This window comes from Pseudomonas syringae KCTC 12500 (assembly GCF_000507185.2).
In the GTDB taxonomy this organism is placed as follows: domain Bacteria; phylum Pseudomonadota; class Gammaproteobacteria; order Pseudomonadales; family Pseudomonadaceae; genus Aquipseudomonas; species Aquipseudomonas syringae.
Genome location: NZ_AYTM02000002.1, coordinates 4,368,702 through 4,426,372, shown reverse-complemented (window position 1 = coordinate 4,426,372; position 57,671 = coordinate 4,368,702). Strand labels below are relative to the sequence as shown.

Annotated in this window: 42 protein-coding genes, 3 tRNA genes and 1 pseudogene (2 of these 46 cut by a window edge); 23 read left to right on the top strand and 23 right to left on the bottom strand. The window is 58.8% G+C overall.

Annotated features, from left to right (window positions below; translation table 11 throughout):
- Positions 1-1,861 carry the 3' portion of a TonB-dependent siderophore receptor gene (locus tag V476_RS20050; protein WP_024959180.1) on the top strand. It extends 308 nt beyond the left edge of the window, so 1,861 of the gene's 2,169 nt are visible here — the last part of the coding sequence; its start codon lies off the left edge, out of view; the stop codon is at positions 1,859-1,861.
- 55 nt (positions 1,862-1,916) lie between these two features.
- Here V476_RS20050 and V476_RS20045 read toward each other — a convergent pair.
- Positions 1,917-2,087: pseudogene (locus V476_RS20045) on the bottom strand (ArsR family transcriptional regulator); the annotation flags it as partial.
- Between the two features lie 428 nt (positions 2,088-2,515).
- Here V476_RS20045 and V476_RS20040 point away from each other — a divergent pair.
- Together V476_RS20040 and V476_RS20035 are read left to right on the top strand one after the other, a co-directional pair.
- Positions 2,516-2,764, top strand: coding sequence for a hypothetical protein (locus V476_RS20040; protein ID WP_003423303.1), 249 nt, complete (start codon positions 2,516-2,518; stop codon positions 2,762-2,764).
- A gap of 59 nt (positions 2,765-2,823) precedes the next feature.
- Positions 2,824-5,514 carry a beta-glucosidase gene (locus V476_RS20035; protein WP_024959178.1) on the top strand — a complete coding sequence of 897 codons (2,691 nt, stop codon included), beginning with the start codon at positions 2,824-2,826 and terminating at the stop codon, positions 5,512-5,514.
- Positions 5,515-5,604: 90 nt separating this feature from the next.
- Here the strand turns inward: V476_RS20035 and V476_RS20030 are convergent, their stop codons facing one another.
- Entirely contained in the window at positions 5,605-6,258 is a 654-nt protein-coding gene (locus V476_RS20030) for a TetR/AcrR family transcriptional regulator (RefSeq protein ID WP_024959177.1), read from the bottom strand.
- A gap of 561 nt (positions 6,259-6,819) precedes the next feature.
- On the opposite strand from V476_RS20030, the gene V476_RS20025 reads away from it, so the two are divergent.
- The 6 genes from V476_RS20025 (at position 6,820) to V476_RS20000 (ending at position 16,236) form a co-directional block, all read left to right on the top strand.
- Positions 6,820-9,675 carry a PAS domain-containing hybrid sensor histidine kinase/response regulator gene (locus V476_RS20025; protein ID WP_235810929.1) on the top strand — a complete coding sequence of 952 codons (2,856 nt, stop codon included), beginning with the start codon at positions 6,820-6,822 and terminating at the stop codon, positions 9,673-9,675.
- Between the two features lie 105 nt (positions 9,676-9,780).
- Complete coding sequence (locus tag V476_RS20020) at positions 9,781-10,389, top strand: TetR/AcrR family transcriptional regulator (protein ID WP_003319640.1); 609 nt, start codon at positions 9,781-9,783, stop codon at positions 10,387-10,389.
- Positions 10,390-10,740: 351 nt separating this feature from the next.
- Complete coding sequence (locus V476_RS20015) at positions 10,741-12,372, top strand: methyl-accepting chemotaxis protein (RefSeq protein ID WP_024959175.1); 1,632 nt, start codon at positions 10,741-10,743, stop codon at positions 12,370-12,372.
- A gap of 109 nt (positions 12,373-12,481) precedes the next feature.
- On the top strand, positions 12,482-13,303 hold the full coding sequence (locus V476_RS20010) for an aldo/keto reductase (protein WP_003315245.1): 822 nt from the start codon (positions 12,482-12,484) through the stop codon (positions 13,301-13,303).
- 171 nt (positions 13,304-13,474) lie between these two features.
- Positions 13,475-14,494 carry a transporter gene (locus V476_RS20005; protein WP_003315246.1) on the top strand — a complete coding sequence of 340 codons (1,020 nt, stop codon included), beginning with the start codon at positions 13,475-13,477 and terminating at the stop codon, positions 14,492-14,494.
- 125 nt (positions 14,495-14,619) lie between these two features.
- Complete coding sequence (locus V476_RS20000; protein WP_010429677.1) at positions 14,620-16,236, top strand: inorganic phosphate transporter; 1,617 nt, start codon at positions 14,620-14,622, stop codon at positions 16,234-16,236.
- A 664-nt stretch (positions 16,237-16,900) separates the two neighbouring features.
- Here the strand turns inward: V476_RS20000 and V476_RS19995 are convergent.
- Entirely contained in the window at positions 16,901-18,058 is a 1,158-nt protein-coding gene (locus V476_RS19995; protein ID WP_003423292.1) for an HlyD family secretion protein, read from the bottom strand.
- Positions 18,055-19,734, bottom strand: coding sequence for an MFS transporter (locus V476_RS19990; RefSeq protein ID WP_024959174.1), 1,680 nt, complete (start codon positions 19,732-19,734; stop codon positions 18,055-18,057). The genes V476_RS19995 and V476_RS19990 overlap by 4 nt, the downstream gene beginning before the upstream one ends.
- Before the next feature lie 268 nt (positions 19,735-20,002).
- Here V476_RS19990 and V476_RS19985 point away from each other — a divergent pair, with 268 nt between their 5' ends.
- Together V476_RS19985 and V476_RS19980 are read left to right on the top strand one after the other, a co-directional pair.
- Complete coding sequence (locus tag V476_RS19985; protein ID WP_024959173.1) at positions 20,003-21,100, top strand: enoyl-CoA hydratase/isomerase family protein; 1,098 nt, start codon at positions 20,003-20,005, stop codon at positions 21,098-21,100.
- A 3-nt stretch (positions 21,101-21,103) separates the two neighbouring features.
- Entirely contained in the window at positions 21,104-22,255 is a 1,152-nt protein-coding gene (locus V476_RS19980; protein ID WP_017278086.1) for an acyl-CoA dehydrogenase family protein, read from the top strand.
- 45 nt (positions 22,256-22,300) lie between these two features.
- Here the strand turns inward: V476_RS19980 and V476_RS19975 are convergent, their stop codons facing one another.
- Complete coding sequence (locus V476_RS19975) at positions 22,301-27,514, bottom strand: dermonecrotic toxin domain-containing protein (RefSeq protein ID WP_024959172.1); 5,214 nt, start codon at positions 27,512-27,514, stop codon at positions 22,301-22,303.
- A gap of 138 nt (positions 27,515-27,652) precedes the next feature.
- The gene (locus V476_RS19970) at positions 27,653-28,222 is read right to left on the bottom strand and encodes an NADPH-dependent FMN reductase (RefSeq protein ID WP_017278088.1); all 570 of its coding nucleotides are present in this window, start codon (positions 28,220-28,222) and stop codon (positions 27,653-27,655) included.
- Between the two features lie 210 nt (positions 28,223-28,432).
- On the opposite strand from V476_RS19970, the gene V476_RS19965 reads away from it, so the two are divergent.
- Positions 28,433-28,648, top strand: coding sequence for a hypothetical protein (locus V476_RS19965; RefSeq protein ID WP_003342876.1), 216 nt, complete (start codon positions 28,433-28,435; stop codon positions 28,646-28,648).
- A gap of 45 nt (positions 28,649-28,693) precedes the next feature.
- Here the strand turns inward: V476_RS19965 and V476_RS19960 are convergent, their stop codons facing one another.
- The 4 genes from V476_RS19960 to V476_RS19945 form a co-directional block, all read right to left on the bottom strand.
- Positions 28,694-29,248 carry a GNAT family N-acetyltransferase gene (locus tag V476_RS19960; RefSeq protein ID WP_003304334.1) on the bottom strand — a complete coding sequence of 185 codons (555 nt, stop codon included), beginning with the start codon at positions 29,246-29,248 and terminating at the stop codon, positions 28,694-28,696.
- A gap of 20 nt (positions 29,249-29,268) precedes the next feature.
- A complete protein-coding gene (gene dnaQ, locus V476_RS19955; protein ID WP_003390621.1) occupies positions 29,269-30,048 on the bottom strand; it encodes a DNA polymerase III subunit epsilon in 780 nt (259 codons plus the stop codon).
- Between the two features lie 65 nt (positions 30,049-30,113).
- Complete coding sequence (rnhA, locus tag V476_RS19950) at positions 30,114-30,566, bottom strand: ribonuclease HI (RefSeq protein WP_003390623.1); 453 nt, start codon at positions 30,564-30,566, stop codon at positions 30,114-30,116.
- A gap of 46 nt (positions 30,567-30,612) precedes the next feature.
- Positions 30,613-31,374 carry a methyltransferase domain-containing protein gene (locus tag V476_RS19945; RefSeq protein ID WP_003315257.1) on the bottom strand — a complete coding sequence of 254 codons (762 nt, stop codon included), beginning with the start codon at positions 31,372-31,374 and terminating at the stop codon, positions 30,613-30,615.
- An 81-nt stretch (positions 31,375-31,455) separates the two neighbouring features.
- On the opposite strand from V476_RS19945, the gene gloB reads away from it, so the two are divergent.
- The 8 genes from gloB to fabI all read left to right on the top strand — a co-directional run bounded on the left by gloB (position 31,456) and on the right by fabI (position 42,280).
- Complete coding sequence (gloB, locus tag V476_RS19940) at positions 31,456-32,235, top strand: hydroxyacylglutathione hydrolase (RefSeq protein WP_003315258.1); 780 nt, start codon at positions 31,456-31,458, stop codon at positions 32,233-32,235.
- 99 nt (positions 32,236-32,334) lie between these two features.
- Positions 32,335-33,939, top strand: a complete 1,605-nt coding sequence (locus V476_RS19935; RefSeq protein ID WP_004418520.1) for a lytic transglycosylase domain-containing protein — start codon at positions 32,335-32,337, stop codon at positions 33,937-33,939.
- Positions 33,940-34,076: 137 nt separating this feature from the next.
- On the top strand, positions 34,077-35,906 hold the full coding sequence (locus V476_RS19930) for an extracellular solute-binding protein (protein WP_024647978.1): 1,830 nt from the start codon (positions 34,077-34,079) through the stop codon (positions 35,904-35,906).
- Positions 35,903-37,759: an extracellular solute-binding protein gene (locus V476_RS19925; RefSeq protein WP_024959171.1), complete on the top strand. Its 1,857-nt coding sequence runs from the start codon at positions 35,903-35,905 to the stop codon at positions 37,757-37,759. The genes V476_RS19930 and V476_RS19925 overlap by 4 nt, the downstream gene beginning before the upstream one ends.
- 1 nt (position 37,760) lies before the next feature.
- Positions 37,761-38,834: a microcin C ABC transporter permease YejB gene (locus tag V476_RS19920; RefSeq protein ID WP_003409733.1), complete on the top strand. Its 1,074-nt coding sequence runs from the start codon at positions 37,761-37,763 to the stop codon at positions 38,832-38,834.
- Position 38,835: 1 nt separating this feature from the next.
- Positions 38,836-39,855: an ABC transporter permease gene (locus V476_RS19915; protein WP_003315267.1), complete on the top strand. Its 1,020-nt coding sequence runs from the start codon at positions 38,836-38,838 to the stop codon at positions 39,853-39,855.
- Position 39,856: 1 nt separating this feature from the next.
- Positions 39,857-41,467, top strand: coding sequence for an ABC transporter ATP-binding protein (locus V476_RS19910; RefSeq protein ID WP_024959170.1), 1,611 nt, complete (start codon positions 39,857-39,859; stop codon positions 41,465-41,467).
- 18 nt (positions 41,468-41,485) lie between these two features.
- Positions 41,486-42,280, top strand: a complete 795-nt coding sequence (fabI, locus tag V476_RS19905; RefSeq protein WP_003368564.1) for an enoyl-ACP reductase FabI — start codon at positions 41,486-41,488, stop codon at positions 42,278-42,280.
- 93 nt (positions 42,281-42,373) lie between these two features.
- Here the strand turns inward: fabI and V476_RS19900 are convergent, their stop codons facing one another.
- The gene (locus V476_RS19900) at positions 42,374-44,257 is read right to left on the bottom strand and encodes a SurA N-terminal domain-containing protein (protein ID WP_024959169.1); all 1,884 of its coding nucleotides are present in this window, start codon (positions 44,255-44,257) and stop codon (positions 42,374-42,376) included.
- Positions 44,258-44,338: 81 nt separating this feature from the next.
- On the opposite strand from V476_RS19900, the gene V476_RS29100 reads away from it, so the two are divergent.
- Entirely contained in the window at positions 44,339-44,470 is a 132-nt protein-coding gene (locus tag V476_RS29100; protein ID WP_010425731.1) for a hypothetical protein, read from the top strand.
- Here the strand turns inward: V476_RS29100 and V476_RS19895 are convergent.
- The 5 genes from V476_RS19895 to tig form a co-directional block, all read right to left on the bottom strand.
- A complete protein-coding gene (locus tag V476_RS19895; RefSeq protein WP_002552737.1) occupies positions 44,463-44,735 on the bottom strand; it encodes an HU family DNA-binding protein in 273 nt (90 codons plus the stop codon). The two genes, V476_RS29100 and V476_RS19895, sit on opposite strands and share 8 nt — an antisense overlap.
- 146 nt (positions 44,736-44,881) lie before the next feature.
- The gene (gene lon / locus V476_RS19890) at positions 44,882-47,278 is read right to left on the bottom strand and encodes an endopeptidase La (protein WP_003423227.1); all 2,397 of its coding nucleotides are present in this window, start codon (positions 47,276-47,278) and stop codon (positions 44,882-44,884) included.
- Between the two features lie 205 nt (positions 47,279-47,483).
- Positions 47,484-48,767, bottom strand: coding sequence for an ATP-dependent Clp protease ATP-binding subunit ClpX (clpX, locus tag V476_RS19885; protein WP_002552735.1), 1,284 nt, complete (start codon positions 48,765-48,767; stop codon positions 47,484-47,486).
- Positions 48,768-48,873: 106 nt separating this feature from the next.
- Complete coding sequence (gene clpP / locus V476_RS19880; protein ID WP_002552734.1) at positions 48,874-49,515, bottom strand: ATP-dependent Clp endopeptidase proteolytic subunit ClpP; 642 nt, start codon at positions 49,513-49,515, stop codon at positions 48,874-48,876.
- 91 nt (positions 49,516-49,606) lie between these two features.
- Positions 49,607-50,917 (bottom strand): trigger factor, encoded by a 1,311-nt coding sequence (gene tig / locus V476_RS19875; RefSeq protein ID WP_003315274.1) that lies wholly within the window; start codon positions 50,915-50,917, stop codon positions 49,607-49,609.
- Positions 50,918-52,009: 1,092 nt separating this feature from the next.
- On the opposite strand from tig, the gene V476_RS19870 reads away from it, so the two are divergent.
- Complete coding sequence (locus V476_RS19870; protein WP_024959168.1) at positions 52,010-52,483, top strand: hypothetical protein; 474 nt, start codon at positions 52,010-52,012, stop codon at positions 52,481-52,483.
- Between the two features lie 245 nt (positions 52,484-52,728).
- Here the strand turns inward: V476_RS19870 and V476_RS19865 are convergent.
- From V476_RS19865 to V476_RS19855, 3 genes are all read right to left on the bottom strand, one after another.
- Positions 52,729-52,813, bottom strand: a tRNA-Leu gene (locus V476_RS19865).
- Positions 52,814-52,869: 56 nt separating this feature from the next.
- Positions 52,870-52,945: transfer RNA gene (locus V476_RS19860), tRNA-His, on the bottom strand.
- A 51-nt stretch (positions 52,946-52,996) separates the two neighbouring features.
- Positions 52,997-53,073: transfer RNA gene (locus V476_RS19855), tRNA-Arg, on the bottom strand.
- 296 nt (positions 53,074-53,369) lie between these two features.
- Here V476_RS19855 and folD point away from each other — a divergent pair.
- The gene (gene folD, locus V476_RS19850) at positions 53,370-54,224 is read left to right on the top strand and encodes a bifunctional methylenetetrahydrofolate dehydrogenase/methenyltetrahydrofolate cyclohydrolase FolD (protein WP_003304374.1); all 855 of its coding nucleotides are present in this window, start codon (positions 53,370-53,372) and stop codon (positions 54,222-54,224) included.
- Positions 54,225-54,286: 62 nt separating this feature from the next.
- Here the strand turns inward: folD and V476_RS19845 are convergent, their stop codons facing one another.
- The 4 genes from V476_RS19845 to V476_RS19830 form a co-directional block, all read right to left on the bottom strand.
- Positions 54,287-56,056, bottom strand: coding sequence for an ABC transporter substrate-binding protein (locus V476_RS19845; protein ID WP_024959167.1), 1,770 nt, complete (start codon positions 56,054-56,056; stop codon positions 54,287-54,289).
- Between the two features lie 84 nt (positions 56,057-56,140).
- A complete protein-coding gene (locus tag V476_RS19840; protein ID WP_003315278.1) occupies positions 56,141-56,413 on the bottom strand; it encodes a DUF2160 domain-containing protein in 273 nt (90 codons plus the stop codon).
- Between the two features lie 12 nt (positions 56,414-56,425).
- Positions 56,426-57,226 carry a carbohydrate ABC transporter permease gene (locus tag V476_RS19835; protein ID WP_003315280.1) on the bottom strand — a complete coding sequence of 267 codons (801 nt, stop codon included), beginning with the start codon at positions 57,224-57,226 and terminating at the stop codon, positions 56,426-56,428.
- 10 nt (positions 57,227-57,236) lie between these two features.
- Positions 57,237-57,671 carry the 3' portion of a carbohydrate ABC transporter permease gene (locus tag V476_RS19830; protein ID WP_002552729.1) on the bottom strand. 432 nt of this gene lie beyond the right edge of the window, so the window shows 435 of its 867 coding nt (coding positions 433-867); its start codon lies off the right edge, out of view; it ends in the stop codon at positions 57,237-57,239.

Below are 57,671 nucleotides of genomic sequence, written 5' to 3'. Positions count from 1 at the left end.
CAGCATCAATGACGTGGTGAGGTATACGCCGGGACTGTTTTTGGACCAGTCCAGCGGACCGGGTCGGCAAACCTACACGTCGCGCGGTTTCGACATCGACAACATCATGTACGACGGCCTGCCCGCCTCGTACTCGGGCTACACGGCAGGCGTTCAACCCAATCTGGCCATGTTCGATCATGTCGAGGTGATCAGGGGCGCGACTGGCCTGGCGACAGGGTCTGGCAATCCTTCGGCAGCGATCAATATGGTGCGCAAGCGCCCTACCGCCGTGCCACAGGTCACCCTCACCGGCACGGTGGGGAGCTGGGACGATTACCGTGGCGTATTCGATGCGTCCGGCCCACTGAACGACAGCCGCACGGTTCGCGGCCGCATAGTCGGCTCCTACCAGGATGCCAACAGTTTCCGCGACAAGGAAAAGAGCGATCACGGCGTGTTCTACGGGGTGGTCGAAGCCGATCTGAGCGACGCGACGACCGCCACCCTGGGCCTGTCTCGTCAGGAAGATCAGACCAACTACTTCTGGGGCGGCCTGCCCCTGGGCGTCGATGGTCACCACCTGAACCTGCCGCGCTCCACCTATTCCGGCTCGGATTGGGAAAACAAGAAAATCCAGATAGACACCGTGTTCGGTGAGCTGGAGCACCGTTTTGACAACGACTGGAAACTGCGCGTAGCAGGCTCGAGCTCGTCGCTGGACGGCCTGTTTTCGGGGACCTACCTGTCTCGCTACAACGGCCCGCTGGAAACCACGGCCTACCAGTCGAAGCCGGAAGAGCAGCAGACCGCCTTCGATGCCTACGCCAGTGGGCCGGTCGAGGCCTTCGGCCGCACTCATGAAGTGGTGGTCGGCACCAGCCGGCGCGTGTACGACCAGACCAGCAACGAGTACAGCCCCTACGACACCGGCCTGCCCATCGGCGCGCCAAAGCCGGACTTCGTTCGCAATGGCAAGACGCACAGCATTGCCACCCAGGATGCGGTCTATCTCACCACGCGCCTGAGCCTGGCCGATCCGTTGACCCTGATCCTCGGCGGCCGTCTGGACTGGTACGACTACGATGACCGCGTCGGCGATGAAGACTACAAAGTCACCCGTAACCTGACGCGCTACGCAGGGCTGATCTATAAGCTGGATGAACACCACTCGCTATACACCAGTTACACCGACGTCTTTCAGCCGCAGAGCGCACAGGACCTGTCCGGCAAGGTGCTCAAGCCGGTGGTGGGCGAAAACTATGAAGTCGGTATCAAGGGTGAATACTTCAACGGCGCGCTCAACACCTCCCTGGCGGTGTTCCAGATCGACCAGAAAAACCTCAAGACCCAGTCGCCGACCCAGGCGGGCTGCGCGGTTCTGACCTGTTACGACGCTGCCGGTCTGGTACGCAGCCAAGGCATCGAGATGGAACTGCAAGGCGCGCTGACCGAGAACTGGCAAGTCGGCGCAGGCTACACCTACGCCCGCACCCACTACCTCAAGGACGCCGATCCGGCGAACAAGAACCAGCAATTCAACACCGACACACCCGAGCATCTGTTCAAGGTGTCGACGGTCTATCGTCTGCAGGGTGCACTGGAGAAAATGCGCGTCGGTGGCAACGTTTACTGGCAGAGCCGCATGTACAACGACATCGCGCTCACCGATGGCAGCTATCGCCTGGAACAGGGTAGCTACGCCGTCGCCGACCTGATGGCAGGGTATCAGGTGAGCAAGAACCTAGACCTGCAACTGAACGCCAACAACATCTTCGACCGCACCTACTACACGGCAATTGGCGCAAGTTCGGTATGGGGCTCCACCGACGTGTACGGCAACCCGCGCAGCTATACGTTGACGGCGAAATACAGCTTCTGAACCTGATCCCCGCTGCTACCGGGCATGCCCGACAGCAGCGTAGTTACCTGAGCGGTTACGCACCGCCTTCCAGACCAAACGCCTTCGCCATCCCGCCTGCTCCTTTGGGCGTCAGCTGCAGTGCTCTGGAATCCAGATGGCGGCTTACCCAGCCGCGCTTGAGCATCAGCTCCAGCAGCGCCGCCGATGTGAGGAGACGCTCACTCCAGTCCAGACAGGCGTAGGCATTCTTCGGTGGTGTCCGGACTTTATTCGACGGGCCTGACAGCGACGTAATGAGGCTGACACTCACTGCCAGTATTCCGGCGTCAGCAATACTTGCGCTCATCAGCACGCAGTCACATGGAAAATCATGGAAATCTCAAAAAACAGAGTGATCACTCTGTTTTTTAAAAAGAGTAATTATTTCTAAAAAACCACAAAAAATATAAATAAATTGCCTATAAATTTAATTTTATGAAATTAAATCGATATTAAAACAAAATATCAGCTATTGAATTTTACCCGATTTCAAATATATAAAATTACATTCGTGTATTTTACCTTTCAGCAACTTTTCTGTTTGTCACGCACGCCTTGAATGAACTGTCAGCGGCCCTGAGCTGCTGACTTGCCTATCTGCCTGTTTCATATTTCTGTTTGGAGATTCTCCCGATGGCCAGCCCCCTGCTGCCTGTTGTTGCCACTTTACTGATGTCCCTTGCCGCCCTCCCGGTGTCTGCCGCTGACGGGCAGAACCCGCTGCCATCCACGTCGAGCGAGCGCCGCGCAGAAGTCGACGCACAGCGTGAGCAGATCACGGGTGCCGACGCTGCCGTACAGAAAACGCCCAATGGCGCGCAAACGGTGGTGGATGCACCGATCGACACTGCTGACGCCCCTGCCGGCAATGAAGACCGCTGAGTGACCCACTGACTGCAACCGATCAACCTATGAATGACGTAAGGAATAACTCCGTGTCCATGATCAAACAAGGCCTGGGCCTGAGCCTGTTGGCGCTCGGTATCGCCCAGGCAGGCAGCGTATTCGCTGTCACACCGATGACCGGCAATGAAGTGGAAGCGCGCGTAGGCGCGATGCTGGACAACATGACGCAATCGGAAAAAATCAATTTTTCGCGCGTTGACGACGGCCGCATGATTCCCAAGCTGGACAAGTTCAACCTCCAAGGCACGGTCGCCTATGACTCGGCCATGGGCGTACTGGTCGGCGGCAAGACGTTCGGTGCGCAGTACCCTTCCCCGTCAGCACTCGCGGCAACCTGGAGCATTAACCGGGCCAAGGAATTCGGTCTGGCCATCGGCTACGAAACCCGCATCGCAGGCGGTCAGCAGATGCTGTCGCCGGCCATCAACCTGTACCGCACGCCGTTCAACGGCCGGGCGGCTGAGTACATGAGCGGCGAAGATCCGTTTCTCGGCGCAGTACTGGCACCTGCCGTCACCAACGGTATCCAGGTTCAAGGCATCCAGGCGGCCGCCAAGCATTACCTGATGAACGAGCAGGAAGCGAACCGTCATTATCTGGATGTGAAGATCGACGAACGAGCGATGCAGGAGCTGTACCTGCCGGGCTTCGAATCGCTGGTCAAGAACTCGAATATCGCCTCGATCATGTGCGGCTACAACAAGATCAACGGCGAATACGCGTGTGAAAACCACCACCTCATCACCGATATCCTCAAAGGCCAGTGGGGCTTTCAGGGTAACGTCATGAGCGATTTCAACTCGGTTCAGGACGCCTTCAAGGGTGCTTGGGCGGGCACCGATATCGACATGCCTAGCGGCCTTCAGTTTACCGAAGCCAAACTGCTGCCTTACGTCTGGAATGGTCAACTGCACCAGAACGTGATCGACGACAAGGTGCGCAGGAACCTGAGAGCGCTGGTCAGCTACGGCTTTGACAAAGGGATCAACAAGGCGCAGCCACTGGAGCATCGTGAATACGGTCAGCTGGCGGCCTTGAACGTCGCCAGAGAATCGATCGTCCTGCTGCGCAACGAGCCAGTAGACGGGCAGAAACCTCTGCTGCCGTTGTCCAGAAACGCAAAGATCGCCGTGATTGGCGATATGGCCATGCAGCCGCCGACCGCGCCGTTCGGCACCGCCTATTCGGCGCCGGCCAGCTATGTCACCGAAGTGAGCGGACTCAAGCAACTGGCGTCTAGCCCGTCGAATGTGGACTACCTGCCACAGATGAGCCTGAACCCTAAATCATCGGTCTGGTATCAGCCAGGCAGTGACCAGCAGGCGATCAGCAACACCGGCGTAAAAGCCGAGTACTACGCCAACACCTCGCTGTCCGGCGACCCGGTGGCAACCCGCATCGAGCCGGGCGTCAACCTGGACTGGATTACCAGTACCAACGTGACCGATAACGGTGCCAGCACAGTCAACGGTTATACCCCTGCGCCAGGCGCGTTCTCTGCCCGTTTCACCGGCAAGATCAAACCGACGATCACCGGGCCCCAGGTGTTCAAGGTGCGTGCCGACGGCCCTTACAAACTCTGGATCAACGATGAGCTGGTGCTTGAAGATGAAGGCGCGCAAGTCTCGTTCGACCTGATTCCAGTCGTGCCGCGCACCGTCAAGACACCGAATCTCAAGGCCGGCAGCGAATACAACGTGCGCCTCGAATACCGCCGGCTCAAGGGCAACTTCACCCCGGTACTGGGCGGCATGAACGGCGTGCAAATGAGCTGGGCATCGTTGCGTCCACCGAAGAACCTGGGGGATTACGACGCTGTCGTGGTAGCCGCCGGCAATAACTTCGAATACGAGGGTGAGTCGCTCGATCGTCCGTTCGAACTGCCGCAATTCCAGTCCGAGCTGATCGGTTTCATTCAGAAAGCCAACCCGAAAACCATCGTGGTACTGCACGGTGGCGGTGGCATGGACATGCAGCCGTGGGCTGACAAGGTAGCTGCGTCTCTGCACGCTTGGTATCCAGGGCAACAGGGCGGCCAGGCACTGGCTGAAATCCTCTTCGGCAAGGTCAATCCGTCGGGCAAGCTGCCGATCACACTGGACAAGAAGGCGCAGGACAATCCGAGCTATGCATCGTACTCGAACCCGGTGCCCTACTATTTCAGCAGCCCTAACCCGCCTGTCGAGATGAGCTACAGCGAAGGCCTGTACCTGGGCTATCGCGGTTACGACAAGAAGCACACCAAACCGCTGTACCCATTCGGTTTCGGGCTTTCGTATACCACCTACGCGTACAGCGACCTGAAGCTGTCGAGCAATGTGCTGGCACCGGGCGCGACCATTCAAGCGTCGTTCACGGTTACCAACACGGGTGACAAGGCCGGTTTCGAAGTGGCTCAGTTGTACGTGCAGCCTTCCAAGCCGCTGGTTGATCGTCCAGAGAAAGAGCTGAAGGGCTTTTCCAAGGTTTACCTGAAGCCTGGCGAAAGCAAGACCGTGACCATTGCGCTGGACTCGCGCTCGTTCGCGTACTACTCAGCCAACTCGGTGAGCTGGAACGTTGACCCTGGCAAGTTCAAGGTGCTGGTAGGCAAGGACTCGGAAAACCTGACGCTCGACCGCACGGTTGTAGCGTTGTACCCGGAGAAATTGACCACTCGCGACTCCAACCCGCTGCCGGTTCCCCTGCGCAAGGCCGTACAGGTCAAGGCAGAACAGGCTTACTAAGCGACATTCATCCCAAGCAACATTCATCACACGCCAAAGGCATCGGTGGTCGACAGGACCACCGATGCCTGCCTGGCAAATGCTCGCAGCTCAGCGTGCAGCCAGATCCCGCGCCAGTCGTTCGAGAAACCTGGCAAACCCCTCCTCTATCTGCACATCCCCTGGCGATCGAAGCCATTGAATCTGCATGCCATCCATCATGGCGGCTATCTCCAGGCTGATCTGCCTTGCGTCAATATCCGCTCGAACTTCGCCTTCCTCGACCAGCAACTTCAGATGCGCCTGAAGATGACCGTGCACAATGGCAAAACGCTCGCTGAACCAGCGGTGTGCAGGATGCGTGACCGACAGGCTTTCAGTGTTGATGATCATCAGCGCCTGGCTGACCGCGGCGTCTTCGATACTGAAACTCATAACCTGCTTCAGAAACGACAGGAACCCCTGCAGAGAAGCGACCTGATCGGCATCCTGCAGCCGGCCGGCAATGTACTGGTCGCGATGTTCGAGAACAGCTTGCAGCAGCACCAGTTTGGTCGGGAAGTGGTGCAGCAGGCCGACCTGAGAGAGACCTGCCACCTTGGCAATGTTGGTCAGCGAGGCGCCGGCATACCCATCCCGAGCGAAGAGGGTCATGGCCGCCTTGATGATTTCGGCCTTGCGCACCTCGCCCTTGGGCAGGCGACGTTTGGCTGCAGGCTGCTTGGCTGCGCTGGGTGTACCGGAGCTGTTTGCATCGATGGACATACGAAGGGCACGTTTCGCATAACGAAAAGGTAAATCCTAGCATGCGCTCCGCAGACCCCCTGAAAAAAGGCTGCTCCGCAAGCACAATTCGCATCAGGTCATGAGCGATGTGCGCAGCCTGCGAACAAAGTTGTTCCCCTGGCCTGACGCCCTCTAAAGAAAGCCGCAAAAAGGCCGATGAATACCCGGGCAAATTGTCTTGTTTTTGGGCACGCCCCTTGAATCAGCGCAGGACACAATGGCTGCTTTAAATTCTTGATCCGTCGAAATCCGATTCGTCGGCAGATGTCCACCGACACGGCCACTGATATGCAGGCAAGACAGGCCGTGAGTTCAAGCGCGACAATGACCGTATGATGCCCGACATAGAACGACGCACATCAGGTGCAGCCTGCCGAGGGCGAACGGGCAAATGCAGAGCTTACTAACGAGCGGATTTCAACGTGCAAAGCAGGCCACCGACAAGTGCCCGCCCATGCCAAACATAACGTGTGAGCGGGAGGCGCTCTGAAAGACCTGACAAGAGAAGAGCTTGAAACGCAGATCGTGGACCTGCGCAGAATGCTTGAAGAAGCCGGCATCGACGCCGCAACGAATACCTGTCGACCCGCAGCCATCGGCCGCGAGGCACGCCAGCGTGCAGTCTTTGACAGTGCGATGGATTTCGCCATGATCCTGACCGATCGCGACGGCATCATTACCGACTGGAACCCGGGCGCAGAGCAGGTTCTGGGCTGGACCCAGGATGAGATGGTTGGCCAGAGCGCCGAACGTTTCTTTACGCCCGAGGACGTGGCCAACGATCGTATCGAGCATGAAATGCAGCTTGCGCTGAGCGTAGGCCGGGCATCGGACGAGCGCTGGCACCTGCGCAAGGGCGGCCAGCTGTTCTGGGCATCAGGCGAGATGATGCCGCTCTACGATGAAAAGCATACGCACCTCGGCTTCGTGAAGATCCTGCGCGACCGCACCCCCGAGCATCTGGCAGGCCGCGCGACCGAAGAAGCCCAGGAACGACACCGGCTCGCCGCCAAGGCGACCAATGACGCGATCTGGGATTGGGACTTTGCAGCCAACCTGGTGCTCTGGAACGACGCGCTGGAAGAGGCCTACGGCTACCCGCTGGCAACCCTGGACAACTCCGGTGACTGGTGGATGGGCCAGATCCATCCCGACGACCGTACCCGCGTGTACAACTCCATTCATGCCGTGATCGACGGCAATGGCACTGCCTGGACGGACGAATACCGCTTTCGTCGTCTGGACGGGGCCTATGCCGACGTGCTGGACCGCGGCCATGTGATACGCGATATCGACGGCCAGGCGGTGCGCATGATCGGCGCAATGCTCGATATGTCGCAGATGCGCAAGGCCGAGACCGCGCTGCGCCAGAGCGAAGAGCGCTCAAGGGCCATGCTGGAGACCATCGAAGCCGCATTCGCCATCATTCAGGTCAAGTTCGATGCCGATGACAGCCCCGTAGACTACCGCTTCATCGAGGCCAACCCCGCCTTTGAACGTCAGGCCGGCGTCGATCTGCGCGGCAAGTGGGTGACCGAGTTCGCGCCAGACCTGGAGCGGTTCTGGTTCGAAGCTTATGGCAACGTCGCCAAAACCGGTGAGCCAGCCAACTTTGAAAACTATGCCAAAGCTTTCGAACGCTGGTTCGAAGTCAAGGCGGTGCGTGTCGGTGAACCGGCTGATCGGCAGATTGCGGTGATCTTCAGCGATGTGACGGCGCGACGCGACGCCGAAGAGCGCTTGCGCACCAGCGAGGCCGTCGCGCGTGAAAACATCGACCGCGTTCAGCTCGCCCTGGCCGCCGGTGCAATCATCGGCACCTGGCACTGGGACTTGCCGACCGATCGCTTTACCGTCGATGAAGCCTTCGCCAAGGCCTTCGGTCTGGACACCGCGCTGGGCCGTGAAGGCCTGAGCCTGGAGCAAGTCATTGCCACTGTTCACCCGGAAGACAAGCAAGGCCTGATCCATGCGATCAATGCGGTCATCACCAGCGGGCGTGTTTACGCCCACCAGTACCGTGTTCGTCGTACCGACGGGATCTACTACTGGATCGAAGCCAACGGCCGGGTCGACCGAGCCGAGGATGGCACACCACTGAGCTTCCCCGGTGTGCTCATCAACGTCGACGAACGACGCGCCGTGGCAGCCGAACGCGACCGTGCCACTGCCGCGCTGCGTGCCCTCAACGACACGCTTGAGCAACGCGTGGCAGCCCGTACCACCGAGCTCATGCAGGCCGAAGAGAAGCTGCGCCAGTCGCAGAAAATGGAAGCGGTCGGGCAACTGACCGGTGGTCTCGCCCACGACTTCAACAACCTGCTGGCAGGTATTTCCGGCGCGCTGGAATTGATGGGTACCCGGATCGAGCAAGGCCGCTGGGGCGAGGTCGACAAGTACATCGTGACCGCCCAAGGCGCGGCCAAACGTGCAGCAGCCCTGACGCATCGGCTGCTGGCCTTCTCTCGCCGCCAGACCCTGGACCCGCAGCCGACCGACGTGAACAGGCTGATGAAAGGCATGACCGACCTGATCCAGCGCACGGTCGGCCCCAGCATCGTGGTCGAGACCATCGGCGCCACGGGGCTGTGGCCAACCCTGGTCGATGCCAGCCAGTTGGAAAACGCGCTGCTGAACCTGTGCATCAACGCCCGCGACGCCATGCCGGACGGCGGGCGCATCACCATCGAGGCGAGCAACCGCTGGATCGACGGCGATGTGGCACGCGCACACGATATGCCTGAGGGCCACTATCTGTCGCTGTGCGTGACCGATACCGGCACCGGCATGACACCTGATGTCATCGCCAAGGCATTCGACCCCTTCTTCACCACCAAGCCCATTGGCCAAGGCACAGGGCTGGGTCTGTCGATGATTTACGGATTTGCCAATCAGTCTGGCGGACGGGTGCTCATTCAGTCGGAGGTCGGCAAGGGCACTGCGATATCACTGTACCTGCCCCGCTACGAAGGTACTGCGGCCAGGGACGAAGGCGATGTGCACAAGGCACCGTTCGAGTTCACCCAGTCCGGGGAAACCATCCTGATCGTGGACGACGAACCCACGGTGCGCATGCTGCTCACCGATGCCCTCGGTGACCTGGGCTATACGCTGATCGAAGCCGCCGACAGCCTGGCCGGCCTCAAGCTGCTGCGTTCGGATGTGCATATCGATCTGCTCATCACTGACGTGGGTTTGCCGGGCGGCATGAACGGACGACAAATGGCCGATGCCGGACGCGAGGTCCGCCCGCATCTGAAGACCCTGTTCATCACCGGCTACGCGGAAAACGCCGCCATCGGTGACGAACAGCTCGGGCCAGGAATGCGCGTGCTGACCAAGCCGTTTGCAATCGATGCCCTGGCCGCCAGAGTCCAGGAACTGATGAGCGTTTGAGTAAACGGCCCGCTGCAACCCTGCGCCGGGCCGTCAACATTGAGCGCTGCGCAAACCCGGTGCTAACATGCGCGACCGCCATGCAGGCAAGGGAATAACCGGGTCATGAGCAGTATCCGCGAGCGCAACAAAGAACTCATCCTGCGCGCTGCCAGCGAGGAATTCGCCGACAAAGGCTTCGCCGCCAGCAAGACCAGCGATATCGCGGCCAAGGCCGGTGTCCCCAAGCCCAACGTCTATTACTACTTCAAATCCAAGGAAAACCTCTATCGCGAGGTGCTGGAAAGCATCATCGAGCCCATTCTGCGTGCCTCTACGCCCTTCAATCCCGAAGGCGTACCTGCCGAAGTCCTCAGCCGCTATATCCGTTCGAAAATCCAGATTTCCCGTGACCTGCCCTTCGCCTCGAAAGTGTTCGCCAGCGAGATCATGCATGGCGCCCCGCACCTGACAGCGCAGCAGATCGAACAGCTCAACGGCCAGGCACGGCACAATATCGAATGCATCCAGGCCTGGATCGACAGCGGACAGATCGCCCCGCTCGATCCTCACCACCTGATGTTCACCATCTGGGCGGCGACCCAGACCTACGCCGATTTCGATTGGCAGATCGCTACGGTCACCGGCAAGGCAAAACTGCAGGATGCCGATTACGAGGCGGCAACGCAGACCATCCTCAGGCTGGTGCTCAAGGGCTGCGAGCCGGACCGCTGAGCCCACCCTGCTTTCCTGCAGACGCAAAAAACCCGCCGAAGCGGGTGGTTTTGCAACATGACCATTCCGACATCCTGTCAGTAGCCTCCTGGCAATGGTCGATCCTCCCTGATCACTGCGGCGTTCCTTCGCTGCAGCTGTTGAATTGGATCCTACATTCACTGAGGGTCAGTCGATAGAGCCAATCGCGCCTGTTGCTGTAAGCCTTTTGCCATACCCGTGTACGCCGCTAAAAAATGTGACCGACCGCTCATGTTTGGACATTACGCGCCGAGATGCTTGAAAGACCCTGAATCGCGCGCCGCGCGAGCCAGAGTCATCAGAAGAAAAATAATGCAAGGGATGCCGATCATGAGTATGCGCAGTTTGTCCATCAGTCGCCGTCTGTGGCTGATTCTTGTGGTTTCAGTGCTGATGCTCTTTGTCCTCTCGGCGACACTGCTCAGACAGCTGCATAACGACCTGTATCAGGCCAAGGCCGAGAAAACCATGCACGTGGTGCAGACGGCCAGCGGCATCCTGTCGTTTTATCAGGGGCTAGAAGCCGCCGGCGGCATGACCCGCGAGGCTGCGCAACAGCAGGCCCTGAAAGAGATAAAGAGCCTGCGTTACAGCCAGAGCGACTACTTCTGGATCAACGACCTGCGCCCGGTGATGATCATGCACCCCACCAACCCCAAGCTCGAAGGCGAGGATCTGTCGACCATCAAGGACCCGGACGGCTTTGCGGTGTTCAACGAAATGGTCACGCTGGTCAAAGCCAAAGGTGCCGGGATGGTGAATTATCGCTGGCCCAAGCCCGGTGCCAGCGAGCCGGTGAAAAAGACCTCCTACGTGCAACTGTTTCAGCCATGGGGCTGGATTCTGGGTTCCGGCGTATACGTCGATGACGTCGCGGCTGAGTTCAAGACCCAGCTGTGGAATGCCGGGATGTTCATCGCCGGCATCGTGCTGATCATGGTTTTGCTGCTGGTCACGATCGTGCGCAGCATCGTGCGCCCTCTCAGAGCGGCGGTCGGTGCGATGGCCAGTATTGCCAGTGGCGAGAGTGATCTGACCCGCACGCTGGAAACCCATGGCCAGGATGAAATCACTGAGCTGGGTACGCATTTCAATGCCTTCGTCGCCAAGTTGCGCAATGTGGTCGGTCAGTTGCAGCACTCAGCCGTGGCGCTGGGCCAGGCCTCGACCGATCTGGGCAGCGACGCCGAACAGGCGCAGAGCCGCAGCGAGAAGCAGTCGCAGCAAATGGACCTGGTTGCCACTGCGGTCAACGAAGTGACCTACGGCGTGCAGGACGTCGCCAAGAACGCTGAACATGCCGCCAGCGAAATGCGCGATGCCGAGTCGCAGGCGCAGCAGGGTCAAATCAATATCGATAACAGCCTGCGCCAGATCGAACACCTCTCGAGCACCATCGGTCAGGCCGTGGAAGTGATGCAGAGTCTGGCCAGCGAGAGCACGCAGATCGGCAGCGTGCTGGAAGTGATCAGTTCGATTGCCGAGCAGACCAACCTGCTGGCGCTGAACGCAGCCATCGAAGCAGCGCGGGCCGGCGAACAAGGCCGCGGCTTTGCCGTGGTGGCAGACGAGGTGCGCCTGCTGGCTCAGCGTACGCAGAAGTCGACCGCAGAGATCCAGTCAATGATCGAACGCCTGCAAAAGCATTCCGATGCAGCGGTCAAGGTGATCGGTGACAGCAGCCGCTCCTCGCAACTGACCATCGAGCAGGCCAATCAGGCCGGCCAGAGCCTGACCTCGATCAGTCAGGCGCTGCGCAACCTCAACAGCCTGAACGCCTCCATCGCCAGTGCCACCCTGCAGCAGACGCACGTGGTGGATGACATCAACCAGAACGTCACCCAGGCCGCGCAACTGTCTCAGAGCACAGCACTGGCCGCCGAACAATCGACTTCGGCCAGTCTGCACCTGCGAGGGTTGAGCGAAGAGTTGAACACCTTGCTGAAGCAGTTCCGGGTTTAAATCTGCAACGCGATTTTGGGGGGTGGCACGGAACCTCGTGCGCCTCTTGTTGCCTGAGACCTGCTTATTCAACCGCTCATTAGCTGCTTATTTAACTGCAGGGGGTCACATGCGCACACTGGAACTGGCAGGCAGAACCGTACCAGTGCTGGGTCAGGGCACCTGGCACATGGGTGAAAAGGGGCATCAGCGCTCGGCAGAAATCGCCGGTCTGTGTCTCGGTATCGAACAGGGCCTGACCCTGATCGACACCGCCGAGATGTACGCCGATGGCGCTGCCGAGGAAATTGTCGGGCAAGCGATCGCCGGACAGCGGGACAAGGTATTCGTGGTCAGCAAGGTCTACCCGCACAACGCCAGCCGCGCCGGTATTCCGACCGCGTGCGAAGCCAGCCTGCGACGCATGAACACCGACTACATCGATCTGTACTTGCTGCACTGGCCCGGCCAGTATCCGCTGACCGAGACGGTCGAGGCATTCGAGCGTCTGCGTGAAGCGGGCAAAATCGGTGCCTGGGGTGTTTCCAACTTTGATGTGCCGGACATGATCGAACTCAACAATCCGCGTTGTGCCACCAATCAGGTGCTCTACAACCCGGAGCAACGCGGTATCGAGTTCGACCTGATGCTGTGGAGCGCGGACCGCCACCTGCCGTTGATGGCGTACTGCCCGATCGGCCAGGCTGGCGATCTGCTCTACCACCCTGCCCTGCACGAAATCGCCAAACGCCACGATGCAACACCGGCGCAGATCTCCCTGGCGTGGGTGCTGCGTCAGGACAACATGATCGCCATTCCCAAGGCGACCAACCCGGAACACATTCGTCTGAACATCGCTGCCGAGCAGATTCGTCTGACCGAGCGCGACCTGGCCGATATCGATCTGGCATGGCCTGCGCCCACTCGCAAGGTGCCGCTGGCGATGGTCTGATCGCTGTCAATGCGACAGCGAGCTGTCGATTGACTGAACGGCTGCCCATGCAGCCGCTTGCCGATATGACAGATGACACACCCGGCAACAAGCTGTCACAAATATGAAATAACGCCTTGTCATCATGCGGCCTTCGCCTCCCTGCCCGGGCCAGGCCGCACGTGGACAGCCATGAACCACAGTATCGCTCACCACCATCAGGACTCCGACCTTTTCGGCCTGCTCTACGGCTTCCGTTTTCGCCACGGTGAAAGTGGCCAGGAAATCGGCTCGGCCGCCGCGCTGGATTACCTGCAAAACCCTCCCGAAGAGAACGACTTCATCTGGCTGCACCTGAACCTCTCGCATGCGGCCTGCGAGCGCTGGATGAAAACCCAACTGGATCTTCCGGAAGAGTTTTTCGAAGCATTGCACGAGGGCTCGCGCTCGACGCGGATAGAGCACGTGGACGCCACGTTGATGGCGGTGGTCAACGATGTGGTGTTCGACTTCAACAGGCTCTCGACTGACATCTCCACTTTATGGGTCTGTGCCCGACAGCGTTTGCTGGTCACCGCCCGGCTGCAGCCGCTGCGCTCGGTGGACAAACTGCGCTCGGCGGTCAAACGCGGCGAACAATTCGACTCACCGCTGGAGCTCCTCGCTCACCTGCTGAGCGACCAGGGCGAAGTGCTGACGCAGTTCCTGCGCAAGACCAGCGTCAACGTCGACCGCATCGAAGACCAGTTGCTTTCGCAGCGACTGAGCAACAATCGCTCCGAACTCGGCGCCATGCGCCGGGTACTGGTACGTCTGCAACGCCTGCTGGCGCTGGAACCCGGTTCATTGATGCGCCTGTTGCACAAACCTCCGCAATGGCTGCGCGAACAGGATGTCCAGGCGTTGCGTCAGTCCATCGAAGAGTCCTCGCTGGTGATCAACGACCTTACGGCGCTGGGCGAGCGCATCAAACTGTTGCAGGAAGAAATTGCCGCCAACCTCAACGAACAGAGCAGCAGAACCTTGTTTACCCTGACCGTGGTGACTGTTCTGGCATTACCGATCAACATTGTCGCCGGCTTTTTCGGCATGAACGTGGGGGGCGTGCCGCTGGCGTCCGACCCTGAGGGCTTCTGGATTCTGGTGGCACTGGTCGCGACCTTCACGCTGGTCGCCGGGCGTTGGGCGTTCCGCAAACGCGGCGACTACTGAATAAGCAGCCGCACCCGCCGGTTGTCAGAAAACCGGCGCAAAAGCGCAATCAATTGTTACATGTCTCACCGCTGTCACATTTTGCAATGACCATGTCAATATTCTTTCAATCCAGGATTGCGAACATGGCTACAAACGCACTGTCCCCGGACGCTCTCGGCAAGGCGAGCCTGTCAGCGAGTCAATTCGGTCGCAAGCCCAGCCGAATGACCATGATACTTTTTTTCACGATACTCATCGCAGGGTTGCTGTTCACTGGCTACAGCCTAAAACAGGACGTTGACGACATGGGCACGGTGGTCACCACCTGGACCCCGTTCGTGCTGTTGGGCGTAGCGTTGCTGATCGCCTTGGGCTTCGAGTTCGTCAACGGCTTTCATGACACGGCCAATGCGGTCGCCACCGTGATCTACACCCACTCCCTGCCGCCCGGCTTTGCCGTGGTCTGGTCGGGCTTTTTCAATTTCCTCGGCGTAATGTTTTCCAGCGGTGCGGTGGCATTCGGCATCATTGCCCTGCTGCCGGTGGAACTGATCCTGCAAACCGGCTCATCGGCAGGCTTCGCGATGATCTTCGCGCTGTTGATCGCGGCGATCATCTGGAACCTCGGCACCTGGTGGCTGGGTCTGCCGGCGTCCTCGTCGCACACGCTGATCGGTTCGATCATCGGGGTCGGCATCGCCAACGCCCTGATGCACGGCCGCGACGGCACCAGCGGTGTGGACTGGTCGCAGGCCACCAAGATCGGTTACTCACTGCTGCTCTCGCCACTGGTGGGTTTCGGCTGTGCCGCGTTGCTGTTGCTGGCCATGCGCATGTTCATCAAGAACCGCGCGCTGTACAAGGCTCCGGAAGGCAACGCGCCGCCACCGTTGTGGATTCGCGCAATGCTGATTGTGACCTGCACGGGCGTTTCGTTCGCGCACGGCTCCAACGACGGGCAGAAAGGCATGGGCCTGATCATGTTGATTCTGGTCGGCACCCTGCCGATGGCTTATGCGCTGAACCGCACCATGCCCGCCGAACAGGCTACCCAGTTCGCTGCGGTGGCTGAAGTAACCCAGCAGGCGCTGATCCGCAGCGTCCCTCAACCGGCCCCCGGGGATGCGCGCAAGACGCTGTCGGATTACCTGGTCAGCAAGGAAGCGAGTCCTGAGCTGATCCCTGCGCTGGCGGTCATGGCTGGCAAGATCGGCGATCAGGTCGCCAGTTATGGCTCGCTGTCTAAGGTGCCTGCCGAAGCCGTGACCAACGTGCGTAACGACATGTATCTGACCTCGGAAAGCATCCGCCTGATGGAGAAAAACAAGGTCGGCGATTTCGACGCGGACACCAAGACCAAGCTTGAGGCGTTCAAGGGGCAGATCGACAGTGCCACGCGCTTTATTCCGACCTGGGTCAAGATTGTCGTGGCCATCGCCTTGGGGCTGGGCACGATGGTCGGCTGGAAGCGTATAGTGGTGACTGTGGGCGAGCGCATCGGCAAGACGCACATGACTTACGCCCAGGGCGCGTCGGCAGAGGTCGTGGCGATGTTCACGATCGGGGCGGCGGACATGTATGGGCTGCCGGTATCCACTACGCATGTGCTGTCGTCCGGCGTGGCCGGTTCGATGGTCGCCAATGGCTCGGGGCTGCAAATGCGTACCCTGCGCAATCTGGCCACGGCCTGGGTGCTGACCCTGCCGGCGGCGATCCTCTTGTCAGGTTCATTGTATTGGGTGTTCAGCAAGCTGTTCTGATGCCTGCTGCGTCCGCCCCCCCCCTTTGACTATTATGCCGACGCTCCGCGTCGGCATGCCGTTCGTGACGCTCTGCATCACACAGCGGTTCTGTGACATCAGGTGAATTAGAGTTCGACTCAAGTCACCTTTTCGCCCCTCGGCGACCTACTTTGATGGGGCCAAAGTAGGCAAACCCCCAAGCTCCGTTTCCGGCCCGACTTCGTCGGGTTCCTTCGCCCTGTCACTGATCCGGGGGTCGCCGCAACGGGCCATCCATGGCCCAGACTGTGTAAAAACGTCACGAGCGAAGGCAAGACAAGGCAAAAACAGGCGAAAAAGCGGAGTCTAGGTGTTCTAAATGAGCATTTTTCGCCTGTTTTTAACGCAGTATTGCCAAGCGCAGTAGTTTTTACACAGTCTGGGCCCGGTGCGGCTAGCCTGGCGTCCTGCCAGGCCACCCCCGGATCAGCGCCAGGACTCAGTCGTCACTTACGTCGCACTCTGCGTCGTCTGTGCCATCGCGGTTGAAAAGCACTGCGTTGGCAGCGGCTGCGAGTAAGGCATGACGTTGTTTAGCATCAGAGGTGGATGACGCAGAGCGTCACGAACCGCATGCCGACGCGGAGCGTCGGCACGATATTCAAAGTGAGCAACGTTACAGCTGTCAGGCTCATCCAGAGGTTCAGCGCACCGCAGGATCAGGCGGCACATCGCCGTCCGCGCTGGTGTCGATGCTCACGACCACCGACATCCCTGGCCGCAGGTGCTCAAGCATGGGCTGATCGGCATCGACCACGATGCGTACCGGAATGCGCTGGGAAATCTTCACGAAGTTGCCGGTGGCGTTGTCGGCGGGCAACAGGCTGAATTCCGAGCCCGCAGCGGGCGAAATTCTTTGTACGTGGCCGTGCATCTCATGGCCGTCCAGCGCATCGACGGTAAAGCTCACCGGCTGGCCCAGGCGCACGTTGGCCATCTGGGTTTCTTTCATGTTCGCCACGATCCAGCGCTGCTCGGGCACCAGCGCCATCAGTTGCGCACCGGAATTGACATAGGCACCAAGACGCACGCCGATCTGCCCCAACTGCCCGTCACGCGGGGCAACGATACGGGTGTTATCCAGGTCGATGCGCGCCAGCTCGATGGCCGCTTGCGCATTGGCGACCGAGGCTTCCAGCGAGCCGCGGTTGACGATGACCGTTTGCAGATCCTCACGGGCGATCTGCAAGACAGCCCTGGCTTCGGCAACGGCGGCATTTGCCTGTGCGTCGGCGGCACGCGTCACATCCAGCTCGCTTTTCGAAACCGAACCGTCGGTCACCAGCGCCTGATTACGCCGCAGATCGGCGGCGCTCTTGCGGCTCTGGGCGATGCTGTTCTGCAATTCGGCCTGGCGCTGGCCGATGGTGGCTTCAGCACTGCGCCGTTGTTGCAGATTGTTGGCCAGCGAGGCCTTCTGCACAGCCAGTTGCGCAATGGCCTGGTCCAGGCGCTGACGATAGATACGGTCATCCAGACGCACCAGCAAATCACCGGCCTTGACGAACTGGAAGTCCTGCACCGGCACTTCGTAAACATACCCACTCAGTTGCGGCCCGATCAGCGTGGTCTGGCCCTTGACCTGCGCGTTCTCGGTGCTCTCGATCGGGCTGGCAAACGGAGGCAATTGCCAGGCGTACAGCACCACCAGCACTCCGGCCAGGGCAACGACGCCGAAAATCACGGAAGACACGACACGCTTGCGGGTCGAGCGCGGCTTGCTGGTCACCGGGGACGTCAACGGTGCCGGTGGCGGCGAGTTGCGGGGGGCTTCGGTATCTGGGGTCTTGGATTCGGTCATGAAGATTTAACGCCGGAGTTGGATACGGTGGGCGAAGCAGCAGGTGAAACGGGTGCCAGCGCCAGAGGTTGAGTGGTCATTTTCAGCCACAGGACCCTGGCTGAAATCCAGATCATGGTCAGCACGGCAATCAGCGCGATCAGCATGAATACATCGTTGTAGGCCAGAACGTTGGCTTCGCGGGTCGCTGCCGTGGCCATCGCGCGGATACCCTGACTGTTGCGCAACGACGGGTCGGCGATCACCGAGCTATAACTGGCGCTGTAGCTCTGCAGCCGCGCCTGAACCAGCGGGTCGATGAGGGTCAGGTGTTCGACGACGTGGCTGGAATGAAACTTCTCGCGCACCACTTGAAAGGTGCCCAATGCAGCAGACCCGATCAGCCCGCCGATGTTCTGCGTGATCCCGAACAACACCGAAAAGCTGACCATATTGCGCGGGTTCGCCAACACCCCGCTGATCCCCAGCACCAGGGTAGGCCCGAGGAAAAACGTGCCACCGAACGCCAACAGAAACTGGCTGAGGTACATGTTCGATTGGCGGGTCAGGTTGGTGGAATGACTGTCCATCCAGGCACCGATTGCGATCATCGCCAAGGAGATCAGCAAAGGTTTGATCAGATGCGCAGGATTGATGGTCAGCGCGCTGACCGCCAGCCCCGAAACGCTGCCGAGCAACATCACCAGATACAAGGTGTGCAACTGCTGACTGCCCATGTTCAGCGCCTGAAGAAAACCGACAGCGCCGACCGACTGTTCGGACAGCACCACGCGAAAAAGGATAACCGCCAGGCCCAGACGCAGGATCGCGCCACTGCCCAGCCAGCGCGTGATCAGCAACGGATTGCTGCGGTTATGCTCGATAGCCAGTCCGGCACAGATCAGCGCAATCGATGCTGCTGAGGCAATACCAATCCACTGCGCTTCCAGCCACCATTCGATACGCCCCAGCGACAGCACCGCACAGAACAGCGCGAAGCCGGTGGCCAACAGGCCAAAGGTCAGGAAATCGAGCTTCTCGAACGCCTTGAAGCGATCGCCCGGTGGCAGTTTGAGCATGAGCACGCAGCCCAGCGAGAGCAGCGCCATGCCCAGCTCGAACAGATACAGGCCACGCCACTGAGCAATCTGCAGCAAATCCTCCGACACCAGCCGGGCCAGCGGCGTTGCCAACTGGGCGGTGCCAATCCCCAATACCAGCGCCTTGAGCCGCCACTTCTGCGGGAAAGCCTGAATCATGTAATACAGGCCCAGAGTGCTGAGCGCAGCGCCAACCATACCGTGTGCCGCACGTACAGCGATGGCCGAATCGATGTCGTTGACGAACAGATGTGCCAGCGTCACCAGCGCATACAGCACCAGAAACAGCTCGGTGAACGCACGCAGACCAAATTGCTGACGAAACTTCACCAGCAGCAGATTCATCGACACGTTAGTCATGATGTAGGCCGCCGGCAGCCAGGCGATGTCTTGCGAGGTCGCCCCCAATGCGCCCTGCAGATATGGCAGGTTGGCGACTACCAGCGCGTTGCCGAGCCCGCCGGTCAGCGCGACGATCACCCCTACGACAGCAAACGCCCAACGCCGCGCAGTCGAATGCAGCGGCGTCGACGGTGAGCCTGGCATGGTCGGACGCTCGTGGGCGGCCCACTCGCGCGGGGCATACTTATCGCTCATAAACGACTGACACGGGGACTTTCATGGGGGACACCTGAGGAATTCCCTTTTGTGACATTAATGACAGTCATAATACTCATCTACCTGGCAATGATTCGCGTCGGTCAGTGCAATACAGCAACGGTCGGGCACTTGCGAAGGCGTTAAACAGTGGCTATCTGAAACTTCAGACTATGCTTAAACGCAGTTTTGCTTTGCACATTTGCACTGCTAGGATCTTCTGCGACGCTCGAATAAGAAAAAAGCGCAACCGAACAAGGAGTTCAGAATGAGTTCACAGGTTTCATCCGCCCGCCCGGTTCGACCGTCCGCCAGCCGGGATTCGATCGTTATCGACGTGCGTAACCACATCGGACACTTGACCCTCAATCGTCCGGAAGGCCTGAACGCAATCGATCTGGACATGGTCCGCACACTTCGCCAGCAGCTTGACCGCTGGGCCGACGATCCCTCGGTTCATGCCGTGGTCCTGCGTGGCGCTGGCGGCAAGGCGTTCTGCGCCGGTGGCGATATACGTTCCTTGTATGAAAGCCACCAGAACGGCCAGGATCTGCACCACACATTTTTTGCCGAAGAGTACGAACTGGACCTGGCCATTCACCGTTACCGCAAGCCGGTACTGGCCCTGATGGACGGTCTGGTGCTGGGCGGCGGCATGGGGCTGGTCCAGGGAGCCGACCTGCGCGTGGTCACCGAACGCAGCCGCCTCGGCATGCCGGAGGTGGCCATTGGTTATTTCCCTGATGTCGGCGGCAGTTATTTTCTTTCTCGGCTGCCGGGCGAACTGGGTACCTGGCTGGGCGTGACCGGGTCGCAGATCGGTGCCGCCGATGCGTTGTACTGCGGCCTTGCCAACTGGTCCATGAACAGCGAACTGCTGCCGCGCCTCGACCACATGCTTGATCACCTGAAGTGGAAGTCAACCCCACTCAAGGACCTGCAGGGTGCGCTGGCCAAGCTGGCTACCCAGCGTCTGCCCACCCCGCCGCTGGAAGCCCTGCGCCACGCCATCGACCACTTTTTCGGGCTCCCGGATGTCCCCAGCATGCTCGAACAACTGCAACAGGTGGTCATCGGCGACACACGCGAGTGGGCGCTGGACACCGTCAGCCGAATGAAGGCTCACTCGCCACTGGGTATGGCCGTGACCCTGGAAATGCTGCGCCGTGGTCGTCATCTGTCGCTGCCGGCCTGCTTCGCCATGGAGTTGCACCTGGACCGCCAATGGTTCGAACGCGGTGACCTGATCGAAGGCATACGCGCGCTGATCATCGATAAAGACAAGAAGCCGCAATGGAAACACGCCAGCGCGCAGGATGTCAGTGCCGCGCAGGTGCAGAGTTTCTTCAGCGGTCTGGAGAATTGAGCCGTGCACGACCTTGAATTGAGTGAAGAGCAGGTAATGATTCGCGACATGGCGCGCGACTTTGCGCGTAATGAAATTGCGCCGTATGCCCAGGCCTGGGAAAAGGCCGGCTGGATCGATGACGCGCTGGTCGCCAAACTCGGTGAGCTAGGCCTCTTGGGCATGGTAGTGCCTGAGCAATGGGGCGGCACCTACATCGATTACGTCGCCTACGCCCTCGCGGTTGAAGAAATCTCCGCCGCCGACGCGGCCACCGGCACACTGATGAGCGTTCACAGCTCGGTAGGCTGCGGGCCGGTTCTCAATTACGGGACCGATGCCCAGAAACATGCCTGGCTGGAAAAACTGGCCACAGGCCGTGCCATCGGCTGCTTCTGCCTTACCGAACCGCATGCAGGCTCTGAAGCCCACAACCTGCGGACTCGTGCCGAGTTGCAGGGCGATGAGTGGGTCATCAACGGTGCCAAGCAGTTCGTCAGCAATGGCAAACGGGCACAACTGGCTATCGTGTTTGCCGTGACCGACCCGCAGCTTGGCAAAAAAGGCCTGTCAGCCTTTCTGGTGCCGACCGAGAACCCCGGTTTCGTGGTGGATCGCAGCGAGCACAAGATGGGCATCCGCGCATCGGACACCTGCGCGGTCACCTTGAACAACTGCCGAATCCCGGCTGCGAATCTGCTGGGTGAGCGTGGCAAGGGCCTGTCTATCGCCCTCTCCAATCTGGAAGGCGGCCGCATCGGCATCGCCGCGCAGGCACTGGGCATCGCCCGCGCTGCCTTCGAAGCAGCGCTGGCGTATGCCCGGGAACGCGTGCAGTTCGACAAACCGATCATCGAACATCAAAGCATTGCCAATCTGCTGGCCGACATGCACACCCGCATCAACGCCGCCCGCCTCCTGACCCTGCACGCCGCGCGGCTGCGCAGCGCCGGGCAAGCGTGCCTGTCGGAAGCCTCTCAAGCCAAGCTGTTCGCCTCGGAAATGGCCGAATGGGTGTGCTCCAAGGCGATCCAGATTCATGGCGGCTATGGCTATCTGGAGGACTATCCGGTCGAGCGTTACTACCGGGACGCGCGCATCACTCAGATATACGAAGGCTCCAGCGAGATCCAGCGTCTGCTGATCGCCCGGGAACTGCGTCATTATCTGGTCTGATGCAGATGCAACGGCCGGGCAATGCGGTATGCAGGGGGCAGCGCGTCAGGGCTTCACAAATCGCTCTCGCCCCAGCAACGTGACCAGCAAGGCCACCGAGTCGGCATTTTTGAGCATAATGTCGGCCCGTTTGTGAACGTCTTCGTAAAATACGTCACGCGCTTTTTCCAGCGTGCTCTTGCCAGAGATGCGCAGAATGGTCTGTTTTCCGTTGCCGTCCATACGCCTCAGGTCGCGCCAAGAATCTTCGTCCAGTTGTTTGAACAGCTTGTCGCGATCAGTATGAAAGGACAGCGTCTTTTGCTGCTGATAAATCAGTTCATTCCTGATCCGCAGTCGATAGGTCGGGGCATCTTCAAGCAAGTCAATGAACGGGGCCTGTGAGTCCACATAAGCAATGTCGTCCGTTTTCAGCACCATATGCGATAACTCATGAATCAGGATCGCGGCCCGGTAGTGCTGAGGAAACTTGAATTCCCCGGCACGTTGCGCGCTGAGCTTCAATCGATAGGTCGGCAGTCGAAAGAACTGCTCTGTCAGAAAAATCTGTCGCGCCGAGTCTGCTTCAAACATGAACGCGCTGGCCGACTCGTTACCCATTCGATTGACGCCGATTACATAGCGTTTCGAGTCGATGGGCGACATCGAAGGGTCAATCAACTCCTGATACAGGTCGGTGACCGCCTTTTTAGTGACTTCACGCAGTCGATCGTCGGGCACCTTCTGTGCAAAAAAATCGCTTAATATTTTTTCCGCACGCGGATCCAGCGTATTGTCCGGCAAGCGTCTGGTCAGGTTGTCCAAGGCGTTTTCCAGATAGCTCCGCGCCTGCAGGCAGGCATCTTCGATAGACTGGGCCATATCCCGGTGGCGATGACGAATCTCGGGCATGCCTCGAGCGCTGACAACCATGATCTCGTCAACCAGGTCGTCGACCAGGCTGCCTTCCATTCGGGTCAGCGCCCCACCTCCGCCGCGCAGCCCGCCCGGGATGTCCAGCCTCCATTGCTGATCCGCATCCAGGCTCACCGAGGGACCGATTTTGCTGCCCGACACGATGAACCAGCCATCTTCATCGGACTGCAACTCATAGGTTTTCCCACCGATGGCTGCATACGACCTGCCGGTAACAGGATCCCGGTAGACGCTTAACAGCTCGTCGCGCTGCAGCGTGTACAAGGCCATGTCGTGAACTTCGAACTCGCGCAAGCGCTCCCGTATCTGTTGTGTCAGGGAGCTGTTCCCCCAAGAGAACTCGAACGTATCAGCGCCCTCGATCAATTGCACCAGCGGGTCGGGCGACGTGGCGTCATCCACCAGAGTACTGTTCTCTCGAGCCGTCAGGGATGCGACTTCCGCAGGGTTCTGTCCGGAAGAAATCATCACGCTCAGGGCCGCCATGAACTCCGAAATGGCCTGCCCCCATTGCTGATCCGTTGCCGAGATGAGTGACAGATTCAACAATGTCTGTCCCTGAATGATGCCAATCAGTGCCCCCAGGCGTCCGGGCATGAGCGCCATGAATTGCTCTGCGCCCAGCGTGAACAGGTACTGCGTCGCCGCGCGGCGATGTTCGGCATTGGTGACGCTGTACTGCTTGACCTGCAGCTTCAGGATATCCAGCGCGCCTTTGAACATCAGCAACAGGCAGTTGCCCTCATAAGGGTCGATTTGCACGGTGACAGGGGCTGGGCGCTCCAAAGGTAAATCGAAAGAGGACTCGGTGCTGAAAGGCAGATGCGGCTCCACAAAACCGCCCTTGTCGTAAATCTTGCGCAAATCGGGGTCGATACGGTCCAGAATGTACGCCTGAAAATAGGCTGAAGTGTGAATATCAAGCACCAGCGCAGCCTGGTCGGGATACTCCTTGAACACGAACTCGTCGTGCAGGGGCGCGTAAAGCACCCACGGTCCCGGCTGATTTTCCTTTGGCCCCATCACGTAGGTATTAAGTACCGCAGTCGGTTCCCAGCCCTCCTTGGCCGGTAGCAGTTTCAAGGGGCTGATGATTATCTGGCAGCCATTGACTGGCAGGCGCGCGACCGCATCAGGCATGGTCAATACGTTTTCGACAATCCGATACGCCTGCTCGGACAGCTCGTTTTTCAGCTTGAAGGTGAAGGCTCGCAGAATATCCAGCGAAGGAACCTGTTCGACGAACAGTTTGCGGCGTTCGATATAATCCGGCGTCGTCTCTGACAGCACCGAGTTCAGCATCCTGCGGTAACTCGCGGCGATGTCCAGCGACGTCACCAGTTCGCGCAGATACGCCGGTGTCAGGGCCGCGTGCAGCGGCGTGTCGTCCCTCGAAGAAAGCAGAATGACCCCGTCCTGCCTGGACAGAAAGCGGTTGATTGCGAACTCCACCAGGTTTTCGCTGACGGTTTGGGCTGCCGCCGGCACCGACTGCGGCACCTCGCCTGGTGCTACCGGGGCGGGAACATAGTGCGTCAGGGAAACACACACATTTTCAGGATCAGGACGGGGCTCTGCGAAGTCCTTGTCGAACCTGTGTTTGAGCTGCTCGAGGGAATAATCGTAGAAGCTTGGAATATCGAACAGAAAGTCCTTCTCGCCGACACAGGTCACATAAAACCGTCGCAGGACCTCGACCAGAATGACCTGATCACGCTTCGACGCATCGCTGACCCATGAAGGTACGAGCGCCTTGTAAATGATGAATTGAATGGCGACTCCCAAAGAGTTGAGGGCCTGGCGATTTCGGTCATCCCGCTCTGCGGCACTCAGCAGGTTGACGAACAGTTCCGATGGCACCTGCCAGGCTATGGATTGCCGATAAAGATCGGCCACCGTGCGCTGCTGGCGCTCGACCTCGTCGCGCTGCAATGCCTCAATGAAATGCCCTTCAATGGGTTGCAGGACGACCTTGAGCTCAAGCCTCCCTCGACGGGTACGCTGGTCGAGTAACATGTGTCGGTCAGGTTCGGCGATTACCCCTGATACCTGCGAGCCCAGTTCTATCCCTGCCAGTCTCCCGGCGACATACACTTCCAGTAACTGCCGGGTTTCGAAACAGATGAGTCCCTGCTCCAGTATCCACAGAACGGGCTGGCTATCGGGACGCCTGCCAGTGACCACGAAAGCATTGGGTACCTTGATGGCAGGCGCCTGCGGGTCATACTCGACCGTCACCCGGAATGCATCGACGCGCGCCTCGCCCAGCCCCTCCCGAAGTGCCGGCAACGGCCTGTCGATGACCTGCTGTATGTTGTCGATGAAAACCACAGGCAGCGTGGCTGTACGCCTTTCAACCAGCAATTCGAGGCGCAGCGAGTACTCCCGAACCAGAGCGGATATCACGCCGGGATGCATGCTGGTGTCCCGTTGGCGAATCGTGCGTGAGTAGAACTCGCCGATCTGACTCTCGAAACGATGGGCGAAATCTGCCTGCACGCAGATCAGTATCTGCTCAAGCAAAGCCAGGGACAGACGTTGCACAGGTTGACCCGCCACCGGGGTGATCTGTCCTGCAAGAACGACGCTGTCAGTCAGAGGAGCGCTTGTGTAACCGCACACCCGGTCCAGCGCCAGCGTCAGCACTGGCACCGGCTTGGCCTCAGCGACATCCGCCAATACCCAGAGCTTGCGGGCATCCAGAAGCGGACCGCCAATCAAGGCCAGATAAAGGTTGAGTGCGCGATGCATGCAGCCATCTGCACCGGCATGCATGGCATCAACGTGGCCAAGCAAGGCGTCGAGCTTTTTCAGCTTGCCCACCCAGTTATAGGACGGGTCTGAAATCATGTTCGACCGTTCACTGATACTGCTCTGGGCCGCTGCCCCCCACACGCTGTCGAAGCTCAGCCGGTCCTGACGCCAGCGCCCTGCATCGTGCAGGTTCAATAATCGACCATCGAGCAGCTTGCGGATGTCCAGTGCATCGTCAATCCGCGCCGGATTTTTTTCCGAATGAAGGGGTGGCAGGTCAAGTACGTAGCGCAGGTCGCGCGCTTGCAAGGCGATCAGGGCATCGATGAACTCGCTGAAAAAGTCCTCGGTGAGCGTGTCGTGACGCAGCTTGAGCTGCCCCCACAGGCTGATCGCGGAATGATCGTTCAGCGATGAATAAAACAACAGCCCGGCGCGTGAAGGCCCCCTCAGCACATGCTCGATGGCCTGAGCCTGATCACCGAAGCGCAGGAAGCCCGGCTGTGACGAATAGAGAAACGCCGCCGATGACGCTTCTCCGGGGAAGTCGATGAGGAATACACCGACCAGCTTGACGGGGTCCTCGCCGGCCACGACCACTGATAACCTGCGTACCCTAGGCACCCGCACAGCGGGCGCGCCAGGCTGCGAAGGCAACAGGGTCAGCAGCCAGCGGTATTCGGCATCGGTCATGGTGCGGTGTGCCCTGCTCGATAACAGATGCTGGCGAAAGCACTCTGCAAGCGCATCAGCGCCAAGATCCCGCAGCGTGCGTCCACCCTGCCACTGAGACGTCCAGTAGTCAGACAGCAATTGCTCATACGCGGTGCCGACTGAAGCAGCCGAGTCGGCCAGCGCCTGATCGAAAACGATCGCCTGTGCCTCGGGCAACGCCGCCCCCTTGGTATCCAGATAGCGACGTGTCTGGCCTTGCGGCAGGGCGTCGTAGGAAAACGCCTGCATGGCGGCCTCGGCAAGGTATTGAGTCCCGACGACTGTTGACGCTGCAGGTGCAGCACCGGGGGGCGTGTGCACAAGCTGGACAGTCTGGGCAACGACATTGATGCCCCTTTCTACCAGCACATCCTGCAAGGCCTTGCCAGTCGCCTCTCGAAGATCGGGCAGCGCCTCCAGTCTGACCGCCAGACGCTGCAGATGCCCGGCCTGCTGACGCATGACCGTCTGCGTGCAGGCGTCAAACAGCAAGCCCTCGATGCGCTCGCTCTCGACGATCGACAAGGCCGTGATATCGTCGAATCGTTGCTGCAAGGCGCTGAACAGCGCGCTGCGACTCTCGAATTGCTCGATGCCGAAGGTCAGGGTAATGAGAAAGACCCGTGCCGAGGGGTTGGCGGCATCGCTGACGAACAAGGCCGCGGCCAGTTCCGCATTGACGGGCAACTGGTCGTTTATCAGCAGTCTGTCGACTCGGGGAAGCGCATCGTTGGTTGGCTCGGTGCTTTCGGCAGCCAATAGCTGCAACCACGCGCCGTCGTCACGACTGATTCGAGACTGTGTTACGGCGTCCTGAATGTCTTGTGTGAATCGCGCGCGCAGCGCGTCGCTGGAAAAATAGGGAGCGGCTGACATGTACTGTTTCCTTTGGAGGGCGCCTCTGCGCACAGCGCCCAGGCGCGTGGCAGAGAAAAAGGAACCAGCTTATGGGGATGGATCGACGCGCCTGCGTTACATAAAGCAATCGATCAGCAGACGCGCTTCGTTAAAAAATCAGTTGGCGGCAGCCCTGCCGTTCTTGTCGACCCAAGCGGCGAAGGCATCGATGAACTTCTGCAGGAAGGGCCTGGTTTTATCGGACAGTGCGCCGGACTCGTCGAAAAAGCTCCCGGCACCGCCCAGGTAGGCTTCGGGCTGCTGAAGGCACAGCACGTCCAGAAACACCAGCGACTGGCGCAGGTGATGGTTGGCACCAAAGCCACCGACAGCACCCGGCGAGGCACTGATCACTGCGCCCGGCTTGCCGCTGAAGGCACTTTTACCGTAAGGACGCGAGCCCACGTCGATGGCGTTTTTCAGGGCACCCGGCACCGAGCGGTTGTATTCCGGGGTGACAAACAGCACGCCATCGGCAGCGCCCAGTTGCTCGCGAAAGGTGGTGTATGCAGGCGGCGGTGAGTCGCCATCGATGTCTTCGTTGTACAACGGCAAGTCACCAATCTCGACGATATTCAGTTTCAGGCTGGCAGGTGCCAGTTCTGCCAGAGCAAGCGCGATCTTGCGGTTGATGGACTCTTTTCGCAGACTGCCGACCAATACGGCAATGGTGTGAACCTGGCTCATGGAAATATCCGTCATCTGATTCAAGGGAAGGTTAGGTATAGAACAGAAGCCGGGTTTAGACGACCTGTGCGCCAGTCAATTCCCTACGCACTCGAACAGCAGGGATTATTTTTTCCCTCAAAGGCAAACTCACCTATAGATCAGTGGTCTACTAGCCTCAATGGATTCGTAAACCAGCAGTTATATTCAGTTTCAGAGGTTACAGAGCAAATGGCTTCAGTTCTCGTCGGACAATTTCATGCCAGGGACGCCGAAGGTCGCGTTTATCCGGTTCATGAGTTCCAGGAATCGCAGCCGAATGAGGCGCAGGGCGGGCAGCCGGTGATCACCTACAGGCTGGCAATCGGCGACCGGGTCAAGCATTTGGGTGGTGAGGACTTCGAGCTGGTGCAATCGGGCATAAAAATTACCCGTACACCCACGTAATAACGGCAGCATTCCCGCTTTGGCTACACCGCCAGCGGGAAGCTGTTAGTCCGAAAAGATCAGATACCAGAAGATCGCTGTTTCACGAGTGTTCGGATCAATGCCTCGATAGCGCATGTGATCCACCCCGCCGACCACGTACCCGCAACTCTCGTACAGCCTGCAGGCGCCCAGATTATTGTTCTGCGTTTCCAGAACGATACCCGGCAGACTGCGCTTGCGAGTCCAGAATTGCGCTGCATCGAGCAATGAACGTGCGACGCCATGACGGCGCGCCGACTCGTCTACCGCCAGTTCATCGATGTAGGCGAAGCCGCTCCAGTGAGTGCTCATCACAATATGGCCGACGGGGTGGTCATCCAGCCAGGCGACCATCACCGAACTGGTGGCGGCGTCACGATGATCGGCAAACTCCTGAGAGTCGATACCATAATTCTTGCTGTAGGGCTCGACCAGCTCGACCGGCCATGAATCCACGCACTCGCCGATGATCGGCTGGGCATAGCCAAGCACTGTAAACGTGAATTCGCTATTGAGGATGTAGTCCTCGAAGCATTCGTCTGCAACCCGAATGCTCAAAGCAGGATGTGCCACGTTCATTTCACCTTTGCCGCTTGCTGTCAGGAAGATGCCTGTGCTCCGGCTTCCAGCATCTGTACCCAGAGCGGAGGAGCACCGCAAGCCTTGGCGATGGTGCTCATACGCACTTCATGCTCGGCCAGTTCACTTTCAGAGGCGCGAATAATGCGGCAAGGCTTGCGATCGGCCGGCAGACGGCGAATTTCGCTGGCACGGTTGCCGGAGCCTTCGCCCGAGCCATTGCCATCGGAGGCATTACCAGCCAGCGACAGGCTGGTCTGCCCGCCGGTCATCGCCAGGTAGACGTCTGCCAGAATCTCGGAGTCGAGCAATGCGCCGTGCAGCTCACGGCCCGAGTTATCGACGCCGTAGCGCTTGCACAGTGCATCCAGACTGTTGCGCTGACCCGGGTGGCGCTCCCGCGCCATCATCAGGGTGTCGAGAACCGAACAGTGCTGGGTGATATCAGCCCTGTCCTGCGAACCCATCAAGGCAAATTCGTTGTTGATGAAGCCAACGTCGAACGCTGCGTTGTGAATGATCAGCTGCGCGCCCTTGATGAACTCGAAGAATTCATCGGCGACTTCGGCAAACCGCGGCTTGCCGACCAGAAATTCGTTGGTGATACCGTGAACACCGATCGCGCCTTCGTCACTTTCGCGATCAGGTTGCAGGTAAACGTGAAAATGCCGACCGGTCAGGCGGCGACCGATCAACTCGACACAACCGATCTCGACGATGCGGTGACCATCCGTCACCGGCATACCGGTGGTTTCGGTATCGAGGACGATGGATCTGTTATCCAGGTTTTGCAATGCCATTGACTGTTGCCTCATGTACAGGCCGCGATTCTAGCACGCTGCGGCCGTTGCAAGCCCGTGCGCGTCTAGCCGTGCCGGATGCCGCGCACTTCGTCGACGCCACGGTTGGCGAGCTGGTCGGCACGCTCGTTGCCAGGGTGGCCGATATGCCCACGCACCCACTGCCATTTCACCGTATGGCGACTGACCTGTTCATCCAGGAGCTGCCACAGATCGGCATTTTTGACCGGCTCCTTGGCAGCGGTTTTCCAGCCGCGTTTCTTCCAGTTGACCATCCACTCGGTAATGCCTTTCATCACGTACTGAGAGTCGGTCACCAGTGTCACTTCGCAGGGGCGCTTGAGTTCTTCAAGCCCGCGAATCGCACCGGTCAGTTCCATCCGGTTGTTGGTGGTATTGGCTTCGCCACCCCACAACTCTTTTTCGACGCCCTTGCATATCAGCAGGGCCCCCCAACCGCCCGGGCCCGGATTACCCTTGCAGGCACCGTCGGTGAAGAGTTCAACGCTATCGCTCATTACGACCTTTCCAGAATGATGGGCTTCATGTGCAGCAAGGCGTTATTCAAGCCTGGTCCTGAATGTTGCGGCTGACCTTGGCCATCGGCATGGGGATCAGCTTGCCGATAGGGTCACGGCGCACCTGACGCAAGGGCCTGAGGCCTACCACCAGTTTGCGCGCCACCAGTACATAGAAGCCGCCACCAGGGCTCTGACGTCCCTCGCCAAGGCGTTCAAGCCCTGCAAGACGCGACTGCCATGCTGCTGAAGCAAGGGGCGGACGATAGCATCCGAAGCGTCGTTTCTCCAGCGCGAAGCCCAGCAGATTCAGCCAGTCAGCGACCCGCGAGGATGAAATGCAACGCGCCTTGCGCAGCGCATCCCGAGCGAAAACATGGCGTATGCCCCAGGTGCTCCAGGGGTTGATGCCGATAATCAGCAAGTGCCCGCCCGGCCGCACGCTGCTGGCCGCTTCACGCAACAGGCCATGGGGCGACAGGCAGAAATCCAGGCCATGTTGCAGTACCACGACATCGGCCGCGTGCTCACTCAATGGCCACGCCTGTTCCTCACAGACGATCTCGACACCCGGTAACGGCGCACCAAGACGTACATTGCGCTGCACTTGGGGAGCCACCGGCGGGCTTTGCGCCGATGGGCCGTAATGCACCAGATAGCCACCGAAATAACGGCCCAGTTCTTCGTCGAGAATGCGCCGCTCCTCTTCGAGCAGAAGCTGCCCGAGCGGCCCGGAAAGCCATTCACGGGCAGCGCGGATCAATGCAAGCCACTCAGGATCAGCCTGAGCGAACGCTTCATCGGTCATGAGTTCTCCTCCAGAGGTGCTCGCATACAGCGGCAACAGACTCTAAGATGCACCATTGTCTGCCGCTATGCGAACTGCGCCATGATACAGATCCACGCCCTTCCTGCTTTCAATGACAACTACATATGGTTGTTACAAGACCTTTCGAGCCAGCAGTGCGCTGTCGTCGATCCGGGCGACGCAAAGCCGGTGCTGGGCTGGCTGGCGCAGAATCCCGATTACCGGCTGACCGATATCCTGATCACGCACCACCACAATGATCATGTGGGCGGTGTCGCGGAACTCAAGCAGTTGACCGCGGCGCGTGTGCTGGGGCCCGCGGCCGAGACCATACCGGCGCGCGACATCGCGCTGGTCGACAATGACCGACTGACCGTGCTGGGCCTGGAATTTGTGGTGCATGCGGTTCCAGGCCACACGCTGGGGCATATCGCGTTTTATCATGAGGATGCCACGACCCCCCTGCTGTTCAGCGGCGACACGCTATTTGCAGCCGGCTGTGGACGGCTGTTCGAGGGTACGCCGCAACAGATGCACGATTCTCTCGGCCGCCTGGCCGAACTGCCGGACAGCACACTGATCTACTGCGCTCACGAATACACGCTGAGCAATCTGCGCTTTGCACAGGCTGTCGAGCCGGACAATGTCGATATTGCCGAACGACTGGCCGAAGTGACCCGCTGGCGCAGCGAAAATCGCATCAGTCTTCCGTCGAATCTGGCACTGGAAAAACGCACCAATCCGTTCCTGCGTACCGGGGAAACATCCGTTAAAGAAAAAGCGGACGAACGGAGCGGCGGGCAAAACACCTCGCAGAGTGCGGTCTTTGCAAGCCTGAGGGCATGGAAAGATAAGTTCTGACCCGACCCTAAAACCGCAATAAAATTCTGAAAGGTTGACCGACGGCAGGCCGCTTCCTAGAATCGCCCGACATTTTCGTCTGGATGTACCCCCCGAACAATGTCGTCATCTACCAGCAAGCCTTCACATTCGGACGCATTGACTCGGTTGGCTCAGGCCATGGCCGTCACCGCGAGTGCCCTTCTGGCCGGTTGCCAGAGCACCGCCAGTGTCGACCCGGCCAGCAATCATCGCGCGCCTAACCTGGCCGCCGGAATCAAGCAAAAACCGATTTTCCTGTCGCACAAGCCTGCCACCCCTCTCGCACCTCCACAGGATGTCTGGGAGCGCATGCGTCAGGGCTTTCAACTGCAACAAGGCAACGATCAGAACCCCCGCATCGATCAACAGCGCCTGTGGTTCGCCAACAACCCTTCCTTTCTGGAAAACGCTGGCGAGCGCGGCAGCCTGTACATGCACTACATCGTCGAGCGCCTTGAAGAACGCAACATGCCGCTGGAACTGGCGCTGCTTCCGGTCATCGAAAGCGCCTACAACCCGATGGCCGTTTCGCGCAGTCAGGCGGTCGGCCTCTGGCAGTTCATCCCATCGACCGGGCGTTACTTCAACCTGCGCCAGACCAGCTTTTATGACGGACGTCGCGATATCCAGGCGTCGACCGTTGCGGCACTGGATTACCTGACCCGCTTGCATGACATGTTCAACGGTGACTGGTTGCTCGCCCTGGCAGCCTACAATGCCGGCGAAGGCACGGTGAGCCGTGCCATCGAGCGCAATGACAAGCTCAACCTGCCGACCGACTACTGGAACCTGCCGCTGCCGCAGGAAACCCGTGATTACGTGCCCAAGCTGCTGGCCCTGTCCCAGGTGGTGCTGTCGCCGGAAGCTTACGGCGTCAATCTGAACCCGATCGCCAACCAGCCTTACTTCGAAGTCGTCGAGCTCAACAAGCGTGTCGACCTGTCCAAGGTGGCCAGCGCCGCCGATATCGACGAAGACGAGCTTATCCAGCTCAACCCTGCCTACAAGAAGCGCCTGACCGTCGATGGCCCACAGCACCTGCTGGTGCCCACCTCCAAGGCGCAACTGCTGACGGCCAGCCTGCTGACCATGAAGCAGGAAGAACTGGTCGCCTGGCAGCCTTACCGGGTGCGCAAGGGCGATACCCTGGAAAGCCTGGCCAGTCGTTACCAGGTCACGGTCAGCTCGCTCAAAGGCAATAACAAGCTGTCCGGCAACCGTTTGAAGGTCGGTCAGTCGCTGAGCATACCGGTCAAGCCGGGCATGCAGAATTCACAGCCCGTGTTCGAAGCGCTGGCCAGCAACGACAAGCCGTCACGTACCCGCAGTTACAAGGTGCGCAGCGGTGACAACCTGACCAACATCGCGCAAGCCAATAAGGTCGATGTCGAAGACCTGCAACGCTGGAACAAGCTGACCGGCAAAAAGCTCAAGGTCGGCCAGACGCTGGTCATGCAGGACACCAGCAAGCCTGCCGGCAAAGCCGCGAGCAAGGCGGTCGCCAGCACCGGTGGCAAGGACAGCGAAAAGAAATCCATGCAGTACAAGATCCAGAAAGGCGACTCGATGTACCTGGTCGCCAAGCGCTTCAACGTCGAGATGCAACATCTCAAGCGCTGGAATCCGCGTAGCGGTCAGGCTCTCAAACCCGGCCAGACCCTGACCGTTTACCTGCCACATTGATGAGCGCGGCCACTTGCCCTTCGACAACCTTGGGGCGGGTGGCCGACGCAGCCCTGGCAGCGCCATCACCTGCAGTCTTTTTCCAGCTGGAACAAGCTGTTACTGTTAGCGACCCGAAAGCCCAAGCCGCCTGGATCGTGATACGTCCCTTCCTGCTAACCCTCAGCCTGGCCTTGAGCTTCTGCGCCAACGCATCCATCACTGAAAGTCATGGTTACGCGCAGTTTGGTGTTCTCAAGTACCCGGCCAGCTTCACTCATTTCGACTGGGTCAATCCCGAGGCGCCGAAAGGTGGCACCCTGAGAATGATGGCCTTCGGCACGTTCGACACGCTCAACCCCTACACATTCAAGGGCAGTAGCCCGGTCTCGACCGGCAACTTCCTGCAGTATGGCGTCAACGAGCTGAACGAACCGCTGATGGTCGGCACAGGCCAGTACGACCCGTCCGGCGATGAACCAACCTCCAGTTACGGGCTGATCGCCCAGTCCGTGGAATATAGCGAGGACCGCAGTTGGGTGGTGTTCAACCTGCGCCCGCAGGCGCGCTTCCATGACGGCAAGCCGATCACCGCCTACGACGTGGCGTTTTCCTACCGGACACTGCTTAAGGACGGTCACCCTCAATACCGCACCGCCTTGCAGGAAGTGCAGCGCGTCGACATCCTCAATCGTCATCGCATCCGGTTTGTCTTCAAGCGCTCCGGCAACCCGCTGCTGATCCTGCGCCTGGGCGAACTGCCGGTGTTGCCGCAGCATTACTGGAAAGACAGGGACTTCAAGGCGACCACCTTCGAACCGCCGCTGGGCAGTGGCCCCTACCGCATCACCCGCGTGCAGCCGGGTCGGCAACTGGTGTTCGAGCGTGTCAAGGATTACTGGGGCAAGGACTTGCCGGTCAACCGCGGCAAATACAATTTCGATCGGGTCGAGGTCGAGTTCTACCGCGACAGCGACGTGGCGTTCGAAGCGTTCAAAGCGGGTGAATTCGACATCTACATCGAGCATCAGGCCAAGAACTGGGCCAATGGCTATGACTTCCCCGCAGTCGCCAGCGGTCAGGTGATCAAGGCGCAGATTCCGCACCGCATACCAACCCAGACCCAGGGCCTGTTCATGAACACCCGGCGCGCCGCCTTCGCCGACATCCGCGTGCGCGAGGCCTTGGGGCTGCTGTTCAATTTCGAATGGACCAACCGCACGCTGTTCAGCGACGCCTATGACCGTTCGACCAGTTACTACCCCAACAGCGAATTTTCCGCGACGGGCCTGCCGACCGGGGCCGAATGGCTGCTCTTGACACCCTACCGCGATCAGTTGCCCGCCAGCCTGTTCACCCAGCCGTTCAGCCCATCGAAAACCGATGGCGGCGGGATCCCGCGCGAAACCTTGCGCAAGGCCCTCAAGCTGCTTGCCGAGGCTGGCTGGACACTCTCGGACAAGGGTTTGCTCAATGCCGACAAGCAACCGTTGCGCTTCGAGATCCTGCTGGTCAACCCCAACCTCGAGCGCATTCTGCAGCCCTACATCGAAGACCTGCGCCGCCTGGGGATCATTGCAGGGCTGCGCACCGTCGACCGCGCCCAGTACAAGCAACGTCTGGACCGTTTCGATTTCGACATGATTCTGATGACCCTGCAGCAGACCCTGAGCCCCGGTCTGGAGCAGTGGCAGTATTTCCACTCCAGTCAGGCCGCGATCAACGGCAGCAAGAACTACGCGGGTATCGCCAACCCGGTGGTCGATGTCCTGCTGAACAAGCTGCTGGCCGCGCAGACCCGGGACGACCAGGTCGCCGCGGCGCGGGCGCTGGACCGTGTCCTGCTGTCTCAGCACTACAGCATTCCCAACTGGTACCTGAACAATCATCGGCTTGCCTATCGCAACCGATTCGCCATGGTCACTACCCCGCCCTACACCCTGGGGCTGCGTGCGTGGTGGCTCAAGACTCTGGAGAAGCCCCGATGAACCCTCTGCACTCCCTGCGCTCGCAGGCAGTCGGCCTGCTGCTGGCCAGCCTCGCCTGCACGGTACAGGCCGCGCCTCAGCATGGCGTGACGCTGTATGACGAAGCGCCGAAGTACCCGGCTGATTTCAAACATTTCGACTACGTGAACCCGGATGCCCCCAAGGGCGGCACGCTGCGCCAGGCAGGCTTCGGCGGCTTCGACAGTCTCAACCCGTTCATCAACAAAGGTGTGCCGGCAGACGACATTGGTCTGATCTACGACACCCTGGCCCGCTCGAGCCTGGATGAACCGTTCACGGAATACGGACTCGTCGCCGGCAAGATCGAGAAATCCCCGGACAACAGCTGGGTGCGTTTCTATCTGCGCCCCGAAGCGCGTTTTCATGACGGCCACCCGATCCGCGCCGACGATGTCGAGTTCAGCTTCAAGACCCTCATGGAGCACGGCTCGCCCATGTACAAGGGTTACTACGCCGACGTCGATCAGGTCATCGTCGAAGATCCGTTGCGCGTGCTGTTCAAATTCAAGCACAAGGGCAGCCGCGAGTTACCGTTGATCCTTGGTCAGTTGCCAGTGCTGCCCAAGCATTTCTGGGCTGATCGCGACTTCAGCAAGGGCAACCTGGACTTCCCGCTGGGCAGCGGACCTTACAAGGTCGCCGACGTGAAGGCCGGTCGTTCGGTGAGTTATGAGCGGGTCAAGGATTACTGGGCAAAGGACCTGCCGATCAACAAGGGCTTCTACAACTTCGACGTGCTGACCACCGACTACTACCGCGACAATACGGTAGCGCTGGAGGCTGGCAAGGCCGGGCAATTCGACTATTGGATCGAAACCAGTGCCAAGAACTGGGCGACCGCCTACGACACGCCGGCAGTGCGCGACGGCAGGCTGATCAAGGAAGAGCTGCCCAACGGCAACCCGACCGGCATGCAGGGTTTTGTCTTCAACCTGCGCAAGCCTGTGTTTCAGGATGTCAGGGTCCGCGAAGCGCTGACTCTGCTGCTGGACTTCGAGTGGACCAACAAACAGCTGTTCAACGGCTCGTACAGTCGCACCAAAAGTTATTTCGACAACTCGGAAATGGCCGCCAGCGGCCTGCCGTCTGCCGAAGAACTCAAGCTTCTGGAGCCGTTGCGCGGCAAGATTCCGGATCGCGTGTTCAGCGAACCCTTCACCCTGCCGGTTACCGATGGCAGCGGCATGATCCGGCCGCAGCAGCGTCGGGCCTTCCAGCTGTTGCAGGAAGCGGGCTGGAAGATCGTCGACGACAAGATGGTCGACGCGCAGGGCAACCCGGTAAAAATCGAGTTTCTGATTGCCCAGACCGAGTTCGAGCGCATTCTGCTGCCTTACAAGCGCAACCTGAGCGACCTGGGTATCGAACTGGTGATTCGTCGTGCCGACGTGTCGCAATACATCAACCGCCTGCGCTCGCGCGACTACGACATGATCGTCACGGGCTATCCGCAGTCCAGCTCGCCCGGTAACGAGCAGCGCGTGTACTTCGACTCGTCCAGCGCCGACAACCCGGGCAGCCGCAACTTCATGGGCCTCAAGGACCCTGCGGTGGACTCGCTGGTCAACGGCCTGATCAACGCCGACTCACGGCAAAGCCTGATCACCCATACCAAGGCGCTGGACCGCGTACTGCTGTGGGGCTTTTACGTCGTCCCGAACTGGCACATCAAGACCTGGCGGGTGGCTTACTGGAATCACCTCGACCATCCCAAGGCCAAAGCGCTTTCCGATATCGGCCTGATGACCTGGTGGGCCAAGCCGGATGTCAAACCGGCGACCGCGACCCCGTCAGCCCCTGATCAGGCCAAGCCTGCGAACGCGGAGCAATAACATGCTGGCTTATATTCTGCGACGGCTGCTGCTGATCATCCCTACCCTGCTCGGCATCCTGATCATCAACTTTGTCATCATTCAGGCTGCGCCCGGTGGCCCGGTCGAACAGATGATCGCCAAGATCGAAGGCTTCGATGGCGCCACCAGCCGGATTGCCGGAGGCGGCGCCGAAGTATCAGTGGCCGGCTCCAACTACCGCGGCGCGCAAGGCCTGGACCCGGCACTGGTCAAGGAAATCGAACGCATGTACGGTTTCGACAAGTCGGCGCCGGAACGTCTGTGGATCATGATCAAGAACTACGCCACGCTGGATTTCGGCGACAGCTTCTTTCGCGATGCCAAGGTCATCGACCTGATTGTCGAGAAGATGCCGGTGTCCATTTCCCTCGGGTTATGGAGCACCCTGATCATGTACCTGGTGTCGATCCCGCTGGGGATTGCCAAGGCCACGCGCCACGGCAGCCAGTTCGACGTATGGACCAGTTCGGCAATCATTGTCGGCTACGCCATTCCAGCATTCCTGTTCGCGATTCTACTGATCGTGGTGTTTGCCGGGGGCAGCTACTTCAATTGGTTTCCACTGCGCGGGCTGACCTCCAACAACTACGACGAGCTGAGCACGCTGGGCAAGCTGTTCGATTACTTCTGGCATCTGGTATTGCCCGTCACCGCGCTGGTGATTGGCAACTTTGCCACCATGACGCTGCTGACCAAGAACAGCTTTCTCGACGAAATCAGCAAGCAATACGTGACCACGGCCAAAGCCAAGGGCCTGAGCAACCACAAGGTGCTCTACGGCCATGTGTTTCGCAACGCAATGTTGCTGGTGATCGCCGGCTTCCCGTCAGCGTTCATCGGCATCTTCTTCACCGGCTCGCTGCTGGTGGAAGTGATCTTTTCGCTGGACGGCCTGGGCCTGATGAGCTTTGAAGCCGCGATCAACCGCGACTATCCGGTGGTGTTCGGTACGCTGTTCATCTTCACCCTGCTGGGGCTGGTGGTGAAGCTGATCGGTGATATCACCTACACCCTCGTAGACCCGCGCATCGACTTCGAAAGCAGGAAGCATTGATATGAAGCTGTCTCCTCTCAATCGCCGTCGCTTCGAACGCTTCAAGGCCAACAGGCGTGGCTGGTGGTCATTGTGGCTGTTCCTGATTCTGTTCGGCCTGAGCCTGGGCGCCGAACTGATCGCCAACGACAAACCGCTGGCCGTGCGTTATGACGGCAGTTGGTACTTCCCGGTCTTCGAGCGTTACCCGGAAACCACCTTCGGCGGTGAGTTCCCGCTGGAAGCCAACTACAAGAGCCCGTACATCAAGGAACTGCTCGCCGCGAAGGATGGCTGGACCCTGTGGGCGCCCATCCCGTTCAGCTACCAGAGCATCAACTACGACCTGAAAGTCCCTGCCCCGGCGCCGCCTTCGCGGGAGAACCTGCTGGGCACCGATGATCAAGGCCGTGACGTGCTGGCACGGGTGATCTACGGTTTCAGGATTTCGGTACTGTTCGCCCTGACCCTGACCATCCTCAGCTCGATCATCGGCGTCATCGCCGGTGCCTTGCAGGGCTTCTATGGCGGCTGGGTCGACCTGCTGGGCCAGCGCTTCCTCGAGGTCTGGTCGGGTCTGCCGGTGCTGTATCTGCTGATCATCCTCGCCAGCTTCGTACAACCCAACTTCTGGTGGTTGCTGGGCATCATGCTGCTGTTTTCCTGGATGAGCCTGGTGGACGTGGTGCGTGCCGAGTTCCTGCGTGGCCGCAATCTGGAATACGTAAGGGCCGCGCGGGCGCTGGGCATGGAGAACGGCGCGATCATGTTCCGCCACATCCTGCCCAACGCCATGGTGTCGACCATGACCTTTCTGCCGTTCATTCTCACCGGCGCCATCGGCACCCTGACGGCGTTGGACTTTCTGGGCTTCGGCCTGCCCGCCGGCTCGCCGTCTCTGGGCGAGCTGGTAGCGCAGGGTAAGTCCAACCTGCAGGCACCCTGGCTGGGCATCAGCGCCTTCGCTGTGCTGGCCATCATGCTGAGCCTGCTGGTGTTCATCGGCGAATCCGCCCGCGATGCTTTCGACCCAAGGAAATAAGATGAACAATGACAATCTGATCGAAATCCGCGATCTGGCGGTCGAGTTCGTGACGGGCGACTCACGGCAACGCGTGGTCGAGAACATCAGCTTCGATATTCGTCGCGGTGAAACGCTTGCACTGGTCGGCGAAAGCGGTTCGGGCAAGTCAGTGACCGCGCACTCGATCCTGCGCCTGCTGCCCTACCCCATCGCCAGCCACCCGAGCGGCACGATCCGCTACGCGGGTGAAGACCTGCTGAAAGTGGAAGAGAAAAAACTGCGCACGATCCGTGGCAACCGGATTGCCATGATCTTCCAGGAGCCAATGACCTCGCTCAACCCGCTGCACTCGGTGGAAAAACAGATCAACGAGGTACTGGGCCTGCACAAGGGCCTGACCGGCAAGGCGGCCACCGAGCGCACGCTGGAGCTGCTTGAACTGGTTGGCATCCCTGAGCCACACAAGCGCCTCAAAGCGCTGCCACACGAGCTGTCAGGTGGCCAGCGTCAGCGCGTGATGATCGCCATGGCCATGGCCAACGAACCCGAGCTGCTGATTGCCGATGAACCGACCACCGCGCTGGATGTGACGGTACAGCTGAAGATCCTCGAATTGCTCAAGCAGTTGCAGGCTCGCCTGGGTATGGCACTGCTGCTTATCAGCCACGATCTGAATGTCGTAAGGCAAATAGCCAATCGAGTATGTGTCATGCAGCGCGGTTGCATCGTCGAACAGGCATCGTGCGAAGAATTGTTCCGTTCGCCGCAACATCCTTACACCAAAGTGTTGCTCAGCGCCGAGCCCAGCGGCGGTCCTTCGACCAACCCCGCGGGTGCTCCGCTGCTTGAAATCGAGGACCTGAAAGTCTGGTTCCCGATCAAAAAAGGCCTGCTCAAGCGCACGGTCGACCACGTCAAGGCGGTGGACGGCATACGTTTCAGCCTGCCAGAAGGGCAAACGCTGGGTATTGTGGGTGAAAGCGGTTCGGGCAAATCGACGCTGGGCCTGGCGATTCTCAGGCTGATCGGCAGTCAGGGCACCATACGGTTCAAGGGCAACGCGCTAGAATCCTTGTCGCAACAGCAGATCCGTCCGCTGCGCAGGCAGATGCAAGTTGTTTTCCAGGACCCGTTTGGCAGTTTGAGTCCGCGTATGTCGGTGTCTGAAATCGTTGGCGAAGGCTTGCGAATCCACGGCATGGGTACGGCCGCCGAACAGCAGACGGCGATCATCGAAGCGCTCAAAGAGGTTGGTCTGGACCCGGATACCCGGCACCGCTACCCTCACGAGTTCTCCGGTGGCCAGCGCCAGCGGATCGCCATTGCACGTGCGCTGGTCTTGAAGCCGGCGCTGATTTTGCTGGACGAGCCGACCTCGGCCCTCGACCGGACCGTACAGCGTCAGGTCGTCGAGTTGCTTCGCTCGCTGCAAACCAAGTACAACCTGACGTATTTGTTCATCAGCCATGACCTGGCTGTCGTCAAAGCGCTAAGCCACCAGTTGATGGTGGTCAAGCAAGGCCAAGTGGTCGAACAGGGTGCAGCGCAGGATATCTTCGCCGCACCGCAACATCCTTATACACAGCAGCTGCTGGAGGCCGCCTTTTTGGCGCCGGTAGCTGTCGATTAACCTGAAGAGGAACAACACATGGGTTTTCTCGCCGGTAAGCGCGTCCTGATCGTCGGTGTCGCCAGTAAACTGTCCATCGCATCCGGCATTGCCGCCGCCATGCATCGTGAAGGCGCAGAGCTTGCCTTCACCTACCAGAACGACAAACTCAAGGGTCGTGTCGAAGAGTTCGCCGCAGGCTGGGGTTCGGGTCCTGAGCTGTGCTTCCCTTGCGACGTGGCCAGCGACGAAGAGATCAACAAGGTCTTCGAAGAGCTGAGCAAGAAATGGGACGGCCTGGACGTGATCGTTCACTCGGTCGGCTTCGCGCCTGGCGATCAGCTCGATGGCGACTTCACCGAAGCCACCACGCGCGAAGGTTTCCGCATCGCTCATGACATCAGCGCCTACAGCTTCGTGGCCCTGGCCAAGGCCGGTCGCGAAATGATGAAGGGCCGTAATGGCAGCCTGCTGACCCTGTCCTACCTGGGCGCAGAGCGCACCATGCCCAACTACAACGTCATGGGCATGGCCAAGGCCAGCCTGGAAGCCGGCGTTCGTTACCTGGCCGGCAGCCTCGGCCCGGAAGGTACTCGCGTCAATGCTGTATCGGCCGGCCCGATCCGCACCCTGGCCGCGTCAGGCATCAAGAACTTCCGCAAGATGCTGGCTGCCAACGAAGCGCAGACTCCTCTGCGCCGCAACGTCACCATCGACGAAGTCGGCAACGCCGGCGCGTTCCTGTGCTCTGACCTGGCGTCGGGCATCAGCGGTGAAATCATGTACGTCGACGGCGGCTTCAACACCACCGCGATGGGCAGCATGGACGAGTGATACGGTAAACGCCGCTCCTCGCGAGCGGTACTTTCCCGGACTCAAAAAGAAGGCCGCTCAATGAGCGGCCTTCTTTATTTGCGCGTTTCGAGATTAGAACTTCTCGATCTTCGCCTTGCTTTCCAGCTGTGCACGGTACGCCGCGAAATCCTGTTGCCCCTCGCGGGAGGCAAGGAAGCGACGATATTGTGCCTTCTCGGCATCGGTCGGCGCAGCCGCCTGATTGACGCCATTGAGACGGACGATCACGAAGCTGCCATCCGACGCAGTGATGCTGGCGAACTCCGGCTTGTCCTTACCTGTCGGCTTGGGCATGCGGAACAGCGTCTGCAGCACTTGAGGGTCAACCCCTTCCTGACTGCGAGTGACCGCTTCCATCATCTTCCAGTCACGACCTTCCTGCTTGGCCGCCAACGGGATCTTGCCGTCACGCAGACCGGCCAGCAGCGCCTCGCCCTTGGCCTTGGCAGCGGCCGAAGCATGCTCCTTGACCAGTTGAGCGCGAATCGAGCTGGCAACGCTCTCAAGTGGCAACTGCTGCGGTTGCAAGTGCTCTTTGGAGCGCACCACCACAACGGTTTCCGGATCCAGCTCAAGCGTGTTGCTGTTGGCGCCTTCTTCCAGCACTTCAGGGCTGAATGCCGCCTGGATGACCGCGCGGTTGGCCGTCAGGCCTTCGCCGCCTTCACGACCAAACGGTGCAGTGGTCTGAACCTTCAGGCCCAGGTCCTGTGCCGGCTGGGACAAGTCCGACGATTCAAACGCCGAGTCTTCCAGTTGCTTGGTCACTTCGACAAACTTCTGCTCGACCAGCTGCGATTTCAAATCGTTGGTCAGCTTGCCTTTCAGACTGGCAAAGGTCGGCACCGAAGGTGCTTCAACGCCCAGCAGCTTGATCAGGTGCCAGCCGAAGTCGGTGCGCACCGGCTGCGAAACCTGGTCCTTGTTCAAGGCATACAGCGCCTCTTCGAAAGCCGGGTCATAGACACCCTTGCCTGCGTAGCCCAGATCACCGCCCTTGTTAGACGAACCAGGATCCTGCGAGTATTCCTTGGCCAGTGCCGCGAAATCCTCACCCTTGGCCAGACGCTGCTGAATTTCTTCAATCTTCGCCTTGGCCTGCTCGTCATTCAGCTTGTCGTTCACTTCGATCAGGATGTGTGCCGCACGACGCTGTTCGGACAGATTGGCTATTTCCTTCTGATAAGCCGCCTGCAAGTCCTCGTCCTTGACCTGCACCTTGTCGAAGAAGGACGACTTCTTCAATTCGATGTAGTCGAGTACGACCTGCTCAGGGCTCATGAACTCCTTGGCATGCTCCTCGTAGTGAGCCTTGACTTCGTCATCGGTCACCTTGACCGCCGAGGTATCGGCAGGCAGGGTCAGCGACGCAAAATCACGGGTCTGCTTTTCGAGGCGTGCGAAGGCTTCAACCTGTGCGTCGGTTACAAAGGCACTGCCGGCAACACCTGCACGCACCTGACCGATGAGCATTTCCTGACCCAGCATCTGGCGGAACTGCAGACGGCTGTAACCCAACTGGCGAATGACCTGATCGAAACGGTCTGCGCTGAACTTGCCATCCACCTGAAACTCAGGCGTCTGCAAAAGCTGCTGATCCAGTGCCGCGTCGGAAAACGAGAACTTGGCATCCGCCGCGCCTTGCAGCAGCAGCTTGCGGTCGATCAGGCCCTTGAGCGCTGATTCGCGCAACAGCTTTTCATCCAGCATGGCAGGATCGAAATCCTTGCCCAACTGTTGCGAAAGCTGTTGAGCCAACTGGCGGCGCTGCATGTCGACGGCCTGGCTCAACTCATTCTGAGAGATGTCCTCGCCGTTGACTTCAGCCGCGTTCTGCTTGTTGCTGGTAGCGGTAAACATCGCTTCGATGCCGGTGAAGGCCATCAAGGCGATGATGAGTCCGATAATTGTCTTGGCAATCCAGCCTTGTGAATTGTCCCTGATGTTCTGCAGCATTGCGTCCCCCAAAACGGTTGTACTGACTAACCAACCGCGGAGCGTGGGTAGAAAGCGGATAGAAGAAAGGCGCATCCGAGGATGCGCCTTCTCGTAACTGACGAAGCGGTAGGGCTCGAACCCTTCGGTGTCGCAACCGAATGCACCACCGCTCCGCTACTGGATCAGGACAGGCCCGATCCAGCGGGCAAAGGCATCGAGAGGCTTAGTTGACAGCTTCTTTGAGAGCTTTACCGGCTTTGAAACCTGGTTTCTTGGCAGCAGCGATTTCCAGCGTCTTGCCAGTCTGAGGGTTGCGACCGATGCGAGCAGGACGATCAGTCACGGAGAACGTACCAAAGCCAACCAAAACAACCGAGTCGCCAGCCTTCAGAGCGCCAGTGACGGATTCGATCACTGCGTCCAGCGCACGGCCAGCAGCAGCTTTCGGGATATCAGCAGATGCAGCGATAGCATCAATCAGTTCCGACTTGTTCACTCTAAGTCCCCTTATCTCTATTTTGAGTATGTTTCTAAGTTTTAGGTGTTAAGCAAAACGAGCGCTGGAAGGCTTGCCGGTGATTGCTTTAAAGAGCCGCTTTATAACAAGGGCTCTAAAAAGCTGTCAAGGAAGCCTGCCCAGACTTAATGCGTGCTAATTCTGTCCTTAGAGTCAGACTCGCGCTTCTCTTCCTTGGCGACCAGATCTGTAGCCACGTCCGGCAAAGGCTCCGGCGCGTATTGCAGCGCAATTTGCAGGACTTCGTCAATCCATTTAACGGGCTTGATCTGCAGATCCTGCTTGATATTGTCAGGAATCTCCTTCAAATCACGCACGTTTTCTTCTGGAATGATCACCGTCTTGATTCCACCACGGTGTGCGGCCAGAAGTTTTTCCTTCAAACCACCAATCGCCAGCACTTGACCACGCAGGGTAATTTCGCCCGTCATTGCCACATCTGCCCGCACAGGAATCTGTGTAAGCGCCGAAACAAGTGCGGTGCACATGCCCACGCCAGCACTCGGTCCATCCTTCGGCGTGGCGCCTTCCGGCATGTGAATATGCGTGTCGTGTTTCTCGTGGAAATCAGCGGGGATGCCCAGGCTACGGGCGCGGCTGCGAACCACTGTCTGGGCTGCGGTAATGGATTCGACCATGACATCACCCAGCGAACCGGTCTTGATCAACTGCCCCTTGCCCGATACGACCGCCGCTTCGATGGTCAGTAGTTCGCCGCCCACCTGAGTCCACGCCAGGCCGGTGACCTGACCGATCTGATCCTGCTGCTCTGCCAGCCCGTAGCGGAACTTGCGCACGCCCAGGAAGTGCTCGAGCATGTCGGCAGTGACCTGCACCGCGAAACGTTTTTCCATCGCGTGCTCTTTGACCGCCTTGCGGCAGACCTTGGCAATCTGCCGCTCAAGCCCGCGCACACCCGCTTCACGGGTGTAGTAACGGATGATGTCGCGGATCGCTTCCTCGTCAAAACTGATCTCGCCTTTCTTCAAGCCGTTGGCCTGAATCTGCTTGGGCGAGAGGTACTTGACGGCGATGTTGATCTTTTCGTCTTCGGTGTAGCCCGGCAGGCGAATGACTTCCATCCGGTCCAGCAGCGCTGGCGGAATGTTCATCGAGTTCGACGTGCAGAGGAACATCACGTCCGAAAGATCGTAGTCGACCTCAAGGTAGTGATCGTTGAAATTGTGGTTCTGCTCGGGATCAAGCACCTCGAGCAGTGCCGACGCCGGATCGCCACGCATGTCACTGCCCATCTTGTCGATTTCGTCAAGCAGGAACAGCGGGTTGCGAACGCCCACCTTTGTCATCTTTTGTATCAATCTTCCTGGCATCGAACCGATGTAAGTCCGGCGATGACCACGAATTTCAGCCTCGTCACGCACGCCACCCAGTGCCATACGCACAAATTTGCGATTGGTCGCGTTGGCGATGGACTCCGCCAGGGAGGTTTTACCCACACCTGGAGGACCTACCAGACACAGCACAGGGCCGCGAATCTTCTTCACGCGCTTTTGCACAGCGAGGTATTCGAGGATGCGTTCCTTGACCTCGTCCAGACCATAATGGTCGGCATCGAGAATCGCTTCGGCGCGCGCAAGGTCCAGACGTACCTTGCTTTGCGCCTTCCACGGCACCTGAACCAGCCAGTCGATGTAGGAGCGAACCACAGTCGCTTCGGCCGACATCGGTGACATTTGCTTGAGCTTGTTCAGCTCGGCATTCGCCTTGGTCAGAGCGTCCTTGGGCAGGCCGGCAGCGTCGATGCGCTTTTTCAGCTCTTCGATCTCGTTGTGGCCTTCGTCGCCATCGCCCAGTTCCTTCTGAATGGCCTTCATCTGCTCATTCAGGTAGTACTCGCGCTGGCTGCGCTCCATTTGCTTCTTCACACGACCGCGAATGCGTTTTTCAACCTGCAGCAGGTCGATTTCGGCATCCAGCAAGGCCAGCACGTGCTCGACACGGGCTGACAGATCGATAATCTCGAGGATTTCCTGCTTCTGCTCGATTTTGAGCGCCATGTGCGCTGCCATGGTGTCGACCAGGCGGCCAGGCTCATCGATGCTGTTAAGCGACGACAGGACCTCTGCCGGGACTTTCTTGCCCAGTTGCACGTATTGCTCGAACTGAGCCAGCAGGCTGCGCACGAACACTTCGGATTCACGATCCGGTGCGTCGACTTCTTCGATCAGCGCGACGTCTGCTCGGTAGTGGCCATCGACTTCGATGAAACGCTCTACCGAACCACGCTGCTCACCTTCGACCAGCACCTTGACGGTGCCATCGGGCAGCTTGAGCAATTGCAATACGGTGGCAATGGTGCCGACGCTGTACAGAGCCTTTTCATCAGGATCGTCGTCAGCCGGATTTCTTTGCGCGAGCAGCAGGATCTGCTTGTCGCCTGTCATTGCCGCTTCAAGGGCTTCGATAGACTTCTCGCGCCCCACGAACAGCGGGATAACCATGTGCGGATAAACCACGACATCACGCAATGGCAAGAGAGGCAATTCAATAGTGGTCTTCATGATTTCGCCTCTACGGCGGCCAATTGGCCGGGACAGATGGAATTAGCTTGAAGCCAAGATGGGGGTAGCGTCCAAAAAAAACAAGCTCTAGAGGCGCGACCCGCCAAGATCAGTTTCTTCATACAAAACGAATGAGCGGCTTAAAAATGCAAAAGGGGACCAAAAAGGCCCCCTTCAGTATTACTTCACGCCTATGAACATGCGTTTATGCGTCGGGAGCAACCTTGGCAGGCGGCTCACTGTTTTCGTAGATCAACAGCGGCTTGGACGTGCCATCGATAACGCTTTCGTCGATCACCACCTTGCTCACATCGCTCTGCGACGGGATTTCGTACATGGTGTCGAGCAGAACGCCTTCGAGAATCGAACGCAGGCCACGGGCACCGGTCTTGCGCTCCAGCGCGCGACGGGCAACCGATTTCAGCGCATCGGTACGGAACTCGAGGTCCACACCTTCCATCTCGAACAGCTTGGCATACTGCTTGGTCAGCGCGTTCTTCGGCTCGGTGAGGATCTGTATCAACGCAGCCTCATCCAGCTCGTCCAGCGTCGCAAGCACCGGCAGACGGCCCACGAACTCGGGGATCAGACCGAACTTGACGAGATCGTCAGGCTCGACTTCACGCAGCGACTCGCCAACCTTCTTACCCTCCTCCTTGCTGCGAACCTCGGCGTTGAAGCCGATGCCGCCACGGGTGGAACGGTTCTGAATGACCTTTTCCAGGCCCGAGAAGGCGCCACCGCAGATAAAGAGGATATTACGCGTGTCCACCTGCAGGAATTCCTGCTGCGGGTGCTTGCGACCACCTTGAGGCGGAACGGAAGCCACGGTGCCCTCGATCAGTTTCAGCAAGGCTTGCTGCACGCCTTCACCGGACACGTCACGAGTGATTGAAGGGTTGTCGGATTTGCGCGAAATCTTGTCGATTTCGTCGATGTAGACAATACCCATCTGGGCCTTCTCGACATCGTAATCACATTTCTGCAACAGCTTCTGGATAATGTTTTCGACGTCCTCACCCACATAACCGGCTTCGGTCAGGGTGGTGGCGTCAGCAATGGTGAACGGCACGTTAAGCAGGCGAGCCAGTGTCTCGGCCAGCAGCGTCTTGCCGGAGCCCGTAGGGCCGATCAGCAGGATGTTGCTTTTGCCCAGTTCGACGTCGTCGTTCTTCTTGTCACGCTGATTCAAACGCTTGTAGTGGTTGTACACCGCTACTGCGAGAACCTTTTTGGCACGTTCCTGACCGATGACGTACTGGTCAAGGATGCCGCTGATTTCTTTAGGCGAAGGCAATTTATGCGCGCTGCTTTCGGCCTGGGCTTCCTGCACCTCCTCACGGATGATGTCATTGCACAGGTCGACGCACTCGTCGCAGATAAAGACCGAGGGGCCGGCAATCAATTTGCGCACTTCATGCTGGCTTTTGCCACAGAAGGAGCAATAGAGCAATTTGCCGTTGTCCTCGCCGTTGCGGGTGTCAGTCATTCGATCGATCCAATCCGGTAGGCTTGCAACACAAGATGAAGGCTATTGCGGGCTTTTTCAAGTCCGCAGGCGGTCGGTTGTGCCGACCCCCTACATTTTGAGCCGCTTAGGCAGGCATTTGACGCTTGTTGATCACCGAGTCGATCAGGCCGTATTCGGCTGCACGCTCTGCGCTCATGAAGTTGTCACGCTCGGTATCGCGCTCGATGGTTTCGAGGCTCTGGCCGGTGTGATGCGCCAGCAGCGAGTTGAGACGATGACGAATGTGCAGGATTTCCTTGGCATGGATGTCGATGTCCGACGCCTGGCCCTGGAAACCGCCCAGCGGCTGGTGAATCATCATCCGCGAGTTGGGCAGGCAATGACGCTTGCCTTCTGCACCGCCGGCCAGCAGGAATGCACCCATGCTGCAAGCCTGACCGATACAGATGGTCGAAACGTCCGGCTTGATGAACTGCATGGTGTCGTAGATCGACATGCCTGCAGTCACCGAACCGCCCGGCGAGTTGATGTAGAGATGGATATCCTTGTCCGGGTTTTCCGCTTCAAGGAAGAGCAGTTGTGCCGCGATAAGGTTGGCCATGTAGTCCTCTACCGGACCAACCATAAAGATGACTCGCTCCTTGAGAAGGCGCGAATAGATGTCATAGGCGCGTTCGCCACGGGCGGACTGCTCGATAACCATCGGGACCAGGCCGCCAGCGGCCTGGATGTCAGAGTTCTGCTGAATATAAGAATTGCGGGACATGTCCTGCATTCACTCCCAAATAGTCGAGTCTTGAATACGCACAAGCCAGCGCGAAGGCTGGCTTGTGGGTGTTTTCGCACGAAAAGAGAAATCAGTCGGCTTTTGGAGCTTCCACCGGCTTGACAGCTTCTTCGTAGGAGACCGATTTGTCGGTCACGCTAGCTTTCTGCAAAACAGTATCTACAACTTGCTCTTCAAGCACAACAGAACGTACCTCGTTCATTTGCTGCTCGTTCTTGTAGTACCAGGCAACGACCTGCTCAGGCTCCTGATAGGCGGAGGCCATTTCCTGAATCATTTCGCGAACGCGAGCGTCATCAGGCTTGAGGTCGAACTGCTTGACGACCTCGGCAACGATCAGACCCAGCTCGACGCGGCGCTTGGCCTGCTCTTCGAACAGCTCTGCCGGCAGCTGGTCAGGCTTGATGTTGCCGCCGAACTGCTGAACGGCCTGCACACGCAGACGGTTGACTTCGTTTTCCAGCAGCGCTTTAGGCACTTCGATCGGGTTGGCGGCCAGCAGACCGTCCATGACCTGATTCTTGACCTTGGACTTGATCGCCTGACGCAGCTCGCGCTCCATGTTCTTGCGAACTTCGGTGCGGAAGCCTTCGATACCGGTTTCCTTGATACCGAACTGCTTGAAGAACTCTTCGTTCAGCTCAGGCAGCTTTGGCTCGGAAACGGTGTTGACGGTCACGGTGAACTCGGCAGCCTTGCCGGCCAGCTCGAGGTTCTGATAGTCCTCAGGGAAGGTCACGTTCAGAACGCGCTCTTCACCGGCCTTGGCGCCAACCAGACCGTCTTCGAAACCAGGGATCATGCGGCCGGAACCCAGAACCAGCTGGGTGCCGGTAGCGGAACCGCCAGCGAACACTTCGCCGTCGACCTTGCCGACGAAATCGATGTTCAACTGGTCTTCGTTCTGGGCAGCACGATCAGCCACTTCGAAACGAACGTTCTGCTTGCGCAGCACTTCAAGCATGTTGTCGAGATCGCTGTCAGCCACGTCGGCAGACAGGCGCTCTACGGAGATGCTGTCGAAGCCGGCAACGGTGAATTCCGGGAATACTTCGAAAGTAGCCACGTATTCCAGATCTTTGCCTTTTTCGAACGACTTGGGCTCTACAGCAGGAGCACCGGCCGGGTTCAGCTTCTGCTCAACCACAGCTTCATAAAAAGTAGCCTGAATCAGATCGCCCAGTGCTTCCTGACGTGCGCCGTCCTCGTAACGCTGACGAATCACGCTCATAGGCACCTTGCCAGGGCGGAAGCCCGGGATCTTGGCTTTACGCGCGGTCTGTTGCAGACGCTTGTTGACTTCAGTCTCGATGCGCTCGGCAGGTACGCCAATGGTCATGCGGCGCTCAAGAGCGGAAGTGTTTTCAACAGAAACTTGCATGGATATTCCTCGTTGCACAGACGTTAGCCGGCCGTTTCCGACCCCAGAATCAAGGGCATGCATTCTAGTGGGTCAAACTCAAGAAGTCACCCTACTGAAAAAGGGCGGGTTAACAAGAAGGAATCGGCCTACAGCCGGGCGAGATGGAAATGACCCTCTCACTAACCGCGACAGGTCTGGCACAGCTTCCTTTATATAAGGACGCATCCGCACAAGACGATCACCGACTCCATCTACACAGCGCCCCACTCGACCAGTGGTAATGTGACCACCGAACCAGCGAAACGTTAAAACGAATACCTTGAAACAAAAAAACCGCTCAAGGCGGCCATTTCGTGCAGCCGAGGAGCTCTCGCCCCGGCAATCCAGGCTCCGGCGGATGGCGATTACAAAATCAACCAAATACCTGCTCCAACTTCGAAGCCTTATTCAACCCGGCGCGCATCGTACACAACGCAGCGATGCCGCGCCACCCATGGCAAGCAATTGACCGGACTGGCCTTTTTTACTCAGGCGGGTCGCGCAACCGCCTGACAACGAACAGGGGGGGGGCAAATACCCCCCGGCTCGGCGATCGCCCTCCGTTCATCAATAACTGAAACTTATGGCAATAACCCCACTTCGCACATATCAAGCATCCAGGCGACGGCGCTGCAAGTTATCGGGGACAAGACTTTTGCTGACCTGACACCTACAAAACATCGACACGCGAAACACCTGAACTTTTATAACCACCTCGACACAAGCTCATAACAGCGGGACTTTCATGTCAATTCGCCTGAAAGCGATGGATCGCAGCGAGCGGCATGCAAAGCCGGCCTCCCACCTGACGCACGGAAAGATCAAGCCAGCCGGATCGCCTGGATCATTCAACGGGAGAACCTGGTCAACCCCGGAGCCTGGCGACCCTGCACCCTTGTGCTGCAGGGCTAAGCACTCCATAATCCGACCCCTGATTTTGCTGTCCGAGCAGCGGGGACAGAGGCTGCGACGACGATGAATCATATAATCTCCGCCTCGCGTCAATGCGCTGCCAAACCGTTAAAACCACTCAGCCCCTCCCCACAACATCGACATCTCCCAGGAAAAATCATGCTCAAGATGATTGCTGCAGTAAGTGTTCTCGCTATAACTTCAGCGATCATGACGGGGTGCAATGATAAAGACGGGAGCAAAGAAAGCGCAGCCAAAGTCACAAACTATGCAACAGACAAGTGCGCTATCGACTCGATTGGCGGAAAGACCGGCTCAACTGTCTATTTAGCCAAAGGCATGGCCCAGTTCAACGGATGGGCCATCGACACAGCCAACCAGCGCGCCCCCAAGGAAATCAGACTTCGCCTGACGGGCTACAAAGGCACCCCCGTCACGTTCAAAGATCCTGTGATCGTGGACCGCCCTGATCTGATCAAAGCGTTCGGCAATGAAAACTTCCTGAAATCAGGCTTTTCATTCTCTGCCGATTTATCCTCACTGGAATCCGGCGGCTACAGCGTAGTCACTGAAATTCCGGGCGAGCACTCATCACTTCTGTGCCAATCCAAGGTTTTGCTGGTTATCGAATAAGCATACAGCCTCCATCAGGCTGAAATTGCAGTCCAGCGCGCCGCGAGCATGAACTACCGCTCGCGCCGCCGCAGCCTCTCCCCCTCAGCCATCGCCGACCAGATCAAAATTCGCACCACCTCACAGACACAGCCAAAACCGCAGATAAAACTGCCTAATGAGAAATCCAGGACAACAAAAAGCCCGCACTTGGCGGGCTTCTCTTGGCTTTCGCGGTGCTCACTGGAACCCGGCGAAAGTACATCTGGTGCGGACGGAGAGACTCGAACTCTCACACCTTGCGGCGCTGGAACCTAAATCCAGTGTGTCTACCAATTCCACCACATCCGCATTTCAGACTTTTAAAGCAAAGGCGCCAGACTATGAATCTGGCGCCCTTCTTAATATGGGGTGGACGATGGGGTTCGAACCCACGACCGCAGGAGTCACAATCCTGTGCTCTACCAACTGAGCTACGCCCACCATATTGCGCGTGACGATACAACCTACTTGCTGTGCCAAAGCTGCCTTGAATGGCGCACCCGGCAGGACTCGAACCTGCGACCATCCGCTTAGAAGGCGGATGCTCTATCCAGCTGAGCTACGGGCACTTATATAATTTGTACTCTTGCGATAACAAACTAAAAGGCTTTCAATCAATCACACCGAGCTGATTTGCAACTCTGCCTGACCGAATCAACCAGTGCTAGCTTAACCAGTGCTGGGCTCTGCCCGGCAAGTGCGACGAATCTTATAGACGCCCCCTGGGGTCGTCAACCTTTTTTTGAAAAAAATTCAGCTAGATAAAGGAGTTAGCTGAATATACAAAGCAATCGCCTTTGCCCTCGCGTCATGTCATGAGAGAATGCGCGCTCATTTTTTTCCTCTCGATGGTTAACCACGCGTCATGACTGCAAAACTAATCGACGGCAAGGCGATCGCCGCCAGCCTGCGCCAGCAGATCGCCAAACGTGTCGCCGAACGTAGCCAGCAAGGTCTGCGTACGCCGGGCCTCGCGGTGATTCTGGTCGGCAGCGACCCCGCCTCCCAGGTCTATGTCTCTCACAAGCGCAAGGACTGCGAGGAAGTCGGTTTTATCTCCCAGGCTTACGACTTGCCCGCTGATACCACTCAGGCAGCACTGACCGATCTGATCGACCGCCTCAATGAGGATGCCGCTGTCGACGGCGTCCTGCTGCAACTGCCCTTGCCCGCGCACCTTGACGCTTCGCTGCTGCTGGAGCGCATTCGCCCGGACAAGGACGTGGACGGTTTCCATCCTTATAACGTGGGTCGCCTCGCCCAGCGCATTCCGCTGCTGCGTCCGTGCACGCCCAAAGGCATCATGACCCTGCTCGAAAGCACCGGTGTCGACCTGTACGGTCTGGATGCCGTCGTCGTCGGCGCGTCCAACATCGTCGGCCGCCCGATGGCGATGGAACTGCTGCTGGCGGGCTGCACCGTCACGGTGACCCACCGTTTCACCAAGGATCTGGCAGGCCACGTGGGTCGTGCCGATCTTGTGGTAGTTGCCGCCGGCAAGCCGGGCCTCGTCAAAGGCGAATGGATCAAGCAGGGCGCGATCGTCATTGATGTCGGCATCAATCGCCAGGAAGACGGCAAGCTGGTAGGCGACGTGGTTTACGAGACTGCCCTGCCCCGCGCCGGCTGGATCACTCCGGTTCCAGGCGGCGTCGGCCCCATGACCCGCGCCTGCCTGCTGGAAAACACGCTGTACGCGGCAGAAACCCTGCACGACTGATCAGCCTGCGGCGATAAAAAACGGCACCTTGAAGGTGCCGTTTTTTTTACCTCGACAAAACCTTACTTCTTGGCTGCCTCCCAGCTTTTCAGCAGGTCAGCGTAGGCGATGGTTTCACCCTTGGGTTTCTCGTTGGCCAGCTTACGCTGTGGCGCGAGGAACTTGCCGTTGCTCTCTTCGGCCTTTTTGTACCAGGCTTCTGCAGTGGTTTCCGGATTCATCTTCGGCGCACACTTGCTGGCTTCCTGAACCTTGGAACGCTCGATGCGCGTCATGATTGCATCCTGGTCCTTGGCCAGACCGTCGAGGGCCTCCTGCGCAGTCTTCTCGCCGGTGACCGCCTCGGCCACATGGCTCCACCACAGCTGTGCCAGCTTCGGATAGTCAGGCACATTGGTGCCGGTAGGCGACCATTGCACGCGTGCCGGGCTGCGATAGAACTCCACCAGACCACCCAGTTTAGGCGCCAGCTCGGTCATCTCCTTGGAATTGATATCCGACTCGCGAATCGGCGTCAGGCCGACGATGGTTTTCTTCAGCGAAACGCTTTTCGAGGTCACGAATTGCGCATACAGCCAGGCGGCCAGGCGCTTTTTCTCGTCGGACGACTTCAGGAACGTCCATGAACCGACGTCCTGATAGCCGAGCTTCATGCCTTCTTTCCAGTAAGGGCCTTTTGGCGAAGGCGCCATGCGCCACTTCGGCGTGCCGTCAGCATTCATCACCGGCAGGCCTGGCTTGGTCATGTCGGCAGTAAAGGCGGTGTACCAGAAGATTTGTTGCGCGACGTTACCCTGCGAAGGCACCGGTCCGGATTCGGAGAAGGTCATGCCCGCAGCTTCCGGCGGCGCATAGGCTTTCAGCCAGTCGATGTATTTCTGTGTGGCGAACACTGCCGCCGGGCCGTTGGTGTCACCACCCCGGGTAATGCTGGAGCCGACCGGATGGCAGTCTTCGACACGAATACCCCACTCGTCCACCGGCAGACCGTTAGGCAAACCCTTGTCGCCGCTGCCGGCCATGGAGAACCAGGCATCGGTGAAACGCCAGCCCAGTGACGGGTCTTTCTTGCCATAGTCCATGTGACCGAAGACTTTCTTGCCGTCGATCTCCTTGACGTCTTCGCTGAAGAACTTGGCAATGTCCTCGTAAGCCGACCAGTTGACCGGAACGCCCAACTCATAGCCGTACTTGTCCTTGAATTTCTTTTTCAGGTCGGGACGTTCGAACCAGTCGGCACGGAACCAGTACAGATTGGCGAACTGCTGATCAGGCAGCTGATAAAGCTTGCCGTCTGGAGCGGTGGTAAACGAGGTGCCGATGAAGTCTTTCAGGTCCAGCGTCGGCGAGGTGACTTTACTGCCTTCCGGACTGGCCATCAGATCCGTCAGAGACAGGGCCTTGCCGTAGCGGAAGTGCGTACCGATCAGGTCCGAGTCGTTGACCCAGCCGTCATAGATGCTCTTGTCCGACTGCATGGCGGTCTGCAGCTTTTCGATGACATCACCTTCCTGCAGCAAGTCATGGGTGACTTTGATACCGGTGATTTCGGTGAACGCCTTGGCCAGGGTCTTGGATTCGTATTCATGGGTGGTCAGGGTTTCCGACACCACCTTGATGTCCATGCCACGAAACGGCTTGGCAGCTTCGATGAACCACTTCAGCTCTTTCAACTGCTCGTCATCGGAAAGCGTACTCGGCTTGAACTCCTTCGCCCATTCCTTTGCCTTATCTTCGTACTTATCCGCCCAGGCTGAAACACTCAACCCGCTGAGCATGATCATGGTTGCCAGCGTCACGCTATGTTGCAGCTTGTTTTTCTTATTGAACATAGTCATCTCCAGGTTGCTTTCATGTAGTCCCGCTTTTCCAATGCCGCCGACCGGATCACCCCGGCAACCGCGCCCGGCCGCTCTCTAACCCCATCGCATCACCACCAACAGCCACACCAGGGAAGCCCCGGACGCGATCCAGATGTTCCAGTCCGTCGCGCCGATTACCAGCAAATGCAGATAAGCGCTGCCCAGAAGCCCAATGAAAAGACGGTCGCCACGGGTGGTGGCAATCGGCAGAAAACCACGACGCTCGATACTTGCCGAGCGCAATTCCCATACGGTCATCCCTGCCAGCAGCAGCGCAATGCTGATGAAGAAGGCCGCAGTGGGCAGTGTCCAGGACATCCACTCCATTTTTTCGACTCCTCAGACACGACCAAGAGCAAAGCCCTTGACCACATGGTTGCGAACGAACCAGATCACCAGCATGCCCGGCAGAATGGTCAACACCCCTGCCGCCGCCAGCACCCCCCAATCGATACCCGATGCCGACACGGTGCGGGTCATCACCGCAGCGATCGGCTTGGCGTTCACCGACGTCAGGGTGCGCGCCAGCAACAGCTCGACCCAAGAGAACATGAAGCAGAAAAACGCGGTGACGCCGATACCCGAACCAATCAGTGGAATGAAAATCTTCACGAAAAACTTGGGAAAGCTATAACCGTCGATGTAGGCCGTTTCGTCGATTTCCTTGGGAACGCCGGACATGAAGCCCTCCAGAATCCATACAGCCAGCGGAACGTTGAACAGGCAGTGCGCCAGTGCCACGGCGATGTGCGTGTCAAACAGGCCGATGGACGAATACAGCTGAAAAAACGGCAGCAGGAAGACTGCCGGTGGCGCCATGCGGTTGGTCAGCAGCCAGAAGAACAGGTGCTTGTCGCCGAGAAAACGATAGCGTGAAAACGCGTAGGCTGCCGGCAATGCGACGCTTAGCGATATCACGGTATTGAGGCACACGTAGTACAGCGAGTTGAGGTAACCGCTGTACCAGCTCTCGTCGGTGAAGATCACCTTGTAGTTGGCCAGGGTGAAATCCTGCGGCCACAGGGTCAGGCCACCGAGGATCTCGGTATTGGTCTTGAACGACATATTGATCAGCCAGTAGATCGGCACCAGCAGAAACAACAGGTAAATCCACAGCGGTATGATTTTGCGCAGACTCATGACCAGCCCCTCAATTCTTTTCGCTGTGAGTCATGGCGGTGTAGAACACCCATGACACCAACAGAATGATCAGGAAATACACCAGCGAGAACGCGGCCGCAGGCCCCAGGTCGAACTGCCCGAGCGCCATGGTGGTCAGGGTCTGACTGAGGAAAGTGGTGGAGTTACCCGGCCCGCCACCGGTCAGCACGAACGGCTCGGTGTAGATCATGAAGCTGTCCATGAAGCGCAACATCACCGCAATCAGCAGCACGCTTTTCATTTTGGGCAACTGGATATGCCGGAAGATCGCCCAGCCTGACGCACGATCGATGCGCGCCGCCTGGTAATACACATCCGGAATCGCCCGCAGCCCCGAATAGCAGAGCAAGGCAACCAGCGAGGTCCAGTGCCAGACATCGATGACCAGCACCGTCACCCAGGCATCCGAGGCATTGGCGGCGTA

Bases quoted from the DNA above. Each gene is read 5' to 3' on its own strand.
- V476_RS20040 (WP_003423303.1), top strand. From the start codon at position 2,516: ATGGCCAGCCCCCTGCTGCCTGTTGTTGCCACTTTACTGATGTCCCTT.
- V476_RS20035 (WP_024959178.1), top strand. From the start codon at position 2,824: ATGATCAAACAAGGCCTGGGCCTGAGCCTGTTGGCGCTCGGTATCGCC.
- V476_RS20030 (WP_024959177.1), bottom strand. From the start codon at position 6,258: ATGTCCATCGATGCAAACAGCTCCGGTACACCCAGCGCAGCCAAGCAG.
- V476_RS20025 (WP_235810929.1), top strand. From the start codon at position 6,820: ATGCTTGAAGAAGCCGGCATCGACGCCGCAACGAATACCTGTCGACCC.
- V476_RS20020 (WP_003319640.1), top strand. From the start codon at position 9,781: ATGAGCAGTATCCGCGAGCGCAACAAAGAACTCATCCTGCGCGCTGCC.
- V476_RS20015 (WP_024959175.1), top strand. From the start codon at position 10,741: ATGAGTATGCGCAGTTTGTCCATCAGTCGCCGTCTGTGGCTGATTCTT.
- V476_RS20010 (WP_003315245.1), top strand. From the start codon at position 12,482: ATGCGCACACTGGAACTGGCAGGCAGAACCGTACCAGTGCTGGGTCAG.
- V476_RS20005 (WP_003315246.1), top strand. From the start codon at position 13,475: ATGAACCACAGTATCGCTCACCACCATCAGGACTCCGACCTTTTCGGC.
- V476_RS20000 (WP_010429677.1), top strand. From the start codon at position 14,620: ATGGCTACAAACGCACTGTCCCCGGACGCTCTCGGCAAGGCGAGCCTG.
- V476_RS19995 (WP_003423292.1), bottom strand. From the start codon at position 18,058: ATGACCGAATCCAAGACCCCAGATACCGAAGCCCCCCGCAACTCGCCG.
- V476_RS19990 (WP_024959174.1), bottom strand. From the start codon at position 19,734: ATGAGCGATAAGTATGCCCCGCGCGAGTGGGCCGCCCACGAGCGTCCG.
- V476_RS19985 (WP_024959173.1), top strand. From the start codon at position 20,003: ATGAGTTCACAGGTTTCATCCGCCCGCCCGGTTCGACCGTCCGCCAGC.
- V476_RS19975 (WP_024959172.1), bottom strand. From the start codon at position 27,514: ATGTCAGCCGCTCCCTATTTTTCCAGCGACGCGCTGCGCGCGCGATTC.
- V476_RS19970 (WP_017278088.1), bottom strand. From the start codon at position 28,222: ATGAGCCAGGTTCACACCATTGCCGTATTGGTCGGCAGTCTGCGAAAA.
- V476_RS19965 (WP_003342876.1), top strand. From the start codon at position 28,433: ATGGCTTCAGTTCTCGTCGGACAATTTCATGCCAGGGACGCCGAAGGT.
- V476_RS19960 (WP_003304334.1), bottom strand. From the start codon at position 29,248: ATGAACGTGGCACATCCTGCTTTGAGCATTCGGGTTGCAGACGAATGC.
- dnaQ (WP_003390621.1), bottom strand. From the start codon at position 30,048: ATGGCATTGCAAAACCTGGATAACAGATCCATCGTCCTCGATACCGAA.
- rnhA (WP_003390623.1), bottom strand. From the start codon at position 30,566: ATGAGCGATAGCGTTGAACTCTTCACCGACGGTGCCTGCAAGGGTAAT.
- V476_RS19945 (WP_003315257.1), bottom strand. From the start codon at position 31,374: ATGACCGATGAAGCGTTCGCTCAGGCTGATCCTGAGTGGCTTGCATTG.
- gloB (WP_003315258.1), top strand. From the start codon at position 31,456: ATGATACAGATCCACGCCCTTCCTGCTTTCAATGACAACTACATATGG.
- V476_RS19935 (WP_004418520.1), top strand. From the start codon at position 32,335: ATGTCGTCATCTACCAGCAAGCCTTCACATTCGGACGCATTGACTCGG.
- V476_RS19925 (WP_024959171.1), top strand. From the start codon at position 35,903: ATGAACCCTCTGCACTCCCTGCGCTCGCAGGCAGTCGGCCTGCTGCTG.
- V476_RS19920 (WP_003409733.1), top strand. From the start codon at position 37,761: ATGCTGGCTTATATTCTGCGACGGCTGCTGCTGATCATCCCTACCCTG.
- V476_RS19915 (WP_003315267.1), top strand. From the start codon at position 38,836: ATGAAGCTGTCTCCTCTCAATCGCCGTCGCTTCGAACGCTTCAAGGCC.
- V476_RS19910 (WP_024959170.1), top strand. From the start codon at position 39,857: ATGAACAATGACAATCTGATCGAAATCCGCGATCTGGCGGTCGAGTTC.
- fabI (WP_003368564.1), top strand. From the start codon at position 41,486: ATGGGTTTTCTCGCCGGTAAGCGCGTCCTGATCGTCGGTGTCGCCAGT.
- V476_RS19900 (WP_024959169.1), bottom strand. From the start codon at position 44,257: ATGCTGCAGAACATCAGGGACAATTCACAAGGCTGGATTGCCAAGACA.
- V476_RS29100 (WP_010425731.1), top strand. From the start codon at position 44,339: ATGCGCCTTCTCGTAACTGACGAAGCGGTAGGGCTCGAACCCTTCGGT.
- lon (WP_003423227.1), bottom strand. From the start codon at position 47,278: ATGAAGACCACTATTGAATTGCCTCTCTTGCCATTGCGTGATGTCGTG.
- clpX (WP_002552735.1), bottom strand. From the start codon at position 48,767: ATGACTGACACCCGCAACGGCGAGGACAACGGCAAATTGCTCTATTGC.
- clpP (WP_002552734.1), bottom strand. From the start codon at position 49,515: ATGTCCCGCAATTCTTATATTCAGCAGAACTCTGACATCCAGGCCGCT.
- tig (WP_003315274.1), bottom strand. From the start codon at position 50,917: ATGCAAGTTTCTGTTGAAAACACTTCCGCTCTTGAGCGCCGCATGACC.
- V476_RS19870 (WP_024959168.1), top strand. From the start codon at position 52,010: ATGCTCAAGATGATTGCTGCAGTAAGTGTTCTCGCTATAACTTCAGCG.
- folD (WP_003304374.1), top strand. From the start codon at position 53,370: ATGACTGCAAAACTAATCGACGGCAAGGCGATCGCCGCCAGCCTGCGC.
- V476_RS19845 (WP_024959167.1), bottom strand. From the start codon at position 56,056: ATGTTCAATAAGAAAAACAAGCTGCAACATAGCGTGACGCTGGCAACC.
- V476_RS19840 (WP_003315278.1), bottom strand. From the start codon at position 56,413: ATGGAGTGGATGTCCTGGACACTGCCCACTGCGGCCTTCTTCATCAGC.
- V476_RS19835 (WP_003315280.1), bottom strand. From the start codon at position 57,226: ATGAGTCTGCGCAAAATCATACCGCTGTGGATTTACCTGTTGTTTCTG.